Annotated in this window: 64 protein-coding genes, 1 other RNA gene, 1 riboswitch and 1 other annotated feature (1 of these 67 running past the window's edge); of the genes, 14 read left to right on the top strand and 51 right to left on the bottom strand. The window is 35.1% G+C overall.

What is annotated here, in order from left to right; all coding sequences use genetic code 11:
- The 34 genes from EKM77_RS09240 to EKM77_RS09075 form a co-directional block, all read right to left on the bottom strand.
- A protein-coding gene (locus tag EKM77_RS09240) for an FMN-dependent NADH-azoreductase (RefSeq protein ID WP_125593773.1) crosses the window boundary here: on the bottom strand, window positions 1-430 show its 5' portion. It extends 206 nt beyond the left edge of the window; 430 of the gene's 636 nt are visible here — the first part of the coding sequence; the start codon lies at window positions 428-430; its stop codon lies off the left edge, out of view.
- 81 nt (window positions 431-511) lie between these two features.
- On the bottom strand, window positions 512-1,525 hold the full coding sequence (tsaD, locus tag EKM77_RS09235; protein WP_125593772.1) for a tRNA (adenosine(37)-N6)-threonylcarbamoyltransferase complex transferase subunit TsaD: 1,014 nt from the start codon (window positions 1,523-1,525) through the stop codon (window positions 512-514).
- A 10-nt stretch (window positions 1,526-1,535) separates the two neighbouring features.
- Window positions 1,536-2,087: a ribosomal protein S18-alanine N-acetyltransferase gene (rimI, locus tag EKM77_RS09230; RefSeq protein WP_225425218.1), complete on the bottom strand. Its 552-nt coding sequence runs from the start codon at window positions 2,085-2,087 to the stop codon at window positions 1,536-1,538.
- A complete protein-coding gene (tsaB, locus tag EKM77_RS09225; protein WP_125593771.1) occupies window positions 2,056-2,778 on the bottom strand; it encodes a tRNA (adenosine(37)-N6)-threonylcarbamoyltransferase complex dimerization subunit type 1 TsaB in 723 nt (240 codons plus the stop codon). The genes rimI and tsaB overlap by 32 nt, the downstream gene beginning before the upstream one ends.
- A gap of 75 nt (window positions 2,779-2,853) precedes the next feature.
- On the bottom strand, window positions 2,854-3,378 hold the full coding sequence (locus EKM77_RS09220) for a folate family ECF transporter S component (protein WP_125593770.1): 525 nt from the start codon (window positions 3,376-3,378) through the stop codon (window positions 2,854-2,856).
- Window positions 3,379-3,438: 60 nt separating this feature from the next.
- Window positions 3,439-3,546, bottom strand: a riboswitch (THF riboswitch).
- A 48-nt stretch (window positions 3,547-3,594) separates the two neighbouring features.
- Window positions 3,595-4,335 carry an acyl-[acyl-carrier-protein] thioesterase gene (locus tag EKM77_RS09215; protein WP_125593769.1) on the bottom strand — a complete coding sequence of 247 codons (741 nt, stop codon included), beginning with the start codon at window positions 4,333-4,335 and terminating at the stop codon, window positions 3,595-3,597.
- A gap of 1 nt (window position 4,336) precedes the next feature.
- Window positions 4,337-5,209, bottom strand: coding sequence for a 16S rRNA (cytidine(1402)-2'-O)-methyltransferase (gene rsmI / locus EKM77_RS09210; RefSeq protein WP_125593768.1), 873 nt, complete (start codon window positions 5,207-5,209; stop codon window positions 4,337-4,339).
- A gap of 13 nt (window positions 5,210-5,222) precedes the next feature.
- On the bottom strand, window positions 5,223-5,579 hold the full coding sequence (locus EKM77_RS09205) for an initiation control protein YabA (protein ID WP_125593767.1): 357 nt from the start codon (window positions 5,577-5,579) through the stop codon (window positions 5,223-5,225).
- Window positions 5,580-5,590: 11 nt separating this feature from the next.
- Window positions 5,591-6,544, bottom strand: coding sequence for a DNA polymerase III subunit delta' (locus EKM77_RS09200; RefSeq protein WP_125593766.1), 954 nt, complete (start codon window positions 6,542-6,544; stop codon window positions 5,591-5,593).
- Window positions 6,544-6,867: a cyclic-di-AMP receptor gene (locus tag EKM77_RS09195; RefSeq protein WP_125593765.1), complete on the bottom strand. Its 324-nt coding sequence runs from the start codon at window positions 6,865-6,867 to the stop codon at window positions 6,544-6,546. The genes EKM77_RS09200 and EKM77_RS09195 overlap by 1 nt, the downstream gene beginning before the upstream one ends.
- A gap of 1 nt (window position 6,868) precedes the next feature.
- Window positions 6,869-7,519, bottom strand: coding sequence for a dTMP kinase (tmk, locus tag EKM77_RS09190; RefSeq protein ID WP_125593764.1), 651 nt, complete (start codon window positions 7,517-7,519; stop codon window positions 6,869-6,871).
- Between the two features lie 234 nt (window positions 7,520-7,753).
- Window positions 7,754-8,041 (bottom strand): DUF2508 family protein, encoded by a 288-nt coding sequence (locus tag EKM77_RS09185; RefSeq protein WP_125593763.1) that lies wholly within the window; start codon window positions 8,039-8,041, stop codon window positions 7,754-7,756.
- Between the two features lies 1 nt (window position 8,042).
- Window positions 8,043-8,642: a recombination mediator RecR gene (recR, locus tag EKM77_RS09180; RefSeq protein WP_125593762.1), complete on the bottom strand. Its 600-nt coding sequence runs from the start codon at window positions 8,640-8,642 to the stop codon at window positions 8,043-8,045.
- 1 nt (window position 8,643) lies between these two features.
- Window positions 8,644-8,949 (bottom strand): YbaB/EbfC family nucleoid-associated protein, encoded by a 306-nt coding sequence (locus tag EKM77_RS09175; protein ID WP_377728972.1) that lies wholly within the window; start codon window positions 8,947-8,949, stop codon window positions 8,644-8,646.
- A 33-nt stretch (window positions 8,950-8,982) separates the two neighbouring features.
- On the bottom strand, window positions 8,983-10,677 hold the full coding sequence (gene dnaX, locus EKM77_RS09170; protein WP_125593760.1) for a DNA polymerase III subunit gamma/tau: 1,695 nt from the start codon (window positions 10,675-10,677) through the stop codon (window positions 8,983-8,985).
- A gap of 81 nt (window positions 10,678-10,758) precedes the next feature.
- An RNA gene (ffs, locus tag EKM77_RS09165) (signal recognition particle sRNA small type) lies at window positions 10,759-10,841 on the bottom strand.
- A gap of 43 nt (window positions 10,842-10,884) precedes the next feature.
- The gene (locus EKM77_RS09160) at window positions 10,885-11,361 is read right to left on the bottom strand and encodes a nucleoside deaminase (protein ID WP_164507759.1); all 477 of its coding nucleotides are present in this window, start codon (window positions 11,359-11,361) and stop codon (window positions 10,885-10,887) included.
- A gap of 8 nt (window positions 11,362-11,369) precedes the next feature.
- Window positions 11,370-11,687, bottom strand: a complete 318-nt coding sequence (locus EKM77_RS09155) for a hypothetical protein (protein WP_125593759.1) — start codon at window positions 11,685-11,687, stop codon at window positions 11,370-11,372.
- Window positions 11,688-11,739: 52 nt separating this feature from the next.
- Entirely contained in the window at window positions 11,740-12,342 is a 603-nt protein-coding gene (locus EKM77_RS09150; RefSeq protein ID WP_125593758.1) for a class I SAM-dependent methyltransferase, read from the bottom strand.
- Between the two features lie 72 nt (window positions 12,343-12,414).
- Window positions 12,415-12,783 (bottom strand): 50S ribosomal protein L7/L12, encoded by a 369-nt coding sequence (gene rplL / locus EKM77_RS09145; RefSeq protein ID WP_057765941.1) that lies wholly within the window; start codon window positions 12,781-12,783, stop codon window positions 12,415-12,417.
- A 33-nt stretch (window positions 12,784-12,816) separates the two neighbouring features.
- Window positions 12,817-13,323, bottom strand: a complete 507-nt coding sequence (gene rplJ / locus EKM77_RS09140; protein WP_125593757.1) for a 50S ribosomal protein L10 — start codon at window positions 13,321-13,323, stop codon at window positions 12,817-12,819.
- Window positions 13,324-13,368: 45 nt separating this feature from the next.
- Window positions 13,369-13,486, bottom strand: a sequence feature (ribosomal protein L10 leader region).
- 33 nt (window positions 13,487-13,519) lie between these two features.
- Window positions 13,520-14,200 (bottom strand): 50S ribosomal protein L1, encoded by a 681-nt coding sequence (gene rplA / locus EKM77_RS09135; RefSeq protein WP_125593756.1) that lies wholly within the window; start codon window positions 14,198-14,200, stop codon window positions 13,520-13,522.
- An 88-nt stretch (window positions 14,201-14,288) separates the two neighbouring features.
- Entirely contained in the window at window positions 14,289-14,714 is a 426-nt protein-coding gene (rplK, locus tag EKM77_RS09130; RefSeq protein ID WP_125593755.1) for a 50S ribosomal protein L11, read from the bottom strand.
- 123 nt (window positions 14,715-14,837) lie between these two features.
- A complete protein-coding gene (gene nusG, locus EKM77_RS09125) occupies window positions 14,838-15,377 on the bottom strand; it encodes a transcription termination/antitermination protein NusG (protein WP_125593754.1) in 540 nt (179 codons plus the stop codon).
- A 95-nt stretch (window positions 15,378-15,472) separates the two neighbouring features.
- Window positions 15,473-15,658, bottom strand: a complete 186-nt coding sequence (gene secE, locus EKM77_RS09120) for a preprotein translocase subunit SecE (protein WP_125593753.1) — start codon at window positions 15,656-15,658, stop codon at window positions 15,473-15,475.
- Between the two features lie 13 nt (window positions 15,659-15,671).
- On the bottom strand, window positions 15,672-15,821 hold the full coding sequence (gene rpmG / locus EKM77_RS09115) for a 50S ribosomal protein L33 (RefSeq protein ID WP_125593752.1): 150 nt from the start codon (window positions 15,819-15,821) through the stop codon (window positions 15,672-15,674).
- Between the two features lie 73 nt (window positions 15,822-15,894).
- Window positions 15,895-16,452: a sigma-70 family RNA polymerase sigma factor gene (locus tag EKM77_RS09110; RefSeq protein WP_125593751.1), complete on the bottom strand. Its 558-nt coding sequence runs from the start codon at window positions 16,450-16,452 to the stop codon at window positions 15,895-15,897.
- Between the two features lie 124 nt (window positions 16,453-16,576).
- On the bottom strand, window positions 16,577-17,344 hold the full coding sequence (gene rlmB / locus EKM77_RS09105) for a 23S rRNA (guanosine(2251)-2'-O)-methyltransferase RlmB (RefSeq protein ID WP_125593750.1): 768 nt from the start codon (window positions 17,342-17,344) through the stop codon (window positions 16,577-16,579).
- Window positions 17,325-17,738: a Mini-ribonuclease 3 gene (locus tag EKM77_RS09100; RefSeq protein ID WP_125593749.1), complete on the bottom strand. Its 414-nt coding sequence runs from the start codon at window positions 17,736-17,738 to the stop codon at window positions 17,325-17,327. The genes rlmB and EKM77_RS09100 overlap by 20 nt, the downstream gene beginning before the upstream one ends.
- A complete protein-coding gene (gene cysS, locus EKM77_RS09095; protein ID WP_125593748.1) occupies window positions 17,731-19,134 on the bottom strand; it encodes a cysteine--tRNA ligase in 1,404 nt (467 codons plus the stop codon). The genes EKM77_RS09100 and cysS overlap by 8 nt, the downstream gene beginning before the upstream one ends.
- Before the next feature lie 85 nt (window positions 19,135-19,219).
- Window positions 19,220-20,716, bottom strand: coding sequence for a glutamate--tRNA ligase (gene gltX / locus EKM77_RS09090; RefSeq protein ID WP_125593747.1), 1,497 nt, complete (start codon window positions 20,714-20,716; stop codon window positions 19,220-19,222).
- On the bottom strand, window positions 20,697-21,905 hold the full coding sequence (locus tag EKM77_RS09085) for a PIN/TRAM domain-containing protein (protein WP_125593746.1): 1,209 nt from the start codon (window positions 21,903-21,905) through the stop codon (window positions 20,697-20,699). Before EKM77_RS09085 ends, gltX begins: the two co-directional genes overlap by 20 nt.
- Window positions 21,906-21,915: 10 nt before the next feature.
- Window positions 21,916-23,286 carry a DNA repair protein RadA gene (gene radA / locus EKM77_RS09080; RefSeq protein ID WP_125593745.1) on the bottom strand — a complete coding sequence of 457 codons (1,371 nt, stop codon included), beginning with the start codon at window positions 23,284-23,286 and terminating at the stop codon, window positions 21,916-21,918.
- Window positions 23,287-23,304: 18 nt separating this feature from the next.
- Window positions 23,305-23,847, bottom strand: a complete 543-nt coding sequence (locus EKM77_RS09075) for a dCTP deaminase/dUTPase family protein (protein ID WP_125593744.1) — start codon at window positions 23,845-23,847, stop codon at window positions 23,305-23,307.
- Between the two features lie 131 nt (window positions 23,848-23,978).
- Between EKM77_RS09075 and EKM77_RS09070 the strand changes: the two genes are divergently transcribed.
- From EKM77_RS09070 to EKM77_RS09060, 3 genes are read left to right on the top strand one after another with little or no spacing between them, the layout of a single operon-like run.
- Window positions 23,979-24,281 (top strand): GNAT family N-acetyltransferase, encoded by a 303-nt coding sequence (locus EKM77_RS09070; RefSeq protein WP_125593743.1) that lies wholly within the window; start codon window positions 23,979-23,981, stop codon window positions 24,279-24,281.
- Complete coding sequence (gene rpiA, locus EKM77_RS09065; protein ID WP_125593742.1) at window positions 24,278-24,964, top strand: ribose-5-phosphate isomerase RpiA; 687 nt, start codon at window positions 24,278-24,280, stop codon at window positions 24,962-24,964. Before EKM77_RS09070 ends, rpiA begins: the two co-directional genes overlap by 4 nt.
- A 19-nt stretch (window positions 24,965-24,983) precedes the next feature.
- Window positions 24,984-26,327, top strand: a complete 1,344-nt coding sequence (locus tag EKM77_RS09060; RefSeq protein WP_125593741.1) for a C1 family peptidase — start codon at window positions 24,984-24,986, stop codon at window positions 26,325-26,327.
- A gap of 68 nt (window positions 26,328-26,395) precedes the next feature.
- On the opposite strand, the gene EKM77_RS09055 is transcribed toward EKM77_RS09060, so the two are convergent.
- Complete coding sequence (locus EKM77_RS09055) at window positions 26,396-27,769, bottom strand: DHA2 family efflux MFS transporter permease subunit (protein WP_125593740.1); 1,374 nt, start codon at window positions 27,767-27,769, stop codon at window positions 26,396-26,398.
- Between the two features lie 114 nt (window positions 27,770-27,883).
- On the opposite strand from EKM77_RS09055, the gene EKM77_RS09050 reads away from it, so the two are divergent.
- The 3 genes from EKM77_RS09050 to EKM77_RS09040 all read left to right on the top strand — a co-directional run bounded on the left by EKM77_RS09050 (window position 27,884) and on the right by EKM77_RS09040 (window position 33,042).
- Window positions 27,884-28,309, top strand: coding sequence for a MarR family winged helix-turn-helix transcriptional regulator (locus EKM77_RS09050; protein WP_125593739.1), 426 nt, complete (start codon window positions 27,884-27,886; stop codon window positions 28,307-28,309).
- 104 nt (window positions 28,310-28,413) lie between these two features.
- Complete coding sequence (locus EKM77_RS09045) at window positions 28,414-30,837, top strand: Xaa-Pro dipeptidyl-peptidase (RefSeq protein ID WP_125593738.1); 2,424 nt, start codon at window positions 28,414-28,416, stop codon at window positions 30,835-30,837.
- 123 nt (window positions 30,838-30,960) lie between these two features.
- A complete protein-coding gene (locus tag EKM77_RS09040) occupies window positions 30,961-33,042 on the top strand; it encodes a KUP/HAK/KT family potassium transporter (protein WP_125593737.1) in 2,082 nt (693 codons plus the stop codon).
- Between the two features lie 69 nt (window positions 33,043-33,111).
- Here EKM77_RS09040 and EKM77_RS09035 read toward each other — a convergent pair whose 3' ends face one another.
- Both EKM77_RS09035 and EKM77_RS09030 read right to left on the bottom strand, forming a co-directional pair.
- Window positions 33,112-33,783 (bottom strand): 2,3-bisphosphoglycerate-dependent phosphoglycerate mutase, encoded by a 672-nt coding sequence (locus EKM77_RS09035; protein WP_125593736.1) that lies wholly within the window; start codon window positions 33,781-33,783, stop codon window positions 33,112-33,114.
- 124 nt (window positions 33,784-33,907) lie between these two features.
- Window positions 33,908-34,123, bottom strand: coding sequence for a hypothetical protein (locus EKM77_RS09030; protein ID WP_225425217.1), 216 nt, complete (start codon window positions 34,121-34,123; stop codon window positions 33,908-33,910).
- 204 nt (window positions 34,124-34,327) lie between these two features.
- Between EKM77_RS09030 and EKM77_RS09025 the strand changes: the two genes are divergently transcribed.
- A complete protein-coding gene (locus EKM77_RS09025) occupies window positions 34,328-35,080 on the top strand; it encodes a DUF5067 domain-containing protein (RefSeq protein ID WP_125593735.1) in 753 nt (250 codons plus the stop codon).
- A 277-nt stretch (window positions 35,081-35,357) separates the two neighbouring features.
- Here EKM77_RS09025 and EKM77_RS09020 read toward each other — a convergent pair whose 3' ends face one another.
- The 5 genes from EKM77_RS09020 to nagE form a co-directional block, all read right to left on the bottom strand.
- On the bottom strand, window positions 35,358-35,753 hold the full coding sequence (locus EKM77_RS09020; RefSeq protein WP_125593734.1) for a DUF956 family protein: 396 nt from the start codon (window positions 35,751-35,753) through the stop codon (window positions 35,358-35,360).
- 108 nt (window positions 35,754-35,861) lie between these two features.
- The gene (locus tag EKM77_RS09015; protein WP_125593733.1) at window positions 35,862-36,773 is read right to left on the bottom strand and encodes a PTS system mannose/fructose/sorbose family transporter subunit IID; all 912 of its coding nucleotides are present in this window, start codon (window positions 36,771-36,773) and stop codon (window positions 35,862-35,864) included.
- Window positions 36,774-36,789: 16 nt separating this feature from the next.
- Window positions 36,790-37,599 (bottom strand): PTS mannose/fructose/sorbose transporter subunit IIC, encoded by an 810-nt coding sequence (locus tag EKM77_RS09010; protein WP_125593732.1) that lies wholly within the window; start codon window positions 37,597-37,599, stop codon window positions 36,790-36,792.
- A 36-nt stretch (window positions 37,600-37,635) separates the two neighbouring features.
- A complete protein-coding gene (locus tag EKM77_RS09005; protein ID WP_125593731.1) occupies window positions 37,636-38,610 on the bottom strand; it encodes a mannose/fructose/sorbose PTS transporter subunit IIA in 975 nt (324 codons plus the stop codon).
- 741 nt (window positions 38,611-39,351) lie between these two features.
- A complete protein-coding gene (nagE, locus tag EKM77_RS09000) occupies window positions 39,352-41,331 on the bottom strand; it encodes an N-acetylglucosamine-specific PTS transporter subunit IIBC (RefSeq protein ID WP_125593730.1) in 1,980 nt (659 codons plus the stop codon).
- A gap of 412 nt (window positions 41,332-41,743) precedes the next feature.
- Between nagE and EKM77_RS08995 the strand changes: the two genes are divergently transcribed.
- Complete coding sequence (locus tag EKM77_RS08995) at window positions 41,744-44,398, top strand: HAD-IC family P-type ATPase (RefSeq protein ID WP_125593729.1); 2,655 nt, start codon at window positions 41,744-41,746, stop codon at window positions 44,396-44,398.
- Window positions 44,399-44,476: 78 nt separating this feature from the next.
- On the opposite strand, the gene EKM77_RS08990 is transcribed toward EKM77_RS08995, so the two are convergent.
- On the bottom strand, window positions 44,477-45,208 hold the full coding sequence (locus EKM77_RS08990; RefSeq protein ID WP_125593728.1) for a response regulator transcription factor: 732 nt from the start codon (window positions 45,206-45,208) through the stop codon (window positions 44,477-44,479).
- Window positions 45,209-45,459: 251 nt separating this feature from the next.
- Between EKM77_RS08990 and EKM77_RS08985 the strand changes: the two genes are divergently transcribed.
- The 4 genes from EKM77_RS08985 (at window position 45,460) to pstB (ending at window position 49,034) form a co-directional block, all read left to right on the top strand.
- Complete coding sequence (locus EKM77_RS08985) at window positions 45,460-46,350, top strand: phosphate ABC transporter substrate-binding protein PstS family protein (RefSeq protein ID WP_125593727.1); 891 nt, start codon at window positions 45,460-45,462, stop codon at window positions 46,348-46,350.
- A 72-nt stretch (window positions 46,351-46,422) separates the two neighbouring features.
- Window positions 46,423-47,352 (top strand): phosphate ABC transporter permease subunit PstC, encoded by a 930-nt coding sequence (pstC, locus tag EKM77_RS08980; protein WP_125593726.1) that lies wholly within the window; start codon window positions 46,423-46,425, stop codon window positions 47,350-47,352.
- Complete coding sequence (gene pstA / locus EKM77_RS08975) at window positions 47,342-48,229, top strand: phosphate ABC transporter permease PstA (protein WP_125593725.1); 888 nt, start codon at window positions 47,342-47,344, stop codon at window positions 48,227-48,229. Before pstC ends, pstA begins: the two co-directional genes overlap by 11 nt.
- Before the next feature lie 10 nt (window positions 48,230-48,239).
- Entirely contained in the window at window positions 48,240-49,034 is a 795-nt protein-coding gene (gene pstB / locus EKM77_RS08970) for a phosphate ABC transporter ATP-binding protein PstB (protein WP_125593724.1), read from the top strand.
- Between the two features lie 119 nt (window positions 49,035-49,153).
- Here the strand turns inward: pstB and spxB are convergent, their stop codons facing one another.
- Window positions 49,154-50,914 carry a pyruvate oxidase gene (gene spxB, locus EKM77_RS08965; RefSeq protein WP_125593792.1) on the bottom strand — a complete coding sequence of 587 codons (1,761 nt, stop codon included), beginning with the start codon at window positions 50,912-50,914 and terminating at the stop codon, window positions 49,154-49,156.
- A gap of 230 nt (window positions 50,915-51,144) precedes the next feature.
- Between spxB and EKM77_RS08960 the strand changes: the two genes are divergently transcribed.
- Window positions 51,145-52,554 carry an amino acid permease gene (locus tag EKM77_RS08960; protein WP_125593723.1) on the top strand — a complete coding sequence of 470 codons (1,410 nt, stop codon included), beginning with the start codon at window positions 51,145-51,147 and terminating at the stop codon, window positions 52,552-52,554.
- Window positions 52,555-52,604: 50 nt separating this feature from the next.
- On the opposite strand, the gene EKM77_RS08955 is transcribed toward EKM77_RS08960, so the two are convergent.
- The 6 genes from EKM77_RS08955 to EKM77_RS08930 all read right to left on the bottom strand — a co-directional run bounded on the left by EKM77_RS08955 (window position 52,605) and on the right by EKM77_RS08930 (window position 55,384).
- Window positions 52,605-52,934, bottom strand: coding sequence for a hypothetical protein (locus EKM77_RS08955; protein ID WP_125593722.1), 330 nt, complete (start codon window positions 52,932-52,934; stop codon window positions 52,605-52,607).
- A 33-nt stretch (window positions 52,935-52,967) separates the two neighbouring features.
- On the bottom strand, window positions 52,968-53,309 hold the full coding sequence (locus tag EKM77_RS08950) for a hypothetical protein (protein ID WP_125593721.1): 342 nt from the start codon (window positions 53,307-53,309) through the stop codon (window positions 52,968-52,970).
- A 182-nt stretch (window positions 53,310-53,491) separates the two neighbouring features.
- On the bottom strand, window positions 53,492-53,737 hold the full coding sequence (locus EKM77_RS08945) for a hypothetical protein (RefSeq protein WP_125593720.1): 246 nt from the start codon (window positions 53,735-53,737) through the stop codon (window positions 53,492-53,494).
- A 62-nt stretch (window positions 53,738-53,799) separates the two neighbouring features.
- Window positions 53,800-54,405 (bottom strand): hypothetical protein, encoded by a 606-nt coding sequence (locus EKM77_RS08940; protein WP_125593719.1) that lies wholly within the window; start codon window positions 54,403-54,405, stop codon window positions 53,800-53,802.
- Window positions 54,406-54,416: 11 nt separating this feature from the next.
- The gene (locus tag EKM77_RS08935) at window positions 54,417-54,731 is read right to left on the bottom strand and encodes a PadR family transcriptional regulator (protein ID WP_125593718.1); all 315 of its coding nucleotides are present in this window, start codon (window positions 54,729-54,731) and stop codon (window positions 54,417-54,419) included.
- Between the two features lie 59 nt (window positions 54,732-54,790).
- A complete protein-coding gene (locus EKM77_RS08930; protein ID WP_125593717.1) occupies window positions 54,791-55,384 on the bottom strand; it encodes a phosphatase PAP2 family protein in 594 nt (197 codons plus the stop codon).
- A gap of 150 nt (window positions 55,385-55,534) precedes the next feature.
- Here EKM77_RS08930 and EKM77_RS08925 point away from each other — a divergent pair, with 150 nt between their 5' ends.
- A complete protein-coding gene (locus EKM77_RS08925) occupies window positions 55,535-56,521 on the top strand; it encodes a zinc-binding dehydrogenase (RefSeq protein ID WP_125593716.1) in 987 nt (328 codons plus the stop codon).
- Window positions 56,522-56,580: 59 nt separating this feature from the next.
- On the opposite strand, the gene EKM77_RS08920 is transcribed toward EKM77_RS08925, so the two are convergent.
- Window positions 56,581-57,540, bottom strand: coding sequence for a sugar kinase (locus EKM77_RS08920; protein WP_125593715.1), 960 nt, complete (start codon window positions 57,538-57,540; stop codon window positions 56,581-56,583).
- Between the last annotated feature and the right edge of the window lie 131 nt (window positions 57,541-57,671).

The raw sequence follows: 57,671 nt of genomic DNA, 5'->3' as shown, positions 1-57,671 counted from the left end.
ATTGTAAATGCAGTGCTTTTTTATTATGCAGATTTCCTTGTAATTTATTTTGGTCATTATATTCAAACGTAGATGGAATTTGCATAATAAGATCAATATAGCTTTTCATTTCAGCAGGCAAGAAGAAATTATACATGGGATTTACAAAGACGTATTTATCTGATTGAACAAATTCATCGATGTATGACTGGCGCGTCGCATTTATTGTCCGCTCTCGTCTAGTCAAAGAAGCACCCGTCTGTTTCTTGTTGTATATCGACAATGCCACCTCATCAAAAGTTAATTTGAAGTTGTCCGACACATTTCGTTCGATGATGGTATCTTGAGGGTTAATTGATTTGTACGATTCAATAAAGTTTTTATATAATTCAATACTTGTCGAAAATTTAGTAGTTTGGGGATGGGCAATTATTGTTAGTAGTTGTGGCATTGTTGTCCTCTTTTTTTAATTAATTTTAACAGGTTGGGTGTTGGTGGGGGAATAAAAAAAGACCGAGTCTCCTCGATCTATCTAGAAATCCAAACTAGGATCAGCATTAACTTGAAGATCTGCAAAATCTTTTTTGTCATACTGGATTTGAGCAATTGCACCAATCATAGCAGCGTTATCACCACATAATCTTAATGGTGGGAAAATCAATTCCATATCCAAATTACGTTTCTTTATATCTTCTTTTAAACGTTGGCGAAGTCCTTGATTAGCGGCAACTCCACCAGCAACTACTAATTGTTTAACGGGATGTTGTTTCAAAGCTCTAAAAATCTTATTACTCAAAATATCCAAAACAGCGCCTTGAAAACTTGCTGCCAAATCATCTTTACTAAGTTCTTCATGAACTTGGTCGGCGTGATGGACACGATTTATAAAAGAACTCTTCAAACCGCTGAAACTAAAGTCCAAATTATCCTCTTGTACCATGGCACGTGGGAAATCAAAAACATCATTACCTTTGGCAGCCATTTCGTCAACTTGCTTTCCGGCTGGATAATTTATTCCCAAAACTCGGCCAATTTTATCATATGCTTCACCAACTGCATCGTCACGAGTATCACCTAAAGTTTCAAACTCACCCGGAGCACGAACTAAAACAATTTCAGTATGACCACCGGATACTAGTAAGGCCATAAAGGGATATTCAAGATCGGCAACTAAGTTTGCTGAATAAATATGACCTGCTAAATGATTTGATTTTATTAATGGTAGATTGTGTGCAAAGGCGACAGTTTTAGCAGCCATTATTCCAATTAATAAAGAACCGACTAAGCCTGGACCATATGTTACAGCAACTGCATCTAAATCATCATAAGTAACTTTTGCTTCATTTAGAGCTAATTCAATACAATGAGTTACTTCTTCAACATGATGTCGACTTGCTACTTCCGGCACAACTCCACCAAATCTTTGGTGACTCTTTATTTGTGTAGCAATTATATTCGATAAAATTTCCTTACCATTTTTAACAACTGCAACACTAGTTTCATCACAACTACTCTCAAACGATAGTATTAATGTATCTTTTTTCAAGATTTTCTCCCTATAAATCGACCACCATTTCTAATGCATCATGATGGTTTCTAAAATAATATTTTTCATGAATTTTACGCTTTTTAAAACCAAAAGCCTTATACAGCTCGATTGCAGACTCATTAGTTATATCAACTTCCAAAGACATTTTCTGAAAGTTTTGTTTGCGGCAATATTCAAAGACCTGATTCAAAAATAAATGCCCAATACCATCCTTTTGTAATTCAGGTAATACGGCAATATTAGTTATATGTGCTTCTTTAATATCACTCAAAGAAACTCCAATAAAAGCTACACAGCGATTTCTTCTGAGCAGTGACAAATAAAGCGCATTTTTATTTCTAAGTTCAGTATCAACCACATCTTGGGGCCATGGTGCTGGCTTTGAATAGATGGTTTCTTGAATATTCATATAATCATTAGAATCGCTTAATTCTGCTTTTCGCAAAACTAATTCCTGACCATTGATAGTAACTGACTGTTTTACAAATGGATATTTTTCTGATGATCCTGAAGGCCAAAAAGTTTCTTTAAACTTCTTCAACATAGGAAATATTGCCATCTTTTTTATGTCCTTTTTCATACCAATCATGTTCTGCTTGAGTTAAACGTAAATAGGTTGGCACAAAACTGTCCACATCTGAAATGACAGGTTTCCTTTCAGCAATTTTTGCCAATTTTCCAGCTTTTGGCAAACTATCTTTAGCATTCAAAATTACGGCTTCAGGATATTCCTTTTTAATTAAGTCAGTTAAATTATCAGTAGCATTAATAAATTCTAGTTTCTCTGAATCATATTTCTTGAGCAGATCTAGCAACTTAGCCATTGACGTATGATGATCCTCTATTAGATTAACTAATTCACCAGAATGCATTTGGTAAACACCGGCGAATGCATTATCATTTCTTGCATCCATCAAGGGCACTAAAATTTTACTCTCATCCCCATCAGCGGCCAAAACTTCCAAACTAGATACACCGACCAAATTCTTCTTTAAAGTGAAAGCTAAAGTCTTAGCCACAGTCACAGCAATCCGAACACCAGTATATGATCCCGGACCCTTGGCAACAGCAATCAGATCAATATCATTGATCACCAGATTGGATTCAGTTAAAACTTTTTGAATATCAGGTAATAAAGTAACACTATGAGTTTTCTTTTCTGTTGACTCCAAAGTCGCTAAAACATTCCCATCACTAACAACTGCCACAGCTAATGGCTTATTTGAAGTGTCAAAAGCTAATATTTTCATAAATATCCCCTCATTCTTAATAGCATTATTCTACCACAAGTTATTTGTGCAAAAAAAAAGACCTCTCGGTCTTTATTAATTAATCTTATTAAATTTAGAATTGCTGATCCATTTAAGGACCAAATACAAAATTCCAGTTTGATAAACCAAGCTGATTGCCTCTTTTATCAGTCTTGGTGTTAATAATACCCAATATGGTGCATTTGAGATCATGTGGATCCACCATGTATTCATTAAGGTATTAACAATTACTACAACTAAAACCGTAGTGATCAAAACTCTAGTTATAGTTACTTTTTTATTGTAAAGCATAAATCCATAAATAATTCCGCCGACGATCGCCGATACGGTGAATCCCCAGAAGAATCCTCCAGAACTCGGCAATATAACCATCTTCATTATATCCGCAATTGCCATTGCAATGGCTGCTTTATACGGTCCAAAGTAATATCCTATCAGACCCATAGCTACAAAGCTGAATCCAACTTGTAATGCGTTACTTCCTATTGAAAAACGGCTCAAAACCATTTCCAATGCAATTAATATCGCCATCCACGTCAATTCGTGAACGCTAATGCTACTTCTACTCTTACTTAACATATTGACATCTCCTCAGAGGAGCTGCCACCGAATATAACTAGAGGCTATTTAACTATATAAAGTGGCGAATGCGGAAACAAAACCGCGAGTCGAGTTTAACCTCAATCTCTTCGTCCAACGTTCACATTCCGTTCCGTCGGCACTTCACGCTTTGAATCCTACTCCAAAATTATTACTTAAACATACTAGCACAATTAATTATCTTTACAAAGTATTTTATTTCTTTTCCCAAGTCATTTGGGCTACAACATTTAAATCTTCACCATTTTTGATCCAATGCTTAGTTTCTAATCCATCATCACTGACTTTGGCAAATACTTCTGGATGACTGTTTATATCCAGTTCTTTTTCATATTTGATATCCATAGTCTTAACTCGATGTTTCTCTACAAAATCAATTCCTAAAGAATCAACCATCCAATCAAAATAGTAAGAATTATTGACATGGCGATTAACATCAATATTATAGTAGCCAATTTGCTGCTCTCGTTTAATATCGAATTCTTCAGGTACTTTAACTCGTGGAAAACGTTTGATCTTAGTAATTTCTTTAGCACCAAACATATCTGTCAATTTATCAGATGCACTTACCATTTTTCGTTCATTAACATCAATAATGACAAACGCACTTTCCAGTTTGACCATATTATTTCCATCTAGATCATCGATCCAAAAATCACGATAGAAAAAGTATTTATTATAACTAGTTGCTCTAGTTCTAACGTTTAATTTTTGACCCAACTGTGGCATGGATGATACGTCCATATGATATTGAACAACGACCCATCCTAATCCGCGCTTAACCATCTCAGAACTATCTGAATCACTTTGATGTAGCTGCTTTTCAGAAGTTAACAACATTGCATCAACTAAAGAAGATAGACGCATATCACCTGTCAAATTCGCAAAATAAAAAGGAAATTCCATTTCTTGTTCAAAAATTTGTTCTTCTGCCAATTTATTCTTCCTTTCCGATTCCGTGATACAAATTATAGACCACTTGTTTTTTTAATAAGTTTTGATTAGCAATATCTTTTATCGCTTGATTAGGCTTTCTACCAGCTTGGATCTCTAAATCGATTGCATTAATGATTTCTGAATCTGTCATTTCAGCATTACTTTCAATTGTTTTTCCAGAAATAATGATAACAAATTCACCCTTAGGATCATGTTCTTGATAATAATCTAATGTCTGTGCGACTGTTCCTCTTAAAAAGGCTTCATGGATCTTAGTTAATTCGCGTGCCAGAACTACTTGTCTATCTTCACCTAAAGAAGTTTTCAAATCATTTAAAGTCTTTACAACTCGTTTTGGTGATTCATAAATAATTGAAGTTTCAACTCGATTAGAAATATTATCAAGAGCTTCTTTTCTTTCTTTACCCTTCCTTGGCAAAAAGCCAAAGAAATAAAATGGTTGAGGTTCAATTCCAGATGCAATTAAGGCACTGATCGAAGCGGTAGCACCTGGTAACGGTACAACCGAAATGTTATTTTCAATTGCTGCCTTGACTAATTCTTTACCGGGATCACTAATTGACGGTGTCCCTGCATCGCTGACTTGGGCGATATTGGTTCCTTGTTCCAGTTTTTCAATCAGTTCTGGAATTCGCTGGGCCGTATTGTGTTCGTGGAAACTGATCAACTCAGTTTCAATTTCGAAATGTGTCAACAGCTTCATCGTATTTCTAGTGTCTTCTGCTGCTATTAAGTCAACATCTTGCAAAGTTTTAACACTTCTAAAAGTCATATCATCAAGATTACCAATTGGTGTTGGCACTAAAAAAAGGCAGCCCTTAGAATTGTCGACAAAACTCTTTTGTTCTCTCATTCAATTAGCTCCCTTACTTTACTTTTTTATTTTTCTTTTCGTGATTTCCATATATCACACCGTAACAAAAAACGCATTCTTCATCTTCTTTTCGATGTGATCCATAAAATTGCTGGCAAACATGAAATCCCTTCCGATACAATTTTTCCAAATTCATTCTGGAAGTGGACAGCCCATTTGCCCCATAATCTTTATCTTCATAACCAAGTTTTTCTAAATGCTTACGAAGATTTTGATTTTCCATCTCCAATTCTTCTTTTTCCTCTAAACTCTTTGATAACTGTTCTTTTAATGATTCCAAACGATCATTCAAATTATTTAATTGATTAGAGATAGTCTCAAACTCATCGTATAAATCCTTTTCTGCCATAGTTTCACCCACTAATCCACAAATTTTAACGATAAATCTTCTAAGACTGCTTGAAAGGCGACATTACTTTTCCACATTTCTTCTGCTTTAAATAACTCATCCGAAAGATCAACAATCTGTTGGATACTCTTATTAGAAAGAATATCCTCTTTAATCAAAAGTGCTGGTTTAAAACGATACCTAATTGATAATATATCACTAAAAATTTGATTCATCATGTCGAATACTAAATGTTGCTGATCTTTATTTTCTACCAATGGCATAATATCAGTCTGTATATCAATAAAACTACTTATTTTTTTTCGATTACATTCTTTTAACCAATTTATCAATGCCACTAATAAGAGTTGATAATTATCACCTGACATCCCTTGCAAAAACTTAATATCAGAAACTTTTAAAGCTAATTTAGCTTGTGATTCTTTATATCCGGACTCCACCAGATCATCAATTTCTTCATCATTACTTTGATCTGACAAATGAAATGTTTGGACACGTGATCTAATTGTTGGTAAAAGTTGTTTAGCTGAATCTGCCAGAAGTATTATCATCAAATTTCCTTCTGGCTCTTCGATTGTTTTTAATAAATTATTACTAGCAGCATTAGTCATTTTTTCTGCCGCATCTATAATTAAAATACGTCTTTTACCTTGAGTTGCTGCCATACTGGCTTCTCTTTTGAAGGATTTTATATCATCTACACCAATACTCTGTTTATCAGTTTTAACTTCCAAGACATCTGGATTATCACCTAAAGCCACTGTTTTACAGCGTTGGCAAGTTTGATCAGGTATACCATCATGTAAATTATCGCAAAATTGACTTTGAGCAAGCCAAATAGCAACCTCGTGTCTTACTTTTGAGGATGCTTTATCGATCAAATAAGCATGAGATAACATATTGGCTTGAATAATCTTTTTAAACTCATCTAAAGTTTTAGATTGTGTTTCTAATAATTCATTCATTAGAATCTGACAAGCTTATCTATAGGCAAGATAAAGCAAGTTGCTCCTCCAACTTGAACTTCCACTGGATCACTCATATTGGCAGCTTCAGGTAAAATAAATGAAGGTGTTACAAACTGTGTTCTTGTATGACAGTTTTCCTTGATAACATCAAGAGCTGCATCAACTTTTTCATCTTCTACTCCAAGAATAAAAGTTGAGTTACCAGCTTTTAAAAAGCCACCAGTTGAAGGTAGTCTAGTAGAACGAAATCCATCTTTAACTAAATGTGCTTGCAGTTGTTGACTATCTTTATCTTGAACAATAGCTAAAATAAGTTTCATATTATTTTCCTCCATTAAATGTCTTAGGAAGTTTCTTAATTATTACGGCTAGTGCGTCAGCAACAACTTTTTCTGGCTCTTGTTCAGCATTAACTGTAACGATCCTATCAGAATTTGCTTTGATCAATTCTTGATAAGTGTCATGAACCCTCTTATGGAAATCAATTTTTTCTTGTTCCAAACGATCCATTGCACCTTCATGGTCTTTGCGTATTCTTGCTAGACCAACTTCTGGACTCACATCAAAGTAAACTGTTAGATCCGGCATAGTCCCATTTATTGCAAAATCATTGATCTCGGCAACTTCTTTGACACCGATTTGACGTCCGCCACCTTGATAAGCAATCGAACTGTCGACAAAGCGATCACTAATAATAACTTTACCATCGTCTAAAGCTGGTAAGATAACGTCAATTAAATGCTGCCTTCTAGCTGCAGCGTACAGCAAAGCCTCGGTTCTATCATCCATATCTTGATCATGAACGCTCAAAATGATTTTACGGATCTTTTCTGAAATTGGGCTGCCACCAGGCTCTCTTGAGACGACTACTTCCTGATCTGTCTTTTGTTTTAATAAAGGTAATAACGAGTTCAAAGCAGTAGTTTTTCCAGCGCCATCTGAACCCTCAAATGAAATAAAAATTCCTGACATATAAGTTTCTCTTTCCTAAGTGATTATTACTATTTTACTTGAATCAGAGAATAAATCCAAGATGGTAGCCTTAAATGATAATTGCAGTTTCAAAAACAAGAGGATGTGGTCTTCACCACATCCCCTTGTTTTATTACACTTATTATTTATTGAAACGCGTGACATAAGGCAGAGACCTCCGCTTATCTACGAATATGCTCAGTCTCTAACCGCCTTATGGCACGCTCTATTTCATTACCAATGTTTCTCGGCTCTACTTGGCTGTCTCAAAAATGTATCCTCTTCACCAAAAATAATATTAGTAGTTTCTTTAGCGGCTGCTTTTCTTCTTCTAGCCTCTAAATAAAGATATTGATATTTTATTCGATCAAGTTTTATCTCATTTTGAGTATCTTGTGGTAGATCAAATGATGTGTTGATCACCTTTGAAGAATTGTTGATTCTTTCTTGTATCTCATGAGTTTTTCCCAATAAACGGTCATCTTCTGACTTTTGGATACTTAACTTTTTTCTACCAAACATATTAGATCTCCCTACGGCCTTGAACGGCACTCTTTAGAGTCATTTCATCAGCGTATTCGATATCTGAACCCACGGCTAGCCCATGAGCTAATCTTGTAACCTTAATTCCTGCTGGTTTTACTAATTTAGCTAGATACTGAGCGGTTGCTTCTCCTTCTGGAGTTGCGTTAGTTGCAATAATAAGTTCCTTAACTGCTTTATTTGTTCTTAAACGGTTCAGCAATAACTTAATATTAAGTTCTTCAGGTCCAACACCATCGACTGGTGATAACACACCACCTAGTACGTGATAAAGTCCATTATAGCTGTTCATATCGTCAAGAGCCATTATATCCTTTGGCTGTTCTACAACAAGGATAGTTGACTGATCACGACCTTCATCTTTACAGATCGAACAAATTTCATCAGTTGTAATATTACCGCAGATCTTACAATATCTTAAATCGGTTTTAGCGGAAACCAAATTGTCTGCAAATTCTTGAACACGGCTTTTATCCATACTTAAAGTAAAGAATGCCATTCTAGTTGCAGTTTTTCTACCAATACCTGGCAACATCATATAACTATCAATTAATTTAGTGATTGGTTCTGGATATTTCATACTACATCAACCCGTTCGTATATTTTCCTAACTTAGACTGCTGGTCTTTAGCAACTTGATCAACACCATTATTAAATGCATCGATCATCATATCTGACAATGTATCAGGATCATCTGGATCAATGACCTTTTCATCAATCTTAATATCTAAAACTTTATGATCACCATTTAGTTTTACCGTAACTAGATCATCAACTGACTTACCAATGTATTCAGTTTTCTTGAGTTCTTCTTGTGCACCTTGCATTTCTTTTTGCATCTTTTGGGCTTGTCGCATGAGATTTCCCATGTTTCCCATTCCACCCATATTAGGCATTCCTTTACTCATAAGTAGTTCCTCCTAGTCATTTTTAATATCTACGATTTCATTACCAAAAAGATTTAAAGCTTCGTCAACTGCCGGATCACTTTTAGGCTCTGCTTTAGATTCTACCTTGTCGTTCTTTGTTAAATCAATATTATTAGAAATATATTCTTTTCTAATTTTTGGCCATTGGTCCTTTGGCACTAATACTATTTCACAGTCTTTTTTCAATAGTGTACTAGCACTATTGCTTAATTCGTTCAAAAACTCGCTATCTTCTTGAACTTGTTCATACCAAAGTTCAAAATCAAAAGCCACAACTATCCCATCGACACTTGCTGCAACAGGATCTGCCACTCTCATTTTAGCACGTTGTGTAACTGAAAGCTTACTCATTAGATCGGGCCAAATATCTTTAGCGACAGATAAATCATTTTTAGTTGCGTTATCTAAAACTTTATAAATCGCAGTTCTATTAAGATGATTACTCTTTGATTTTCTTGTAGTTTTTTTAGGTCTTTCTGGTTGGTTTGAAACATTACTTGTGGAAAGGTTTTTAATCTCACTTTGAAGTTTTTCCACTTGTTGACTTAATTTTTCAACTTCTTGATTATCAGTAGGATTTTCTTCTACTGCCGTTTCCTTTATAGCTGGTTCGCTAATTTTAACAGTTAATATTTCCATATAAACATCAGTCTGATTAGAATTCTTTAAATTCTTTTGTGCGGAACTGACTTGATCAACGATATAAAACAGACGCTGATTATCAAATTTATTAGCTAGATTCAAAAGGTCTTTTGTCATGATAGTATTATCCATCTGTTCAGACAAATCCGAATTAGAATTATAAAGTATCAAATTACGACAAACTCTGATGATCATTTCAGTAAATCTAACCGCCGAACGACCACTTTCAAGAATTTTATAGAGACTTTCTAAAGCCTGGGCGGATTCGTTATTAGCAACCGCCGACATATATGCGGTTATTTGATCATTACTTAAAGCTCCTGTTACTTCTTGAGCATTTTCTAAGGTTAATTGATCATCTCCATATGACAAAGCTTGATCCAAAATACTCAAAGCATCACGCATTCCACCTTCAGCAGATGCCGCAATAATGTTTAATCCTTCTTCATCATACTTAATATTTTTGTCATCCAAGATATATGTCATTCTGTCTAAAATATCTTGTTTAGAAATTCTTCTAAATGTAAAACTCTGAGTTCTAGAAATTATAGTTGCAGGGATCTTCTGTGGTTCAGTTGTCGCTAATATAAACATTACATTAGCTGGTGGTTCTTCCAAAGTTTTCAACAGTGCGTTAAAAGCACCTTGTGACAACATATGAACTTCATCAATAATGTAAACTTTAAATTTAGCTTCAGTTGGTGCATATTTTACCTTGTCACGAATATCACGAATTTCTTCAACACCATTATTTGATGCCGCATCAATTTCAATAACATCATTTAAACGATTCTCGTTTGCGGCTTGGCAAATTTCACACTCATTGCAAGGTTCACCATCATGTGGATTCAAACAATTAACAGCTTTAGCTAATATTTTGGCACAAGAAGTTTTTCCCGTACCACGAGGTCCACTGAATAAATAAGCATGACTGGTCATGTTACTTGCAACAGCATTTTTTAAAGTCTGCGTTATTACACCTTGACCAATTACATCCGAAAAAGTTTGGGGTCGCCAAACTCGATAAAGTGCTTGATATGCCATTTTGTCTCCTTAGTGAATAGAATAAGTAAATTTTACCACAAAAAAACTCCTAACCAATTATGATTAGGAGGCTAATTTACATAACAAAAGGCACATGGTACAACTCACTTAGTGCTGCTTTCTTCCGAACCTGACACGATTCACAAGAGCACCATTGCCCTAAGGCCTTGCGGCAATAACTATAATACTATAAATTTACTTTTTATGCTACTTTTTACCACGGATTTTTCGAAAGAAATTTCTTAATAAGTCTCCTGTTTCTTCCGATTTAACATTAGCTAAAACTTCTGGCTGATGATTATATCTCGTTTCTGCCAATAAATTATTGATCGAACCAACTGATCCAGCTTTAGGATCGCTAGCACCAAAAATAACCTCTTCAATGCGGCTGTTTATAATTGCACCAGCACACATTGGGCACGGTTCAAGTGTCACAAATAAACTCATATGTTCCAAACGCCAACTACCTATTTTTTCACAGGCTGCTTCAATAGCAATAATTTCAGCATGCTTAATAGCATTTTGAGTCTCTTCACGTTCATTTGAACCAACACTAACAACTTCTTTGGTCAAGTTATCCACAATAACACAACCAATAGGAACCTCCGCTCTTGTTTCAGCTTCTTTTGCCTCTTCAATAGCAAGATCCATAAAATGATCAATCTCTTCTTCTGAAAGCTTCATATCTACTTTTATTCAACTAAACCTTTAACCTTTTGCTCAAAAAATTCAGGTAAATTAAGTGTCTTCCATTCTATATCAGTGTTCTCTTCACGAACTTTACTAATAATATTCATTAATACATGAACTTCATCATCTGATAATGTGCCTACAAAGGCAAGTAATTTTTCATTACCTCTAAAATAATCTTTGACGTAGGTTTCTAATTGAGCTCTTTCATGTTTTATTTTAACCGTGCAAAATGACTTCCAAATTAAAATAGCAATTAAAAAGAATCCACCTGTTAATAACGCCAAGATTATACCAATAGCAACTTGTTTTTTGTCCATTGTAAACACCTCCAGCATGAATATAACATATCTTATCGATTAAAAAAATAAATTAGTTTAAACAACTTTTTAAAATGTAATATCCCTTATCTCTAGTTACAACTTCTACATTGCCAAAAGTATCTTTCATCAATTTCTTTGCTGAAGGAGCGCCCTGCTTTTTTTGCAAAACGATCCAGAGTTCACCGTTTTCTACCAAATGATCAATTGAATTCTTTAAAATATCGACAACTACTTTCTTCCCGGCTCTAACTGGTGGGTTGGAGACAACTAAAGCATACTTATCAGTTATTTTTTCATATACATCTGATTCCAGTATATCGACGTTTTTAATTTTATTGACCTTAGCATTATCCTTCGCCAAATCGAGTGCTCTTAAATTAACATCGGCCATCACAACTTGACGATCACTTTGTTCTTTTGCCAAAGCTAATCCAATTGGACCATATCCACAGCCAACATCAAGGATATTACCTGCAGGTATTTCAGTAAAATCAATAGCTTCAATCAAAACTCTTGATCCAAAATCAATTGTTTGTCTAGAAAAAACACCACTATCAGATGTGAATGCTAAATTATTTCCTCGTAAAGTAAAATTAAAGTTCTTTAATTCATGTCCTAAATCTGTTGAGTTTTCAAAGTATTGATTAGCCATATTATTCTCTTTCTGTATTTTTAGATACAAAAAAAGTCTGGGCTAAACCCAAACTTTTTATTTTTGAAATTATTATTTCAATGTAACAGTAGCACCAACGGCTTCAAGTTTTGACTTCATGTCATCAGCGTCAGCCTTAGCAACGCCTTCCTTGATAACCTTAGGAGCGCCGTCAACTAGGTCTTTTGAGTCCTTCAAGCCAAGTCCTGTGATACCACGAACTTCCTTGATAACCTTAACCTTTTCTTGACCTGCTTCTGTAAGTTCAACATCAAATGAATCCTTTTCAGCAGCAGCGTCGCCACCAGCAGCAGCACCTGCAGCAACAGGAGCAGCAGCTGTAACGTCAAATTCTTCTTCAATAGCCTTAACAAGGTCGTTAAGTTCTAGAATTGAAGCATCTTTTAAATCATCGATAATCTTTTGTGTATCTAAAGCCATTTTTATGTCCTCCGAATTATGTTTGTTTTTTAATTAAGCAGCTGGTTCGTCGTCTTTCTTTTCAGCAACAGCCTTAACAGCCAATGCAAAGTCGCGAACTGGAGCTTGTAATACAGATACCAACATAGATAGTAAACCGTCTCTGTTTGGTAGTGTTGCAAGGGCTTGAATTTCTTCAAGTGATGCAGCTTTGCCTTCGATGATTCCACCCTTGATTTCAACGGATTCAACATCTTTAGCAAATTTAGCAGCAACTTTAGCAGGGCCAACTGGATCTTCTTCAGAATAAGCGATGGCTGTTGGGCCAACGAAGAATTCTTCAAGACCTTCTAGTCCAGCTTCTTCAGCAGCACGTCTCAAGACAGTATTCTTGATAACTTGCATAGTAGCACCTTGCTCACGTAATTCAGCACGCATCTCAGTAGCTTGTTCAACAGTAAGACCTAAGTAGTCAACAACGATAACTGACTTAGCGCCTTTAAGGTTCTTAGCAACTTCTGTAACGAGTGCTTCTTTTTGTGCTAGTTTTTCTTGCTTCATTATTACGTTTCACCTCCACAATTTATTTAGTTAATTCTACAAATTTCGGCTAAAATAAAATCTCTGCGCCCAAAGGACACAGAGATTAATTAACAATCTTCTGGCCTCGGCAGGATATTAAGATTTACATCACCTGAGTCTTCGGTAGAAATCAACTATTGTACATTATCATTATTTTGGTTATTAGTCAACAGTATTAAGCGTTGATTTTTAGACCAGGGCCAAATGTTGATGTCATATTAACACTAACAATATAGTTACCCTTCAATGATGCAGGACGTGCTTTAGCGATAACTTCATAGAATGAGTCAAAGTTTTCTGTAAGTTTGTCTGTATCAAATGACAATTTACCGATAGGTGCATGGATCAAACCATTAGGATCTACACGGTAAGTAACTTGTCCGGCTTTAATATCGTTAACTGCTTTTGTAACATCCATTGTTACAGTACCAGTCTTAGGGTTTGGCATTAAGCCTTTAGGTCCAAGTACACGACCTAAACGACCAACTTTAGCCATCATTGGTGGTGTTGCAACAGCAACATCAAAGTCCAACCAACCGTCTTGAATCTTTTCAACAAGGTCATCAGAACCAACGATATCTGCACCAGCAGCTTCGGCGTCCTTTGCTTGTTGTCCTTCAGCGAAGACGATAACCTTTTGTGATTTACCTGTTCCGTTAGGTAGAACAACGGCACCACGAATTTGTTGGTCAGCTTGTTTTGGATCAACATCCAAGTTAACAGCAACCTCAACAGTTGCGTCAAATTTTGCGTAATTTACTTTTTTAAGTAAGTCAATAGCCTCTTTAGCAGTATAAGTCTTTGTCTTATCTACTTGTTTGAGAGCTTCAATATATTTTTTTCCATGCTTAGCCATGCTAAGTTCCTCCTTGCTTTGTGGTCTATTGGGGATTTTCCCCTCCCACTTGTTAAGAACACTTTCGTATTCCTGTAAACTGCTATGTCTAGTCTTCTACTTCAAAGCCCATACTTCTTGCAGTACCAGCAACCATACGCATTGCAGATTCAACACTGGCAGCGTTTAGGTCTTTCATCTTGGTTTCAGCAATTTCGCGAACTTGGTCTTGTGAGACTTTGGCTACTTTCTTAGTGTTAGGTTCGCCAGAGCCCTTTTCAACGCCAGCAGCTTTCTTCAATAGAACAGCTGCAGGTGGTGTCTTTGTAACGAAATCGAATGAACGATCTTCATATACAGAGATAACAACAGGAATGATCATTCCCTTTTGATCTTGTGTACGTGCATTAAAGTCCTTTGTAAATGCAACGATATTGATACCAGCTTGTCCTAAAGCAGGACCAACTGGTGGAGCTGGAGTAGCCTGACCAGCAGGGATTTGTAATTTAACTACGTTAGCAACTTTTTTAGCCACGGTGCATACCTCCTTGTTCCGTGATGTGGTCATATTGAGAATAAATATTTTCTCTCCCACATGTATGGTAAAAACATACCGTATTATAATATCATCAATTATTATCTATATCAATGATGATTTTTATTTTTCAACAGCATCAAAATCAACTTCGGCACTTGTCATACGTCCAAACATGTCAACATCAACCTTTAATTTGCTATGTTCAGCATCGATTTCTGTAACTTTACCTGTCATATTTGCAAAGGCACCATCAATGATCGTAACATTCTCGCCAACTTCAAAATCATTTGCTTGATCTTTACTAATGCCAAGATCATTAAGAATGTGATCAATTTCTTCTGGTAATAGTGGTGCTGGTTTACTACCTGAACCGTGACTTCCAACAAAGCCTGTAACACCAGGTGTATTACGAACGATAAACCATGATTCATCACTCATAACCATTTCAACTAAAACATAACCTGGGAAAGTTTTTTTCATTTCTGTTTTTTGTTTACCATTTTTTACTTCTGTTTCTTCTTCTTCTGGAACTACTGCACGAAAAATGTAATCTTCCATACCCATTGATTGAGCACGTGATTCCAAGTTTTCCTTAACTTTATTTTCGTAACCTGAGTATGTATGTAGAACATACCATTGTTTTTCTCCAGCTTCAGCCATAATTTCCTCCAAAAAATCAAAATAAAAAAACTCCGAAAGATTTTCGAAGTTTCCGCTTAGTTCAATAGTAGCAAATTTTTTAATTAGTTACAATCTTATTTGCCCATCAAGAAATGTTGTAGTAGTGATAACATGCCCCAATCAATCAATGCTAGAAAGGCAGCATATATTAGTGATGTGACGATAACTGTCCATGTATCACGTTTATTTTCTTTAAATGTAGGCCAAACAACAAGTTTCATTTCTTTTTTGACACTACCGAAAAATTTAAATAATCTCATTTAGTCCTCCAGTTTAGCGTGTTTCTTTATGTAATGTATGTTTTCCACAGTGCTTGCAAAACTTCTTTACTTCAAGGCGTTCTGTTCTATTTGGATTTTCAGTGATCGAATAATTTCTTGATCCACAAACAGTACAAGCAAGTGCTACTTTTCTTAGTCCCATTTAATTCTCCAGAATCTATGCAGTTTATTATCTTAATTATTGTAGCTTTTAAAATATCAAAAGTCCAACAATTTTAACGTAGTCGATCTTTGATCTTTGTTTTACAGCGACTAGTTGCTCGAACCATCTGCTCTTTAGTACACTTGGCCTTTTCACACGCTTCACTAAATTTGATTTTACCTAACAAATACCTTAACGCCAGTGCTTCTCGATGGCTTAAATCATTAAAATAATCATCCAAACCATTTACTAAATCTACCATTTTGGCATTTTGATTGGTGATAAATGATTGATTATTTTCAACCAAATATACTTCAAAAGAATTGGCATTTTGATTAGCCTGTCTCTTAAAAGTATTTTCTCTTCTAACAATATCAATAATATGATTTTTGAATCTCATTTTAAAGAAACTTCCAAATTGTGATCCGTTGTTGCCATTAAAAATCAAACAAGTTTTGTGACAAACAATAAATGCTTCCTGATACCAATCGTTTCTATCATAACCGTGAATATAATACTGCTGAAATAAATTTTCTATCATAGGTCTGTAACGTTTAATCAACTTTTGTAGAGAATTTGAATCATTTTCATTCTTAACACGTAAAATCAGATTGGTCTCAGTTTTATTCATAAAAGTTCCCCTCTTTTATGAACGATTTTTCTATTTAAATTTATCATGTCTAATTCATAAAATTAAGAGAACTGTTGTTCATTAAAACTTCGTTTGTATCACTAAAAAACAAATTATTTTCACCTTATGAATGTCTCGAAGCAAACGCCTGATACAACAAAACTCCCGTTGCAACACTGGCATTCAAACTTTGAACGTGACCTACCATTGGAATACTTAGCGTCTGGTCAACTTGCTTTTGAACGAGTGGTGATACACCTTTACCTTCATTTCCAATGACTAAAGCAATTGCACCTTTGGCATTCCAATTACGATAATTGTCACCTTCCATAGCCGTTCCAAAAACCCAAATATTTTCTTTTTTAAGATCTTTGATGGTATTAACCAAGTTGGTAACTCTCACGACTGGCACATGTTCAATAGCACCAGTTGAAGTTTTAGCTACAACTGAAGTTAATCCGGTCGATCTGTGTTTAGGAACAATAATTCCGTGGACACCGACCGCATCAGCTGTTCTTAAAATTGAACCCAAATTATGTGGGTCTTCGATCCTATCTAATATCAAAATAAAAGGATCTTCATTTTTAGCTTTGGCTGCTTTGAAAATATCGTCCAATTCTGCATATTGATAAGGTGCAATATAAGCTGCCATCCCTTGGTGGTTACCACCATTACTGATCTCATCAAGCTTTGCCTTAGGAACTTCTTGCACGATCAACTTACTACGTTTACCTAATTCAATAACTTCACCAATATGTGAACTCTTAAGACCTTTTTGAACTAACACTTTGTTGACACGCTGACCAGCTGTTGGTGACTTTAATAGTTCAACAACTGAATGATGTCCAAAAACTAATTCACTTTCTTCGTTATTATTCGAATTGTTCTGCATCAGTTTCCCCCGCTTCGACTTTTTTTATACACCAAGAAATCAACTCATTTAAACGCTCTTCGTTACCTTTAATATCCAAGTAACCGATCAAAGCCTCAAATCCAGTCGACATATGATAGGTCAAGACACTGGTATTTTTTGCTTTTGTATATTTTTTGGCGTTACGACCGTTCTTGTAGATCCTAATTTCATCATCAGATAAAATATTTTCCTCGAGCATCAAATTAATAAGTGCTGCTTGAGCTTTTGCTGAAACATAATGTTTAGCCCGTTGTTGTAAAAGATTCACTTTAGTAATATTCAAATCCAAAAGATGTCTGCGAATATAAACTTCATACGCAGCATCCCCTAAATAAGCTAAAGTAACTCCATTAAGTTGTTCAATTTTAACCATTAATGTGCCACCGTGTTCCTTGAGGCGTATCTTCCAAAATAACACCCATTTCTTTTAATTTGTCACGTAACTGATCACTTGTCGCAAAGTCCTTATCTGCACGAGCCTGATCACGCTTATCAACCATTGCCTGAATTTCAGAAGATAGATCTTGTTTCTCATCAAATTTAATTCCTAAAATTCCACCTAATAGAACCAATTCGTCCAAAATAGCTTTAGCACTATCGGCGTTTATTTCTTTTTCAGAACTATAGTTATTTGCCAGACTGACCAATTCAAAAATTTCTGTTAAACCATTCTGAACGTTGAAGTCATCATTCATAGCTGTTTTGAACTTATCAGAAATAATTGCTACTTGATCCTTAATATTGTCAGGATCTCCTTTGGCATCATCTAATCTGAACTGTAAATTATTGTAAGCTGTTTTGATCTTTTCTAAATTATCGGCAGCTTTTTGTAGGTTAGATTGGGAATATTCAAGTGGTCTACGATAATGTGTTGATGATAAGAAGAAACGTAATACTTGCGGGTCAACTTTAGTTACTAAATCATGTACTGTAACAAAATTACCTAGAGATTTACTCATTTTTTCATTATTTTCAACTGTAACAAAGCCATTATGCATCCAGTAATTGACAAACTTTTTACCGGTTTTAGCTTCACTTTGAGCTAATTCATTCTCATGATGAGGGAACTCTAAGTCTTGACCACCACCATGTATATCAAAAGTATCACCTAGATATTTAGTAGACATTACTGAACATTCGATATGCCATCCTGGGCGTCCTTCTCCCCATGGTGAATCCCATTTGATCTCTCCTGGTTTAGCCTTTTTCCAAAGTGCAAAATCAACTGGATCTTGTTTTTTATCAAATTCAGCCTCGCCAATATGTTCACTGGCACCTTGTACTAATTGATCAATATTTTGATCTGATAATTCACCATAATGCTTGAACTTGCGAGCACGATAGAAAACATCACCTTGTGATTCATAGGCGTAACCTTTATCAATTAAATCAGATATAAAATCAATAATTTCTTTAATATTATCAGTCGCACGAGGATTAATTGTAGCTTTTTGAACATTCAATTTAGCCACATCTTCATAGAAGGCTTTGATAAATTTATCGGCCACTTCTGGGACAGTAATATTTTCACGTTTAGCTTCTTTGATCATCTTATCGTCAACATCAGTAAAGTTAGATACAAAGGTTACTTTGTAACCCAAATATTCTAAGTATCGACGAACCGTGTCAAAAGCAACGATCGAACGAGCATTACCGATATGAATGTAGTTATAAACAGTAGGTCCACAGACGTACATATGGACCTCATTTGGAACGATCGATTTAAACTCTTCTTTTTGACGTGTCAATGTGTTGAATATTTTTAGCATGATTTCTCCTTTCTATATTAAGCAACTACCAAAAAAGAGGTTGAGGCAAATTGAGCCTTTCAACCTCTTTTTTAATTATTCAGATTTAGTCCATTTGTGATAATGTCTTGTCAATATTTGCCAATGCTTTATCACGACCAACTAATTCAATAGCTTCAGCGATTGCTGGACCATGCATTGTACGTGTGGCAGCAATTCTGGCAGGCATATAAAGTTTTCTACCTTTAACACCTGTATCTGCACGAACTGATTGAATAGCAGCCATAATTCTTGCTGCTGTAAAGCGATCTAATTTCTCCAGCTTAGTGCGTAAATCTTCAATTGCTGGACGAGCATCGTCATCTGCTAGCTCTTTTTGTTCGTCTTCAGTCAAAACATCTGGTTGATTGAAGAAAACATCTGATAGATCAACGATTTGTTGAGTAAAACTCATTTGTGGCATGTATAGTTCTGTTAAATGTCTTACCCATTGAATAGTATTAGTATCTGGATTTTCAGGAATACGTTTTGCTTCAATTAAGTTTTCTAGTGTCAAGTCGGTGATCTCACTGACATCAGCACCTTTAACATATTGATTATTAACCCATTCCAACTTCTTTTGGTCAAATTTAGCTGGTGATTTACTCAAACGATTCTCATCAAATATCTTGATAAATTGCTTACGTGTGAATAATTCATCTTCACCAACTGGTGACCAGCCTAGTAGAGTAATAAAGTTAAACATGGCTTCTGGTAGATAACCCAATGCACGATATTGCTCGATAAATTGAAGAATTGATTCATCACGTTTACTTAATTTTTTACCAGTTTCAGTATTAATGATAAGTGTCATATGACCAAATTTAGGAGCTTCCCAGCCAAGTGCTTCATAAATCATTAATTGTTTTGGAGTATTAGCAACGTGATCATCACCACGAAGTACATGACTGATTTCCATCAAATGATCATCGACAACAACGGCAAAGTTATATGTTGGCATACCGTCACGTTTTTGAATGATCCAATCTCCACCGATAGTATCAGAATCGATTGAAACCTTTCCTTTAACGATGTCATCCCACTCATAGTCTTTACCCTTTGGAACATGGATTCTAACAACTGGTGTTAATCCAGCGTCTTCAGCTGCTTTGATTTTTTCAGCTTTTTCTTCTTCGCTCATTCCGGCAAATTCATATTCATAGTGAGGCATCTCTCCACGAGCTTCTTGATCCTCACGCATTTTAGTTAGTTCTTCTTCAGTCAGATATGATTTATAAGCTAGACCTTTATCTAGTAATTCTTGAATATACTTTTGATAAATTTCTTTTCTTTCAGATTGACGATAAGGACCATAATCTCCGCCAATATCAGGACCTTCATCCCAATCAACGCCTAACCACTTAAGGTTTTCCAGTTGGCTTTGTTCTCCGCCTTCAACATTACGCTTTGTATCTGTATCTTCGATACGGATTACAAAAGTCCCCTTATGTCTTCTTGCAAACAAATAATTAAAGATTGCAGTTCTAGCGTTACCAATATGCAAATGTCCAGTAGGACTAGGTGCATATCTAACTCGTACTTTATTATCTGACTTTTTTGCCATTTCTATTTACTCCCCTCTTATTTTGAGAATTGTTCTTAGGATTTTTCTTTTCCTTAGAACTATTCTTGGTGTTTCCTTGGATACCATTCATTGAATGCTTAGGTTTTGCAAAAATCATTTTACCAGCATCTGTTTGCAATGCACTAGTTACAACGACATCGACTTTTTTATCAATGAAATATTTTCCATCTTCAACAACGACCATCGTTCCATCTTCTAGGTATGCAACACCTTGTTCTCGTTCAGTACCCTCTTTTATTACATTAACAGTCATCGTCTCTCCTGGCAAAACCATAGGTTTCAAGACTTTGGCTAGTTCATTAATATTAAGGACCTGAACATTTTGAAATTCACTCACCTTACTTAAATTATAATCGTTTGTGATTACAGCGCCACCAATTTCTTTAGCTAATTTAAGTAATTTCATATCAACTTCAGGAATATTATCATAGTCCCTTGTCGTTGTTTCATAATTTATTGTCTGATCCATTTTAATTTCATTTAAAATATCTAGTCCACGGCGTCCGCGTTCGCGCTTTTGATTATCACTAGAATCAGAAATCAATTGTAATTCATGAACCACAAAATCGGGGATCATTAACTTACCTTCAAGAAATCCGGTTTGGGCGATTTGATGAATTCTTCCATCAATTACTACTGATGTATCAAGGATCTTGTATGGATAAAAATCCTTTTTAGATTCACGACGTGTGATCTCCCCATTAAAATCCAAACCTTCATTTTTTTCGTTATTTTTGCGCTTGCTTAAAGAAAAACTCTTCCAATCATTTCTTCTACTTGTACCTAATCTAAATCCTAAAAATCCTAAAATGATCATTAAAATAGGAGGAATGATATTTGCAAACATATTGTGCATCATATAAAAAGGAATCGAAATAATATTTGCTAAGATCAATCCACCAATTAAAAAGAGCGCTCCGAAAATGATCCAACCGGGTGATCGAGTATTAAAGTATCCTTCAATTCGAGTATTTATATTAGATATTGGTTTAATAAATAAAAATGAAAGTAAATATAAAATAATCCCACCAATAAGTCCGTTAACATAACCATTATTCAACCATCTAATATCAGCCATACTAATGACTGCCCATAAAGCTGGTAAAAATGTAATACCGACAGCTATTCCAAGCAATGCGAAAATAGCATTTATTAATATTTTTCGCATAGAAAACCTCCTAATTAAAAACTTTATTCATTGCTTCTGTTACAGTAGAAACTCCAATAATTTGTATCGTATTATCCTTTGACCAATCGCCAAGATTGTTCTTTGGAATAAAAATTCGCTTGAAGCCTAATTTTTCTGCTTCATTAACTCTTTGATCGATAAGATTTACTCGTCTGACCTCTCCAGTAAGTCCGACCTCACCGACAAAACAATCAGTTGCTGAAATACCCAAGTTTTTGTAACTTGAAGCAACAGCCATCGCCAACGCTAAATCAATTGCTGGCTCATCTAATTTTACACCACCAGTGGACTTTAAATAAGCATCTTGGTTCTGTAGCATCAAATTACCACGTTTCTCTAAAACTGCCATGATAACAGAAACACGATTATGATCTAAGCCAGTAGCAGTTCGTTTAGCATTTCCAAAGATCGTTGGTGTTATCAATGACTGGATCTCAACCAAAATAGGACGAGTTCCTTCCATTGATACGACGACAGCTGAACCATTAGTATCAGTCAATCGTTCTTCTAAGAAAATTTCAGATGGATTATCAACTTCAATTAGTCCTTGAGTCCTCATTTCAAAAATACCAATTTCATTAGTCGATCCAAAACGATTTTTGACAGATCGTAAAATCCTATAACTATGATGTGTGTCACCCTCAAAATACAAAACTGTATCCACCATATGCTCCAAAACTTTGGGTCCAGCAATTGCTCCACCTTTTGTAACATGTCCGACAACAAAAACAGTAATATTTTGTTGTTTGGCAATATTCATCAATTCCGCTGTAACTTCTCGAATTTGTGAAACACTACCTACGGCTGAAGTAATTTCTGGCTCATCCATTGTCTGAACAGAATCGATCACTAAATAGTCTGGTTTAATATCATTAATTGTTTCTCTGATATAACTCATATCTGTTTGTGGGTAGACAAACAAATCATCACCATGAATTCCTAAGCGATCAGCCCTCATTTTAATCTGTGAAGCACTCTCTTCACCAGAAACATATAAAACTTTTCCACCAGCATCTTGGAGTTGACCAGAAACTTGCATCAACAAAGTTGACTTTCCAATACCCGGATCTCCACCAATCAAAATTAAAGATCCCGGAACGATTCCGCCACCTAAAACTCGATTAAGTTCTGACATTTTAGTTTTGACACGTTCTTCTTTTGAAAAAGAAACATTATTTAAACTAACTGGTTTGGATTCTAAGTCGCTTGTTCGACGACTAGGAGTTGCCTGAGTCGTTTCTTTATGTTCAACTTCTTCAACCATTTGATTCCAAACACCACAGTTAGGGCAACGTCCTAAATATCTTGGAGAAACGTAACCACAATTTTGACAAATATATTTTGTTTTTGGTTTAGCCACTAATAATTCCTTCCTTAACTAAATTCCAGATGAACCAAATCCACCTTGGCGTTCTTTTAATCCACCTTCATCATCATCTGTTGTTAAATACTTGATGAAAATACCTTGCGCAAGACGTTCGCCCTTTTTTATTTTATAATCAATAGGGAAGAAGTTTATAAGTTGAACAAATAGCTCGCCTTCATTTCCTTCATTATTATAGTAATCAGCATCAACTACTCCAATTCCGTTTGGAATAGAGAGACCACGTTTTAACGGATTACTTGAACGGCTAGCAATCAATAACACCTCATCATCTTGCATATATGCTTTAACTCCAGTAGGCACTAGAACTGGTTTAATAGATTTTTGAACTTTGTCTAATTCTAGATCTTCTATTTTACCCTTGTTAAACAAAAATTTTAAAACATTTAGCACTCCAAATTTCCAAATCGAAGGAACTACAAAATCGGCTGCGCTCTCAATATCATACCCAGCAGCGTTTTTAGTCTGTCTTTTTGGCAAATTAATTCCCTGTTTTTGATATTTTCCAACAATTTCAAAACCGCGTTTTTTATTCAAAATCCCAACCTCACCAAACTATTAGATACCTAAAATAATAGCATTCTAATGCAGATAAAACTATCCTCAACCCTGACTTTCGTCCACTAATACGGTAATATTGAATTAAAAGTTTTTTAAGGGGGTTGTTTATGGAAATAAAGTCAGAAATCAATCGTTTTTATATAGAAGAAAATGAAACTTTGGTTGGTGAAGTTGGGATCACTAAAATAAATGACTCTACGATCTCTATCGATCACACCTTTGTCAGTGAAGATCATCGTGGTCAGGGATTAGCAAAAAAGCTATTAAATGCTGCCTTAGAATATGCCGAACAAAACAATTTAAAAATTGTTCCCGTTTGTTCATATGCTAAAGCAGAATTTAAAAACGATCCAAAAATACAACATCTCTTAACTGAGAATTATCAAGAACTTCTAGGAGGAAAAAAATGAATCAAGATGAACTAAAAAAGGCCGTTGGAATCAAATCAGTAGACTTTATTAAAAGTAATTCTGTCGTCGGATTGGGTACTGGATCAACAGTTTATTATATGATAGAAGAATTAGGAAAAAGATACCAAAATGGCGATATTACCAATATTGTCGGAGTTGCTACTTCTTCTCGTTCACAAAAACAAGCTGAATCATTGGGCATCCCTATGAAGGACTTAAATGACGTTGAACACATCGACCTAACAATTGATGGTGCCGATCAAATTGATAAAAATTTCCAAGGTATAAAAGGTGGAGGTGCTGCTCATCTGCTTGAAAAAATGGTAGCTACAAACTCACATCAAAATATCTGGATCGTTGACCAATCAAAAATGGCTGATGAACTAGGTAGCTTCCCATTACCTATTGAAATCATCCCATTTGGCTATGAAAAAACTTTTAACGATCTAAAATCTGAAAACTTAAAACCAGAGTTTCGTTTAGATGAAAATGGAAATCGTGTTTTAACACATAATAAAAATTACGTTATCGATCTAAAGGTCGGATCCATTAAACATCCACACATTCTAGCTGACTGGTTAGATCATCAGGTAGGAGTCGTTGCTCATGGATTATTTTTAGACTTAGTAAATAAGATCGTTGTTGGTTATGATGACGGACCTAAAGTAATTGAATGCAGATAAGTTAATAAGGAGAAAATTTATGACAAAAGCAATAACACCAGAAGAATTAGTAAAATTTCAAGAAAATTTTGAAAAGACCCCTGGCTCTTCAGCAATTAAAAACGCTGTCGCTAACAATGGTCTATATAAATCAAGCGAAACCATTGCTTCTAAGGTATCTATGGATCCGGTTTTTTCAGTTGATATTGATACAGGATCTGTTGCTGATCAAAAGCAATCCGGACTTTGCTGGGTCTTCGCAGCTTTAAATACTATGAGACACCCTCTTCAAAAGGATTTTAAGATTAAAGGGTTTGAATTATCTGAAGGCTACATGTTGTTTTGGGATAAATTAGAAAAATCAAACTTCTTCTTCCAAAACGTGATCAACACAGCAGATTTACCTGTTGGTGACAGAAAAGTTGACTTTCTAATGACAACACCTCAACAAGATGGTGGTCAATGGGATATGGTGATGGCACTTGTTCAAAAATACGGTGTCGTTCCAAAGAGTGTTATGCCAGATACATTTAGTAGAACAAAATCAAACGAACTCAATACAGTTTTAAATACTAAACTTCGTAAAGATGCTATTATTTTGCGTAACTTAGTTAACAACAATGAATCTGAAAACGATATTGAACGTCAAAAAAATGAAATGCTAAGTGAAATCTATAAGATCTTAGTTTATTCAGTTGGTGAACCACCAGCAAGTTTTGACTGGGCTTATCGTGATGATGATAAAAAGTATCACAAGGAATCAAATATTACTCCACAAGAATTCTTTAAAAAATATGTTGGCTGGGACTTAGACAACTACGTCTCAACAATCAATGCACCAACTGACGACAAACCTTATAACCATGTTTATACTGTTGAAATGTTGGGTAATGTTGTTGGCGGACGCCAAGTACGTCATCTAAATCTAGAAATCAATGACTTTAAAAACCTTGCTGTTAAACAATTGCAAAGCGGTGAAGTAGTTTGGTTTGGTAGTGATGTCGGTCAAAGTTCAGATACCAAAGTCGGAATCATGGACACAAACATCTATGATTTAGAAGGTCTATTAAATACAGATCTTGAATTAACTAAAGCACAACGTCTTGATTACATTGAAAGTATGATGACACATGCAATGGTTATTACTGGTGTTGATCTCGATGAAAATGGCAAACCACTCAAGTGGAAAGTCGAAAATTCATGGGGTGAAAAAGTTGGTACTAAGGGTTACTTCGTTATGAGCGACTCATGGTTTAACGAATATGTTTACCAATTAGTTATCAATAAGAACCTCCTAGATGATTCATTAAAAGAAACCTTTGAAAATGAATCTAAAGATCCTAAAGTTCTTGCACCATGGGATCCAATGGGCGCCTTGGCATAAAATAAAATCCCTAGATATTAAGATTTGCTATAAAATCTTTAATATCTAGGGATTTTTTTACACTTACTTTATTTTTTCTTAGTTGCACTGTTTAATAATACTCCGCCAGATACAAGCAGAACTAACAAGAATAAAAATCCATGTTGTGAACCAACAGCGGTTTTAGCAGAATAATTAAGATCATTGACTGCAGATTGAGAAATAGCCACAATTGCCGAGACAATCGAGGTACCCACCGCTCCAGCAAATTGTTGTACTGTATTGAACAAGCCATTACCGTCGGCACTTTCCGAATTTTGTAATTGGTTTATCCCATTGGTCATTGTATTACCAAAACTCGTTCCTACTCCGACCATATACAAAATGTAAAGACACAAAATTGTCCAGATGACTAGCTTTTGACCAGTGATCGCAAAAATTATCATTGCTATTACTTGCAAGCAAGAGCCAAAAATAATGGGCTTTCTGGCTCCAAAATTATCCAATAGACTTCCACTTATTGGTGCAAACATTGCCCCAATAGCGGCACCTGGCAAAACTACTAATCCAGCTATCAAAGCAGATTTATGATTTACCATTTGTATGTAATTTGGCAAAATAAATGACATCCCTAAAGCTCCCATTTGGAATAGGAAAAATGCTCCCAGATGTTGTCTGAATAATTTATTCTTAAAAACTCTTAAATTTAGCAATGGTTGTTCGATCTTGTTGGAACGTTTAACAAACAAAGTTAAAAATATTATTCCTAGGATAAAAGCAATTAAAAATACACCTATATTTTTAGATAAATTACTAAAACCAACAATTAAACCTATAAAAGTTATCGCTATATAGAAGACACTTAAAAAATCTAAACGTATCTTTACTGGTGTTTTATTTTGCTGAATGGCATAAGCACCAATTAACAGCGCAATAATAACGACTGGGATCAAGGATCCAAAAATACTGCGCCATCCAAAGGCATCCACAATAATTCCACCAAATGTTGGCCCAATGGCAGGTGCCACAGCGGTTATCAAAGTTCCGATACCCATCAAGAAACCAATCTTACCTCTAGGTGCCTGTTCCAAAATAATATTGAACATCAATGGCAAAGCAATTCCGGCACCGATACCTTGAATAATTCGACCAGTAACTAATACCAAGAAAACAGGTGCCAAAGCATCCGCAATCAACCCAACTGCAAATAGTGAAGCCGCAAAGGTAAAAAGCATTTTAGAAGTAAATCTATTTTTCAAAAAAGCCGACAAAGGCATCATAATTGCGGCTACCAATAAATAACCAGTCGTCATCCACTGAACTGATGAAGTCGTTACATTAAATTCCTTCATTAAAGTTGGAAATGTAACATTGGTTGCTGTTTCCACAACCACCCCGCTAAATGACAATAATCCTGTCGCAATGATCGACAAGATCAATTTAGGACTTAAACTTTTATTCAAAAATATTCCTCCTCATCAATTGTTAGAATTCGAACTAACATGTTTTGTTATAACATAAACGCTTAGAATATTTCTAGAGAAATATGTTAGAATTCTAACATTGAGGTGATTTTTATGAATCGTAAATTTGGTACTTTAATTAAACAAGCTAACAACTCCGTAAACAGAAATGCTGACAAATTTGCCCAAACACTGGGGTTAACAAGTGTTCAAATAAGTATTATTGATTATCTATCAAGGCTTGAAAAAAATCAGAATATCTTCCAAAAAGACATTGAAAAAGAATTCAATATTAGACGAGCTACTGCTACTAGTGCTCTTAAATTGATGGAGGAAAAATCTCTGATCGTCCGTCTTTCCGTTAGAAACGATGCTCGATTAAAAAAGGTCATATTAACGCCTAAGGCAAAAAAACTTTCCGAACAGATCAACAATTATTTTGATCAATCAGAAAAAATTATTATTGATGCAATCGGTGTGGAAAATAAAACCATCGTTCTAAGTGGATTAACAAAGATCATCACCCAATTATCAGATTAAACGTAAATCATATTTTGACAACTTCTTAAATCAAATAGTAATTGTGAATTAATTATTTTATACTGTGGATATGAGTCATAAATAGATTAAGGAGATGTTTTGTTATGCGTAATAATCAATTTGCTATTCGCCCTACTGATTTTGAAACTCAAGTTAAAGAATTAAAAGAAATCAAGTTTTTAAACAAGACTAATGAGGATGAAATTAGTACAAGTAAACTTTTAAAAAGCTTTCTTAAACTTAGCTATCCCGAGATAAAATCAGATCAAGCTTTTGCTCACAGATTACATTCATTACAAGCCACAGAAAGTTCAGATGCTTTCGACTATTTGGATAACAACGAAAAAGTATCTGTACTTGCCTTCTATAATATTTCTCTTCAACTTTTACAATTCAACCCTGATGTAGATTTCAATTTTGCTGATCCGTTGAGTGCTATGGAAAAGATCCAGCTAAAAATTGCGGATCATAAATCCGACTATTTTGATCACGATGAGATCATTTCAGCTTGGTACTGGCTACTTGCCACTCACACTAAGAATGGTCAAGCTTTCATTGATAGATTAGCAACTCAAGGTTATTTTGTACCTTTTTATAAAGACACAACAAAACAGTTACTTTTTAACGGTAAAACCTTACCCGTCTTTGACCCACATAAATTGATCCGTGAAGTTGTTTATGTCGAGTCTTCTCAAGATACTGATCATGATGGTAAGCTTGATCTACTAAAGGCTGAAATTATTCGCCCCGCTCAAACTGAAAACGGACTCAAAGTGCCAGTCTTATATACAGCTACTCCTTATCTTCAAGGTACAAACGATGAAACTGGTCTGGAAATGACTCATAACGTCAATGTTCCACTTCGTCATAAAGAACCTAACGATACTAAATATGAAGATATTGAATATCAAACTCCAGATGAAGATTTACCTCAAAAACGTCAAATCAACGGTCACGCAACAGAAGCCGAAGAAGGCTTTATTAAAGATCTTTGTTACAGCTTAAACGATTACTTTTTAGCTCGTGGTTTTGCTGTTGTCTATGCTTCCGGAATTGGTACTAGCGACTCTGACGGAATGAGAACAACTGGTGGTCCTGAAGAAACAACTTCAACTACGGCTATTATCGAATGGTTAGCTGGTAACCGTGTTGCCTTCACAAACCGGGTCGATAATATTGAAATTAAAGCATGGTGGTCCAACAAATCAATTGGTATGACTGGCCGCTCTTACTTAGGAACTCTAGCTACTGCTGCTGCAACTACTGGTGTTGATGGACTAAAGACCATCGTTACTGAAGCTGCTATCTCAAGTTGGTATGACTATTATCGTGATGGTGGATTAGTTATTGCTGCTGGAGGATTCCCTGGTGAAGACGCAGATGTTCTAGCCGAAGAAACTTTTAGTCGTCGCCTAAACCCTGGTGATTTTTATCGTGTTAAAGAAGACTGGGATCAAAAACTAATGGAAATCAACCATGATGAAGATCGTGATACTGGTGACTACAATAAGTTCTGGGATGCTAGAAATTATCATAAGAATTTCAAAAATGTTAAAGCTGACGTCTTAATGGTTCACGGTTTAAATGACTGGAATGTTAAACCTAGAAACGTGGAAAGACTTTGGAATGGTATTAAAAATAATAATATCGTCCAAAAAGCAATACTTCATCAAGGCCAACATATTTATATCAACAACTTCCGCTCTATTGACTACACCGATATGATCAATTTGTGGCTAACACATGAATTATTAGATGTTGATAATCAAGCCGAAAAAATCATCCCTGACGTCGTTATTCAAGATAACGTCAAACCAGAAACATGGAACACCTTTGATAATTGGAGCGATCCTGAAAATGAAAGAAAGATCTTTAATTTAGCACCTGATAAATTAACTGATAAACCATCTGATACGACTGTTTCATTTAAGGATTCTTTACCAGATGATCAATATTGGGATTACTCAAAAGACAATGACCAGTGGCAAGTTGATCTTCTAAAAGATGATGGTCCACTAAATGATAATCGTTTAGTATTTAAGACTGATAAATTAGAAGACGACCTGACTTTAGACGGTATTCCAAAACTTGATTTAACTGTATCTTCTAATCAGGATCTCGGTATGCTGAGTTTCCAATTAGTTGATTATGGTAAAGCAAAACGATTAAACGTATCGCCTTCTGTTTTAACTCCAAATGGTATTGATGAAACTTTTGACTGGAGAAAAGACGACCTTAGAGAATTTGAATTAGGTAAAGTCACCGACTCTAAAATGATCACTAAAGGACACATAAATCTACAAAACCGCCAAAATCCTTACAAGACTGACGAATTAACACCTGATAAATTCATTGATTTAAGTGTTGAATTACAGCCTAACTTTTATCATTTATTAGAGGGACATCAATTAGGACTGATTATTTATGCAACTGATTTTGGAATGACAGTTCGTGGCAATCAAGCATTGAAATATAGCTTTAAATTAAATAATGCCAAATTATCAATTCCACTTCACAAACTAAATTAATACCAGACTTCAGTAATCCTCATCACTAAAGCGCTTAACAACTAGACCAAAATTAAAAGGTTTCATGTGCTCTTTTCTAATGTTATAATCACGCTTGAACTGTTTATTTGGAGATTATTTATAATGGAAAAACGTGAATTGAATTCTTTGAAAAATAATCCTCATTCAAAAATGAGTTTAGCGGGATTTCTGATTGCTTTGGGAATTGTATACGGAGATATCGGAACCTCGCCTCTATATGTTATGCACTCATTAATGGTGGGGAATGGTGGATTAAGTAAAATGTCCACCAATTTTATTTTAGGTAGTGTTTCCTTAATTTTTTGGACACTAACATTAGTTACCACGATCAAGTACGTTTTGATTGCTTTACGTGCTGATAACCGTGGTGAAGGTGGTATCTTTGCCCTCTATACATTGGTAAGAAAACGTGCCAAATGGCTGATCATTCCAGCTATGGTCGGAGGTGCAACTTTCTTGGCCGACGGTATGATGACACCAGCTGTTACTGTTACAGCGGCTATCGAAGGTTTAAAGGGGATTTCCTTTAACAACAACATACTGATCCATAACCAAACACAAGTTATTATTATAACTTTGATCATCTTATCAACTTTATTCTTTATCCAACGATTCGGAACACAGTTGATCGGTAGAGCTTTTGGACCAATTATGCTAGTTTGGTTTGCCTTTTTAGGATTAATGGGGATGTACAACATCTCATTTGACTGGACGATTATTCGTGCTTTGAATCCTTATTATGCTTTTGAACTATTGAGAAGCCCGATCAATATTCGTGGTGTCTTTATATTAGGAAGTATTTTCCTAGCTACAACTGGTGCTGAAGCACTGTATTCAGACATGGGACATGTGGGTCGTTCTAATATTTATACTAGTTGGCCTTTTGTTAAAATTTGTCTTCTATTAAGTTATTTAGGACAAGCGGTTTGGTTATTACGTGTTAAAGATAATGCTGCTATGCAAGCAATGGACTCAATGAATCCATTCTATCAATCAATGCCAGCAAACTTACGTGTCTTTGGAATATTCTTATCAGCAATGGCTGCTATCATAGCATCACAAGCTTTGATTTCAGGATCATATACTTTGGTCTCAGAAGCTATTAAGTTAAGAATCTTCCCACGTTTAAAAACATACTACCCTACTAACTTTAAGGGACAGCTTTATATTCCAACTGTCAACTCAATTATTTGGGTAGTTTGTCTATTTATCGTTATCTTCTTCCAAAATTCAGAAAACATGTCTAATGCTTATGGTTTGGAAATTACGATAACAATGTTAATGACCACGATATTGCTACATCAATGGTTACTGATGAAACGATTCAATAGATTGTTTACGTCATTGATCATCGGCTTCTTCTTTGTTATCGAAAGTATCTTCTTTGTAACAAATAGTAGTAAGTTCATACACGGAGCTTATATCACAATGTTCATCGCTGCTGTTTTGATCAGTGTTATGTTCATTTGGAGATACGGTGACCGTTTAATGGATGACAATACCTTTAGAAGTCACTTTGCATCATTATTAGCATTCAAACATCAATTAAACGATCTTAGAAAAGATCCAAGTTATCCTCTCTACACAACCAATTTAGTATATTTAACAAAAGTTCATGACGGTTATCGAATCAAGAAAAACATTCTTTATTCGATCCTTGATAAACGTCCAAAACGTGCTGAGGTCTACTGGTTTGTAACTGTAAATGTTACTGATGAACCGTATACAGCAGCTTACAGCGTTGAAACTTTTGATACTGATTACATGGTCAGTGTTCAACTATATCTTGGTTTTAGAGTGGATCAAAAGGTTAATGTCTATCTAAGGCAAGTTGTTCAAGATTTGATGGCTAGTGGTGAAATTAAAACACAGCCGCAAAAATATACAACTATCCCAGATCGTCAAGTGGGTGATTTCTCATTTGTTCTTATCAAAGAAGTTCTTTCCCCTGACACTAAGATCAGCAACGTTAAAAAAGGTATTATTAGATTAAGATTGTTACTACAAAAATTTATTTCTCCTGCTAACTGGTTTGGACTATCATACAGTGACGTATTGGAAGAAAGAGTTCCATTAGTTCTAGGTAAAGTATCATTGAATCGTTTGCGTTTAGTCAGAAAAGATAGCTCGGCATTACGAGATATCCCTATTGACCAACCTATTGACGATGACGATGATGAATAAAGTACATAAAAACGCCCAGCGATCCGATTATGGATCACTGGGCGTTTTGTCATGCATTCATACAAAAGATTACTCATTACGATTTGATTTAATAATTTCTAATTTATCATCTAGTTCATAAATTAATGGTTTCCCATTAGCAACTTCAACACCATCAATATCTTTGTCACTGATTCTTTCCAAATATTTTATCAGTGCACGTATGGTACTTCCGTGCGCCACAATTAATTGATTTTTACCGTCTAATAAGCGCGGAGCAACTGAATCAATGTAATAAGGTATGATTCGATTGTATGCCTGAAAAAGGCTCTCAGACAGCGGCATTACCTTTGGATCTAAATACTTATAAGGACCAACATTTGCATCAGGTTTTGATAACTTAGGCGGCATAGTGTAATAACTTCTGCGCCACAATCTGACCTGTTCAACTCCATATTCCGTTCGAGTTTTATCTTTATTTTGTCCTCGCAATGCACCATAATGTCTCTCATTCAAACGCCAAGTCTTAGTTATCGGCACATAATTAATATTTAAATCATCTTGAATTAAATAAGCCGTCAATATTGCCCTCTTCAACACTGAAGTATGAACATGTTCTATTTCCATACCCTTTAACTGTTTAGCGGCTTGGTGTGCTTGTTGTTCTCCCATTTTAGTAAGGTTTACATCGCTCCATCCCGTGTAACGATTCAAAGCGTTTGCAATACTCTCGCCGTGCCTTACCATGATTAATTTAACCATATTTATGATGTTACCAACTTTCTCAAAAGATACTCCTCTATATTATCACAATCGTTATTTTCATTTATTATTGAAAACAAAAAAGTCGCCATTAGGCGACTTATGTATATATTATTTTTCTGTATTATTTAGAGTCTGCTGGCTTAGCAATAACTCTAATGGGCTGAGCTACATCAATAGTATCAGAGAATCTATTTGTAATATAATCCCTCATACCGTCACGTGCTTCTTTCTTAGAAACGTTGTGACAGACGCGCTTCTTAGCAATACGCTGGCCTTCTTTATTTAAAAACTTGCAAGTGACCTCATAGTCGCCATGATTACCAAAAAACAACATCATTGTTGACCCCCTTTTATATTGATAGAAACCCCACATGTTTCGACCAGATATTTATACCATTTTTTTTGAGGGTGTTCAATACTTTTTACTCTTTTTCTCTCAAAAAGATTTTTCTACTTTTGGTTAAAAAATTATGGGAAAATGACTATGATATTAGTCGGCAATTAAGTTACTATAAGAGTATATACTTTGGGGGTTTAAACCATGAACAGACGTCACCAAAAAAACAATTCCAACATGACTCGGAGTGCATTTCGTAAACGTAAGAGACCTTTCTACAAGAAGAAAAGTTTCATCACAATAATTTCTTTACTAGTTATTTGTTTAATTGGCGGAGGGATTTATTTCTTTAACAATAAATCTAATGACGCTCCTAAAGTTGAACATAAAGCTTCCAGTAAAAAAACTGACATCAAATTAAAAAAAGTAACGCCTAAGAAAAAAACCGAAAAGAAATCCAAGGAACAGACTCCGCAATCGGTCAAAGATGAAACTAAGACTGATGAAAAAAAAGATGATGCTAAAGCAAATGCCGGATCAGATGATAAATCGATCAAGAATGCTGGCAGCTACAACGATCTCGTCTATAACAGCGACTGGTTCACTTTCAAACTTTCCAATGACGTTAAATTAGTTAAGGATGCAAATGGTGATCCGGCCTTAATGATAAATTACAATTACACTAACAAAACACAATCTCCACAAAACCCTTCGCAGATTCAGTCAAAATATATGATTTTAAAACAAGATGACCAACAATTAGCGGCTACTCAAGCGACAGGAGATTATTCAGGTATTGTTGATTCAAGTAATAAAGATCAAGTACAACCGGGAAAAAGCTTTGATGGAGCACTCCTAGTAAAAGTAAATAACACCGATTCTGATGTGATCATGTCATTCTTGAATATTCAAACCAATGAGCCAATTCAAACCACTCAGCCATTCAAACTTAGTTAATCCCTTTATTTGTTATAAAACGGTCCTCTAAGAGTTATTTATCCATGACGTGCTAAGTTAGTCGTAAAGATAAGATCTCATCTTAAATCAATCAATATTGCTTGATTTTAATTTATAAAAAAAATTCTTGCTATGGAACGCGTTTCATAAAGTAATCTAAGAATGTAAGCAATTGAGCCTACACCCTTCTTAATCCAAATGGTCAAAATTTTGACCTCAAAAAAACCTAGCCCGGCAATCCAAAATTGGATTACTGGGCTAGGTTTTTTTAGTTATATTACTTACTTTTTTTCTTCTTATTTTTTCTTGTAAATAAATTCTTGACCCCACGTTTGACAACATCGTTAAAGCTTAATGAACGTACGATATCTTTAGGATCGATATAGACTCTAATTGCTCTTAGAACCTTTTTAGGATCTTTAGATGAGAAAGCATACATTCCATTCTTCTTTGTCTTTAAGGCATAACGAGGTATCCATTTTCCCTTAAATACAACGGAAACTACGACCTTATCAACTTCTTTCCAAGGAATTTGAATATAGTTTTTAGTATTACGATCACTATAAAATTCAAATCCTCGATCACCGATCATAATTTTGCCATACTCGGATATCCCAACATGAGAAGTGCCGTTTATAACGAGATCAGATTTTGTATTGATTGACTGGACCATTTGATCTACTCCATTCTTTCACTAATTAGTTGTAATTATACACCTCTAAAATTTTTGGTAAAAAAAAGATGAGCCCAAATGAGCCCATCCATTTTAGAAATCCAATTATTACATAACGTGGAGTACGTGTAGGAGAACACCAACAACGAACAAACCAAGAATAATAACGATTGGTGAAACTTTCTTCTTTAGTAACCACATGCAGAACAATGTTAGAAGTAGAGCGGCTAAGCCGGGGATCAAACTATCTAAGTTATCTTGCAATGTTGTAACTTTATGAGCAGTCAATGATAGACCTGCTTTTTGTTGAATCAATGCTTCTTTAACACCTTGTGCACCTGCTGGTAAATGAGCCCAGTCGATGAAGGCACCTTTATCAAGTTTAACTGTTGAAACAGTTGGTGTGAACTTAACAACAACCCAACGGTTGATCAAGGAACCTAGGATAAACATACCTAGAATTGAAGCACCTTTAGTAATGTCTTGTAGCAAACCACCAGACATATCTTCTGTGATCTTTGAACCGGCTTTGTAACCAAGTTCTTGTGTATACCACATGAATCCCATACGAATAGCATTCCATACAACGAAGTAAATGATTGGTCCTAAGATATTACCTGTCATAGCAAGTGATGCTGCTAGAGCACCAACGATAGGTTTAACAGTGAACCAGAACACTGGATCACCAATACCAGCTAGAGGACCCATCATACCAACTTTAACACCTTGAATAGCAACATCGTCAACGGGAGCACCGTTAGCACGTTCTTCTTCAAGAGCCATAGTAACACCTAAAATAGGTGAAGCTAAGTAAGGGTGAGTATTAAAGAATTCCAAGTGACGCTTCAAAGCTGAGGCACGGTCTTCTTTAGTCTTATATAATTTTTTAAGTGCTGGGATCATTGAATATGCCCAACCACCGTTTTGCATACGTTCGTAGTTCCATGAACCTTGAATGAAGGTTGAACGCCACCAAACGGCTATACGATCTTTTTTAGATAACTTTAATTCTTCAGCCAATTTTTCTTCCTCCATCCTAGTAATTGTCTATTATATCGCCAACTGGATCACCGGTATTTGATCCACCGCCATCATTTGATCCGCCACCTGTTTTTTCAAGTTTAAGATAAATAAGAGCCATAGAAATACCAATAGTACCAAGTGCGATCAATGTAAGATCTGTAACAGTTGCTAGAACGAAACCAATAGCAAAGAATGGCCAAACTTCTTTAGAAGCCATCATGTTAATAACCATTGCGTAACCAACAGCAACAACCATACCACCACCAACGGCAAGACCGTCAGTTAACCATGCAGGCATAGCATTTAACATACCTCTAACAGGACCAGCACCGATTGCTAAGATCATTGCTGCAGGGATAGCAATACGGATACCTTGTAAACAAATAGCAATAATTTGCCATAATTCAATTTTTCTAAAACTACCTTCTTCGGCAGCCTTATCCATAATATGAACAATACCAGTAGTAATTGTACGAACAATAATTGTTAGTAACAAACCGGCAACAGCCAATGGAACAGCGATAGCGATAGCAGATGCAACACCTTTTCTACCTTCGCCACCAAGAACAAGAATAATTGCGGAAGCAACAGATGCCAAAGCAGCATCAGGAGCAACAGCAGCACCAATGTTTGCCCAACCAAGAGCAATCATTTGTAGTGAACCACCTAAAATCAAACATGGTATTAGGTTACCTGTAACTAATCCGATTAAAGTACAGGCGATAACTGGTTGATGGAAATGGAATTCATCCAAAATACCTTCCATACCAGCTAAAAATGATACTAAAACGACTAATATCACTTGAAAAATATTCAAATCCATGATTATTAATCCTCCATTTTTCCTCTGATAATTATTTTACTTTTGCTTATTTAGCTCTTCTTGAGCTTTATTTAAGATAGCATCCATGTTGTCCTTTGAGTCAGCAGGAACTTTACGAACATCAAATTCGATTCCTTCTTTTTCAAGTTTCTTGAATGTATCAATGTCTTCTTGATCAAAAGCCAAAACCTTATTAGGTTGAACTTTACCAGTTGAATGGGCCATTGAACCAACATTGATCTCTTTCAAAGGAACTCCCCCCTCGACAGCACGCAATGCATCTTCTGGATCTTCGAATAACAATAGTGCACGTTGACCACCAAAATGTTTATCATCTTTAGCAATCTTGATCATTTGCTCGATTGGAACAACGTGAGCTTTAACACCAGATGGTGCAGCTTGTTGAATCAACTTTGTACGAAGTTCATCCTTAGCTACGGCATCAGACACAACAATAATACGTGTTGGGTTTGTTGTCTTTGTCCATGCAGTTGCAACTTGACCATGCAATAAACGTGAGTCAACACGTGCAAGAACATATTCTAATGAACCTGGTCTACCAGCACTACCTGTTGACTTAGCAGCTGCAGGTTTTGCAGCTTCTTTTGGTTGGAGTGCTTCAGGACGAACCTTAACACCCTCTTTTGCTGTTTCAATAATATGAGCAGCAATTTCGTGCGCACTGTCCATAGACATGCGTGATGCGTATGCTTCAATTAGCATAGGCAAGTTCAAGCCGGCAACAATGGCCCACTTATCTTTATGTGCTTCAAACAAGTTATTAACTTGATTGAAAGGTGTACCACCCCAAAGATCAACTAAGAATAATACTTGGTCTTGGTCATCAAATGAAGCAATTGCTGCTTCAAGATTAGCCTTCAAGTCGTCAGGTCCTTGACTTGGCATGAGTGTGACGGCCTTAACGTTTTCTTGTTCTCCAAAGATCATTGATCCGGATTGCAAGATACCATCGGCAAACTTACCATGACTAGCAATGATAATCCCTACCATCTTTAATCCTCCTTATGAATTAGTGATTAAAGCGCTTACTTAAACTAAACAATAATAGTCCCTTGATAAAAATTAAAATAGAATAATTTCGTAATAAGGCACTTCAATCGAGCTCACCCTTCTTGTGAACCCTTTCATAATATCATTTTTTCTGAAAAAAAACACCTTTTTATATAAAAAAATATAAATCGTAACTATTCTTTAAACTTTTTTAAAATTTTCTTTTTTTAATAAAGCGATAATGATTATCATCTGAAAAGGCTCTAAATTAGGCAGGCATCGGCTCAAAAGTGGAATATACCAATGTTTTACCAAGAGTTAGACGTATTTCAATTGATTTAAATCAATGCATGAAAGCGGATTCATTTATCGTTTTTTTCATACTTTAACTAATTACTTCCTATTAACTATAGTTCTTTTCAGTTTTAGTATTTAGCATCACTAATTTAATTTTTATTTTCAAACTGCAAAAGTAAGCAAATGCCTATTTAACAGCATTTATATAAATACGGTTCTTTTAAATCTCACCCCCCACTTGCTGAAACATTGCTATTAGCCAATTTTTTTAGTCTAGACGCAAGGCTTTATAGCATATTTTAAATTAACTTGAAACATATACTATCCTAAACTAGTCAGAAGGATTTGCCACTTTTTTTGTCTTATAAATCGGCAAAGAATGTTCAGCTTTTACGCACTAATGCAAAAAATCCCAGCAATCCAAAATTGGATTACTGGGATCATTTATTTAGTACTTACTTTAACAACATCGTCGTCTTGATTTACTTGTCTATCTAAATCTTTAAATTTCATCATTGAGACGGCTGGCATATTAGTTATGATTACCATCATATCTATTTTTTTACCAGCATCTTTAATCGCTTCAAGATCTACAAAAGCAATTGGATCGCCATGTCTAACTTCTTGACCATCAACTACTTTAAGATCAAATGGTTTTCCATCTAATTGAACTGTATCAATTCCCATATGTAAAAGTATTTCTAATCCGTTATCTGTTTTGATTCCCATAGCATGTTTGGTTGGGAAAATAGTTGTTATTGTACCATCAACCGGTGAAACGATTTGGCCATCGATCGGTACAACCGCATATCCATCCCCTAACATTTTTTGAGAAAATGTATCATCTGGAACTTGTTCGATGTCTTCCAATTTTCCATTAGCTACACTATAGAATGTTTCAGTTCCAGACTTAGTATTAATAGTTTCTTTTGGTGCTGGATCTGGTTCAGATTTTTCTTCAACATCTTCTACATTTTTTAAAGGTGTTTTAGCATCATAAAGTTTCTTTAAAGCATCTGCCACAAACTGTACTTCAGTTCCAATAATAATTTGAATATTATTTTTATCTAAAATATTAACTCCAGCTGCACCAGATGTTTTAATAAGTGCTTGATTAGCTTTATCTGTATCGAACAATTGTAGACGTAATCGTGTAGTACAATTATCGATCACTTTGATATTTTCATATCCGCCAATACCTGCATATACTTTTTTAGCGGCTAATGAATACTTATCATCATCTTCTGAAACTTCAACTGCGTCGGCACCATCAACGTCTAAAGGTTCGCGTCCAGGTGTCATCAAATTAAATTTTCTAATAGCGAAATCAAATCCAAAATAATATATGACTGCCATAAATATTCCTTGTACGATTAGCATTAAAGGCATATTAGCAATTGGCATATGAATACTTAACAAGTAATCCACCAAACCGGCACTAAATGTAAAACCTGCCGTCCAGTGCATAAATGCGGCAAAGCCTAATGAAAGTCCCACAAAGACTGCATGCAATAGATATAAAGGCCATGCGACAAACATAAATGAGAATTCTAGTGGTTCTGTAACACCTGTAAAGAATGAAGCGAATGCTCCGGCCATCATTAAACCAGCAGTTTCCTTTTTACGTTCTGGAAGTGCATTACGATAAATTGCATATGCACCAGCTGGCAAACCAAACATCATAACTGGAAAGAATCCAGCCTGATAAATTCCTGTTACACCTTTGACACCTTTATTTGCCCAAAAGTTTCCAATATCATTGATACCTGCAACATTAAACCAAAATACTTGGTTAAGTGCTTGATGTAATCCAGTTGGAATTAGCAATCTATTAAAGAAACCGTATAACCCAGCTCCAAGTGCTCCTAAATTAATAAAGAACTTACCAAAGTTAACTAATGCATCATATATAGTAGGCCAAGCAAATAATAAAACCGCACTAACTAATAGCATAACTAATGAAGCTACGATCGGCACTAATCTCTTTCCACTAAAGAAGGATAGAGCCATCGGCAATTTAGTATCTTTGAAGCGATTATAAAGGGCCCCAGCTGACAATCCAGCTATAATACCGATAAGAACATTTCCTGAAACAAAATTAAAAGCAGGATCAACTGACTTTACGCTTATACCCATTAATAGTGAGACATTTGCTGGAGTCAAAATGCCAACTGGAATAATATATGCCACTAAACCAGCCAATGCAGCAGCACCGTCTTTATCTTTAGACATACCAAAGGCAAGCCCAACTGCAAACAACAATGCAATTTGATTAAGGATTGCTACTCCTCCGGCTTGCATAAATTGAGCGATACCCCAGCTTTGTGGCATTAGATGTCCAACACCTTGTAAAAGAGCCGCAGCAGGAAGTACCGCAACGGGAAGTTGTAAAGAACGTCCCATTTTTTGAAGATATGTTTTCATTTTCTTATTTTCCCCTTACAAAAAACATTTTATATCAATGAACTCAATAATAATGGTCTACATAAGCTATTGCAAGGATGATTTTTTTATAATGCCTAATGTAAGTGGTGTATAGACTTTCATAATTAAGTTAGATAACTCGTATTTTATAATTGGTATATTCCAAAATCAAATTCTTTTATAAGTTTTTCTTTTCATTTTAATGCTTAATTATAACTTAAAACTAATAATATTATTAAAATTGACATAATGGTTAAAACCTGTTACTTTATTATTACCATATTTTAAGGAGTGAATTGAAACTGAAGGCTAAACCCGACACTATCATTATAAAAAGTTAATCCAGTTTGTTTACGGCGCACTGCTTTTTTAAGTAGCCGTCTTTTTTTATACAAAAAATCAGGAGATAAAAATGAACAAAAAATATTATCAACAAACTTTGGAAGAGTTACAAAAACAAACAAAACTTAATGACTTCAAAGATGGATTAACATCTGATGATGCTAAAAAACGTCTTGAACAATTTGGACCTAATAAATTAGAATCCAAAAAAACACCTAAATGGAAAATTTTCCTACGTCAATTTAAAAGTATGGTGATTTATGTCTTGCTAGCAGCAACCTTGATCACCCTTTTAATGGAACATTATTCCGATTCGATCATTATCGGTATGGTAGTTATCATTAATGCCTTGATTGGATACTATCAAGAGAATAATGCTTCAAATGCTTTGGAAAAAATAAAAGAGATGTTGTCAACCGATGCCACCGTCTATCGTGACGGTGCTAGAAAGGACATCCCCGCCGAAGAGATAGTAGAAGGAGATGTTGTCTTTTTAGAAGCTGGTGATAATGTCCCTGCCGATCTTAGAATAATCGATTCTGATAATTTACGAATCCAAGAATCTGCTCTGACCGGGGAAGCCAATTCAGTTGAAAAAACGATTGATGCACTAGATGGAGATACCGTCGCTTTAGCAGAACAAACCAATATGGCATTTGCTTCAACTGCCGTAACAAATGGTAGTGGTTCTGGTTTAGTTATTGCTACCGCCGAAAAAACTGAAATCGGTAAAATTTCTCAAGAGGTAAGCTCCGTTAAAAAACGTAAAACTCCACTAATTCAAGTTATCGATCGATTAGGTACTAACGTTTCCTACTTTATAGTAGTAGCTTCGATCATAATTTTCTTAATAGGTCTGTTCTTTGAAACCTATTCCCTATCAGTTTTAACTTTAGCCGTTGTCTCTATGATGGTCGGTGCGATCCCTGAAGGATTACCCGCCACTACTTCGGTTATTTTGGCCAAAGGTGTTAGTGATATGGCTAAAAATCATAATACCATCGTCAAAACTTTGCCCGCTGTAGAAACTTTAGGTTCAGTTGACGTTGTTGCTACCGATAAAACTGGTACTTTAACCAAAAATGAAATGACCGTAACAGATATTTTAATTGATGATAAAACTTATTCTGTGACCGGAACTGGATATGAACCAACAGGTCAAATTAATCTCGATGGAAAAAAAGCTAATATAGACCCTAAACTAAAACTCTTCTTAGAAGCTGGATTTCAGGCCAACGATACTGATCTACTTTTTGAAGATGGAAAATGGATCATCAATGGTGAACCAACTGACGGTGCTTTCTTAACTCTTTATCAAAAATCAATTGGTACGACTGATGACTATCAAGAACTAGACATCCTACCATTTGATTCAGATTACCGTTATATGGCTAAATTAGTTAAAAATAAAAATGGCAAACGGTTATTATTTGCCAAAGGTTCACCTGACAAATTATTAAATATGTCTAATGACCCTAACTTCGATTACGATTATTGGTTGGACAAAGTTACTAAGTATTCAGAACAAGGAAAACGAGTCATTGCCGTTAGTTACGAAGAAGTACCTAATGACATTGACGAAATAACTCATGAACAAATTACCAATGGAATGAACTTTTTAGGATTGGCAGCTATTATCGATCCTCCTCGTGAGGAAGTTATCGACTCATTAAAAGTGATGAACGATGCTGGAGTTCAGGTAAAAATGATCACTGGTGATAGTGCCATCACTGCTAAAGCTATTGGTGAACAATTAGGACTAGCTAAAGAAATAAATGCTATAACAGGTCCTAATTGGGATCAATTAAGCGATGATGAAAAAATACGTGCTGCCGATGAGAATCAAGTTTTTGCTAGAACAACTCCTAGCAACAAATTAGAAATAATCGATGCACTTCAAAAAAATAATAAAGTAACTGCCATGACTGGTGATGGTGTCAATGACGCACCAGCACTTAAAAAGTCTGATATCGGTGTTGCCATGGGTATCAAGGGTACCGACGTAGCAAAAGATTCTGCCGATATGGTTTTAACTGATGATAACTTTGCAACTATGTCGACTGCTATCAAAGAAGGACGAAGAATTTTTGATAATATAAAGAAGAGTATCCTTTATTTATTACCAATTTCCTTCTCTGAAGGATTGATTGTTGCCTATGCTGTTTTAACAAAAAGTGAGATTCCATTACATCCTACACAATTGCTGTGGATCAATATGGTTTCCGCGATAACTATTCAATTTGCGTTAATTTTTGAACCAGCCGAAGAAGGTATTATGAAACGAGCGCCTAGAAAAACTGGTGCCAAATTCATGAATCGACACGACATTTTCCAAATGGCCTATGTAGCGATACTTATTTCCGGGGTCAGTTTGATTGTAGATGCTTGGCTGAACTCAAAGGGTGTTGGTGAAGTCATCTCAAGTACAACTATGGTTAATGTTTTAGTTATTGGTAAAATCTTTTATCTCTTTAACATCAGAACTAAAAAATTGGCATTCTCAAGCGACTTTTTCTCTAACCCCAAAGCATTCTTATTTATTGGGTTGATGATCGTCTTGCAACTGATTTTAACTTATGTTCCATTCATGCAAGGTATTTTCTATACTGGTAACATTGGATTAAAGGAATGGGGATTTGCCATTATCGGTGGATTCATTGTTCTAATAGTTGCTGAAATAGATAAAATGATCCGCATGAGATTAAACTTAAACACAAAGAACTAACTGTAAAAAAAATAGGAGCAGTAATCCAAACAATGGGATTACTGCTCCTATTTTTATGCTCAAAAATTGAACAATTTTTTAATTTTCTGAAACTAATGGATAATCATTATCTAAAATATATCCAAATCCTCGAACTGTTTTGATCCAATTGGGTGATTGTGGATTTTCTTCTAATTTATCTCGCAAATGACTTATATGAATATCGATCGTACGTGTAGAACCGGCAGCATCGTAACCCCAAACGCCTTCAAGTAACTGATCGCGACTGAGAACTTGACCTCGATGCTGCATTAAATACCAAAATAAACTAAATTCTTTAGGCGTTAAACCTATATCATTTCCCTCATGTATAACACGGTAATGCTTGAAATCAACTGATAGATCATCACATTTTATCAACTTATCTGTTTTTACTTCAGTTTTATTGGAATCGTCAGCGCGTAACTTATCATACAACCAAAATAATTGACGAATCTTTGATATAAAAACTGAATAATCAAATTTTTCTAAGAAATAAGCATCGATTTTTAAATCGTAAAGAATCTCTTTTTCTTTTTTATCATGCTCCTTAGCAATAACAACAATTGGTCCTGTTATTTTATTACGTAAAGATTTAACAGTCTCAATTGTTGCAGATATATCGATTGTAGACAGATCTATGATCAAACCAGCAACGTCATTTTCATTAACTACTTCTATCACTTTATCATGATCCATAATGTTATGAACAAACCAGTTTTGACCATTACAATGATGATTGATTTCTAAGAATAAAGGCAATCTATTACTTAATAATATCAACGGTCGCATCCAATACTTCCTTCCAAGTTTCATAATTAGCTATGGTCGGCCAAGTAGTTTGATTATAACAGCATAGATTTAGATTGGTCATTATTTATATACGAAATATCCATTGTATTTTTATATATACTAATACAACAAGATAAATACAAAATTTACCTTTTCTTTACAATAAATAGACAAAAATAATATAACTATGGGTTACTTTATAAGAGCTTGATAACAGAGCAATAATATATTTTTTGTTAAGGGGTTTCTTTATGAAAAAGAAAACAATTATTTCATCATTACTTGCGCTAGGCGCTTTAATGGCGATCGCAACTGGATGCAGTAACAGCTCAACTGCTTCTAAATCATCTTCGTCTGATATATCAGGCAAGATCACAGCCGTTGGATCAACTGCTCTTCAACCTTTAGTTGAAAAGGCTGCTGGAGATTTCCAAAAAGATAACAGTAAGATCAATATTACTGTCCAAGGTGGCGGTTCTGGTACAGGTCTTAGCCAAGTTCAAGATGGATCAGTTAAGATCGGTAACTCTGATATCTTTGCTGAACAAAAAGACGGTATCGACGCTAAGAAACTTGTTGATCACAAAGTTGCCGTAGTTGGTATGGCACCGGTCGTTAATAAAGATGCAGGTGTTAAAAACGTTACAATGGATCAATTAAAACAAATCTTTACTGGTAAGATCACTAATTGGAAAGATCTTGGCGGAAAAGACGAAAAAATCACTGTTGTTAACCGTGCTGAAGGTAGTGGTACTCGTGCTACATTCGAAGCAGCCGTATTAAATGGTGAAAAAGCTGTTAAATCACAAGAACAAGACTCAAACGGTACTGTTCAAAAAATTGTTTCAACTACTCCAGGTGCTATTAGTTACCTAGCCTTCTCATATATTAATGATAAAGTTGAAGCATTATCAATCGATGATGTTAAACCAACTGATGACAATGTTTCTGACAACAAGTGGAAAATCTGGTCATATGAACATATGTATACAAAAGGTAATCCTAAAGATGCCACAGAGAAGTTCATCAAGTATATGAAATCTGATGACGTTCAAAAGAAACTTGTCAAAGATATGGGTTATATCAGTACAAATGATATGAAAGTACAAAAAGATGCAAAAGGAACTGTTACAGACAAATAATTAATTTAAAAAGAGCTTTGACTCCATTGTTAATTAGTCGAAGTTCTTTTTTTCTGTCCTCAGGAGGTTCATATGGACGATATTCAAACTAGATTACAAAAAAGCTCCAGAGCGACACGCCAAGATTACTTTGGTAAGGTCATTTGCTACTCATGCATTGGCTTAATAATTTTATTAGTCGCATGTATTCTTTATTTTATTGCTTCTAAAGGTCTAGCCACTTTTACTCAAAATGGCGTAAAGTTCTGGAATTTCTTAACACAATCAGATTGGAAGCCGGGTGACGTAGACAAGTATGGTAATCCTCAAGTTGGAGCCTTGCCAATGATCGTCACATCATTCAGTGTTACTATTCTGGCAGCATTATTGGCAACTCCTTTTGCTATTGGTGCAGCAATTTTTATGACTGAAATTGCCAATAAAAAAGGAGCTAAATTTCTACAACCAGTTATTGAATTACTAGTCGGTATCCCCTCTGTAGTATATGGATTTATCGGTTTATCCCTAATCGTTCCATTTATAAGAGGTATTTTCGGCGGTACTGGATTTGGTATTCTTTCAGGAACACTAGTCTTATTCGTAATGGTTTTGCCAACTATCACATCCCTATCAGTTGATAGTTTAAAATCCGTACCAATGCATTATCGTCAAGCATCATTAGCCTTAGGTGCAACGCGTTGGCAAACAATTTACAAAGTTATCTTAAAGGCCGCCGCTCCTGGATTATTGACAGCAGTTATCTTCGGTATGGCTCGTGCTTTTGGTGAAGCTCTTGCCGTACAGATGGTTATTGGTAACGCAGTCTTAATGCCTAAAAATTTAATTTCCCCTGCTTCAACTTTAACTAGTAAATTAACAACAGAAATTGGAAATACTGTCATGGGAACTTTACCAAACAATGCCCTTTGGTCTTTGGCTTTGGTTCTATTATTCATGTCATTACTATTTAACTTAATAGTGAGATTCATTGGAAGACGAGGTAATATCAAAAATGAACGCTAAAAAATCTGACAAAATAGCAACTGGAATAATTTATGGATTAGTCGGTATAGTCGTTGCCATTTTGATTTCCTTATTAGGTTACATTTTATATAACGGTGTACCTGATGTTAATTGGCATTTCTTGACCTCAGAAGCACAGTCCTTTAGTGCTGGTGGTGGAGTTCGCGATCAGCTATTTAACTCACTATATTTATTAGTGCTTGCGTTGATCATTTCCTTACCGATTGCTTTAGGTGCTGGTATTTATTTATCAGAATATGCTAAAGACAATTGGGTAAATGATGTTATTCGTACATCTATCGAAGTATTAAGTTCACTGCCGTCAGTTGTTGTTGGACTTTTTGGATATTTGTTATTAGTTATCCAATTAAATTTAGGATTCTCAATTATGGCTGGTGCTATTGCTTTAACATTTTTCAACTTACCACTATTAACGAGAAATATTGAAGAGTCATTAAGCAGTGTTCCTGACCTTCAAAGAGAAGCTGGAACTTCTCTAGGTTTATCCGGATGGAAAACTATCACAAAAATTATTTTACCAATGGCTCTACCAGGAATTTTGACTGGTTTGATCCTTTGCTCAGGTAGAATTTTTGGTGAAGCGGCTGCCTTAATTTATACAGCTGGTCAAAGTGCTCCAAGTGTTGATTATGCTAATTGGAACCCCTTTACTGAAACTAGCTTTTTAAATCCAATGAGACCTGCTGAAACTTTAGCAGTACACATTTGGAAAGTTAATACTGAAAGTGTTACACCCGATGCAAGTGTTATTTCCAGTGCTTCATCTGCCGTATTGATCATCGTAATTTTGATTTTCAATTTAGGCGCCAGATATCTTGGTAATAAATTATTTAAGAAAATGACTGCTGCAAAGTGAGGATAACTACTTGAAAACTTATGATTTCAGCCAGCAATATATTAATAAAATTGAACAAGAAGTAGCCCTTTCAACTAATAATGTTCAAGTTCATTATGGTAAAAGCCATGCAATTTTTGATGCAAGTTTGAGTTTCCCACGCTTTCAAATAACTTCATTAATTGGTGCATCCGGTTCAGGTAAATCAACCTATCTTAGATGCTTAAACAGAATGAACGATAAAATTGCTCAAGTTGACGGAGAAATTATTTATCGAAATACTGACATTAATTCTAAAAAAATCAATGTTTATGAAGTTAGACGACACATTGGTATGGTGTTCCAACGCCCCAACCCCTTTGCTAAATCTATTAAAGAAAATATTCAATTTGCTCTAAAAAACAATGGTATCAACGATAAAAATGAATTACAAAAACGATTGGAAACTAGTTTAAAAGATGCTGCCTTGTGGGACGAAGTAAAAGATGATCTCGACAAAAGTGCTTTGGCTTTATCCGGTGGTCAGCAACAAAGGCTTTGCATTGCACGCTCGATTGCTATGCATCCAGATATTTTATTATTGGACGAACCTGCCAGTGCCTTAGATCCTATTTCTACTTCAAAGATTGAGGAAACACTTAAACTTTTGAGTAAAAACTATACGATCATTATCGTAACTCATAATATGCAACAAGCCTCAAGAATTAGTGATTACACTGCCTTCTTCCATATGGGACATGTAATTGAATATAATAAAACTAAAAATATCTTTACTGCTCCCGAAATAAAAGCTACCGAAGATTATATTTCCGGAGATTTCGGATAAAAAGAGCGCAACATAAGGCGGAGGTCTCTGCCTTATGTTGCGCGTTTCAATAAATAATAATCGTAATACAACAAAAGGATGCGACTTTCATCGCATCCTTTTTTGGTACACTTCTTTAATTATTGATTGTCACCTTTAGATCTCAACAATTCACCTAATGATGGTTGTTTTGAGACATCAATATTATATTGTTTGGAATATGCTTCAACTGCATCTTTACCATAGAGTTTTTCATCTAGTGGCATAAATGCTGTTGCCACAGGGTCATCTTGTTTGATAACTGCATTGATAACAATTGGCTTATCATTTCCAGATGCTTGTAGTTTTTTAACTTTATCAAATACTTCATCAACATCTTTAATTGATGTGACAGTAAAGCCGATACCACCAAGTCCTTCTGCAACTTTGGCCCAATCAGCACCTGTTAAATCAACTCCATATAGATGTTGCTTAGTTGCAACTTGTTCATAGTAGATAAATCCTAATCGCTCATTTGAAAATACAACATTAATTACTGGCAACTTATAACGAGCTTCAGTAATAAGATCTGGAGCTACCATTGAAAAACCGCCATCACCTGAGAATGACCAGCTCTGTGCATCAGGAACACTCAAAGCACCTGATAATCCAGCGGGTAATCCAAAGCCCATGGTTGCAAACAATCCCGATAGAGCAAAACGTTGATTCTTGTTCATTGGTAAACCACGAACACTCCATTCAGAAACATTTCCAGTATCAACACCAAAGGTATCGTTTGGTCCAGCTAATTCCTTAACTTTTGCCATAACAGTTTCTGGATTCAAACCTTTACTATCATCCTTAGCAAGTTCATCCAACCAATTGTCCCAGTTCTTCTTATTTTCTTGATTAGCTTTTAACCAATCTCCGGCAGGAAGTGTTTCGCCTGTATCGATCAAAGCTTGCAAGTAACTTTTGGCATCAGCAATAACTGCATAATCAACATCGACAGTTTTACCGATATCGTATGGGTTATTATTTACTTCAATAATCTTCAAATTCTTTGGCCAAAAACCGGCAAATGGAAATTCTGATCCAAGGAATAAAATAAGATCAGCATGTTGTAATGCTTCAAAACCTGATTTACTACCTAAACGTCCAAATGTACCTATAAAGTTAGGATGATCGGTACTGATTACACCGGTTGCCGGAACAGTATTCATAATTGGCAAGTTAAATTGTTCTGAAAACTTAGTTAAAACATCTTTAGCTCCTAAAAGACCACGTCCAGCATAAACTAGCGGATGTTTTGCTTCCTTCAATAACTTCAAAGTATTTTCAATATCTTCAGCGTTAATAACTTGTGAGAAATTATTTTTAACAATTTTTGGTGTCTTAGGTGAAACATAATCGATCTCTTTATCAGTTAAATCTTCTGGTAATGTAACAACGGCTACACCCTTTTGACGATATGCTTCTCTAATGGCTTGATTAATAACATATGGAATTTGTTCAGCGGTTGTAACGGTACGATTATATACTGAAACATCCTCAAACATTGGAGTCTCGTCCATTTCTTGGAAGTAGTTAGTGTTCATCGTTGTTTGTGGAACTTGTCCAACTAATGCCAAAACTGGAACGTGATCCATCTTAGCGTCGTACAATCCATTGAATAAATGAGTTGCACCAGGACCAGCTGATCCAAAGGCTACACCAATTTTCCCTGTAAATTTAGCATCGGCTGAAGCCGCAATTGCACCAACTTCTTCATGACGAACTTGGATATATTTAATATTATCTTTCTCTAAATATAACCCCTCAACTGTATGATTTATGGATCCCCCAGGAATACCATAGACTTGCTTTACTCCCCACTCTTCTAAAACTTTAACTAAAGCTTGTCCTGCGATCATTTTTGTCATAATTCCACTTTCCTTCTTTGAAATTAATGGGATTTCTCTCATTTGAAAACGAATACAATGATCATTTTTATTCTAAAGGGGTTATTTTGTCAAATATCTTTTCTCGGCGTAAACAAAGTATTTATTCATTTTTTAAAAAAACTCTTTTCAATTATAGAAATACATTATTCTGGAATAACATTTAAACAGGCCTTAGAATTTCCGATATAAAACAAAGGTGGTGTTGTTTCATGAATGTATTTGTAAAAAAAGACATTAATGAATTGCTTGATAGAACCTCTCCTTTGAAGCGAACTCTCCATACATGGGATTTAACTTTTTTGGGGATCGGGGCTATTATCGGAACTGGTATTTTCGTACTGACTGGTAAAGGTGCTTTAACCACCGGTCCCTCATTAGCTTTATCATTTTTAATTGCCGCTATCTGTTGCGGTTTCGCTGGATTGTGTTACGCAGAATTTGCTTCAATGGCACCAGTAGCCGGGTCTGCTTATACGTATTCTTATATTTCTTTTGGTGAAATAATTGCATTTATTATCGGATGGGATCTAATCCTCGAATATGCTTTAGGTGCAGCTACTGTTGCTGCCGGCTGGTCAGGATATTTCGTCAATTTAATGGACAATCTTGGTATACATATTCCGAAAATACTGACAGCTGCCGCCGGAACTACTCCCGGTGTCAAAACTTACTTTAATCTTCCGGCATTTTTAATAGTTATCTTAATTACTTGCATCATTGCCATGGGTATCAATCAAACAAAACGTGTTAACGATACAATGGTTGTTATCAAATTAGCCGTTATTCTTTTATTTATTGTTTGTACTGTCTGGTTTATAAAACCTCAAAATTGGAAGCCATTTACTCCTTATGGAATTTATTCATTCCATAATGGTACTGCTTCTGGGGTTATTCCAGCCGCATCAATCGTTTTCTTCTCGTTTATTGGTTTTGATGCCGTTTCCTCAAGTGCTGAAGAAACAGTCAATCCTAGTAAAACATTGCCAAAAGGCATTCTTTTCTCACTAGGTATTTCAACAGTTCTCTATATTGCTATGACTTTAGTCATGACTGGTGTCGTTAAATATACCGTTTTTGCTAAATTCCTAGATGCACCGATCCTAGCTGTTTTAAAGGCAACTGGTCAAACTTGGTTAAGTATCATTGTAAGTATTGGCGCCATTCTAGGTATGACAACCGTTATCTTAGTTCAACTTTATGGTCAATCAAGAATCACTTACTCAATGTCGCGTGATGGTCTATTTCCTAAATTCTTTGGTGATGTAAGTTTGCAACATCAAACTCCTTACAAGGGAACATGGTTCTTCGGTATCATTACTGCTTTGGCAGCAGGAGTTGTTAATCTAAATATCCTATCAGAGCTTGTTAATATAGGAACTTTAACAGCCTTTATCCTCGTTTCAGCAGGTGTCCTTTGGATGAGACGTAAACATCCCGAGATTCATCGTGGTTTCAAAGCTCCCGGAGTTCCATTCACACCAATAATTGCGATTTTATTCTGTATCATGCTCATTTTTGGCTTGAACTGGGAGACATGGCTAAGATTCATCGTTTGGTTCGCCATCGGACTTTGCGTTTACTTTGGATATTCTTATAAACATTCAAAAATCAGAGCATAAAAAATACAAGAGGATGTGACTTTCGTCACATCCTCTTCGCGTTAAAACTATTACTTATTGAAGCGTGTCATCTTTTTCCGATTTAAAATTATTCCCCAAATTGATGGTATAAGATATAGCCAGTTACTGATCGCACCAATCGCTAAAAGTACCACCGGCCAATATATATTTTGATGTAATTTCTTTATCGACATTCCTACAACGATTTGAATAATTACAATAAATATCAATATAACCAAAGCCAAAATGGTTGAAGACAAGTCATATGGAATTGAAGTCCGATATTTTGGATGAATAATCGAAACTAGTATTAGCCCTAAAATCAAAATATTAGTTATCCAAAAAACAATCCAACCACTTACTTGCGCTTTACTCTTCATATCAAATTACCTCAAATTCAGTTTATCACGTAACTAAGTTCTTGAATTAGTATTCTCAACTTTTTGATTCAAAACCATTCCCCAAACGGCCGCAATTATATAAAACCAGTTGAAAAATATACCAATGATCAATAATACGATTGACCAATAATTTTCTTCATGAAGTTTTTTTATTGCTATACCAGCGATTCCTTGAACAAAAAGTACCACAAATAAATATATTCCTAACGTAAAATTGGAAGAAAGAAGATCATTTGGTATGATAGATAAGTTTTTAGGATGAATTGTGTAAACGATCCAAATTGCGATAAGTACAGCGTAATTTACCCAAAAGACTATCCAGCCTGCCAATTGAGCCCCGCTCATTTTTTTCATATGGCTTCCCCTCTTTTAACAAAAGAGTAACATGTGTCGGCTGATTTCATGATTGGCAAATCGACAACAAAATAAATCTTCCTGCTTAAAATACAAAAGCCCAGTAATCCAAAAATTGGATTACCGGGCTTATTTTCATTAGTTAGAGTGTGACGCTTATATCACGCTCTGATTTTTCTATTCTAATTATTAAAAAATGAGGTTAGGACTAAGAAAACTATTCCACCAACAATGATTCCTATACCGACGATAAAGAAATTCCAAAGTCCTAAAAATCCACATACTATTAAGATGATCCCAATGATCGGATGACGTAATAACGCCGCTCCAGTCTTAATAAGTAGCCAAATAATAACTAAAATTGCTACTAAAACTGCTATTAACAAAGGTGCACTACTAGCAGTATTTGTCGCCATTAATGTGAGCATTCGACTCCTCCTTATTTAGACTAGATTATATCATTTTCATTATCAAAGTATACAATTGACACTTATTTTCTAATTAAGATTTTATTCAGAATATTATACATAAAAAATGACAAATAAAATCCTAACGCAAAGCAGAAGGTTGTTATTTCCAAAACTATAAAAAATTTACTTTGAAATATCGGACTCAAAACACCCAATAAATAAATCACAGCTGTTACTAACAAAAGAATCATGCCCAAACCTAACAAATATTTATGAACGTGAACAAAGAAAACATCTTTTTCAGTAAGTTCACCACGCTTAAATTGTTGAATAATCTCTTTGATTGCCTGATCCTCATCTTTACCCAACTTCTTTTGGTCAGACACATAATCGATCATCATCGTCTCGATCTCATTTTTTTCGTCAATGGAAACTGATAAGTCATTAATAAATTCATCTATAGAGTGATAGGTCTTATAAAGCGGATTTATACGCAAATGATCAATATAATTCAAAATTGACCAGAAAGCCGCTAACATAATTGCAAACATGTAACCAACTACAAATATAAACTCTGTTTTGGATGGATCGATCACGCTGTCTAAGTAGTAGCAGATAAAGAACAATAACGCCGAAACAATTAAAATTAATTTAAAACTAATTTGCTTCAATGAAAAATATTCCATTTTATCACACCTCATATAAACCTTTTTACAATATCGGACAGACGATTAAAGTCCTTTTTCAATAACATTAATTGTTCCAAACCTTGTTCAGTTATCTTATAATACTTCCTTTTACCACCGTGAGATTTTTCGCCCCAGTATGATTCAATATAAGTTTGTTTTTCTAGTCTCTTTAATGATAAATACAGTGTTGCTTCTTGAATCTCAAAAGTTTCACCCGATTTATCAGTAATAACCTTTGAAATTTGATAACCATAATTGTCATTATCTTTCAAAACTGACAGAATCAGTAAATCGATCGTTCCCTTTAACATTTCTTTATTCATCAGTTTGATCCTCTATTTATATTCTCACTAATAAGTTTACACAAGAAAAAATAGAATTACTATTCAAACCCTAATTTATTAAAGAATTCCTTCTCTAGTTGAGCATAAAAATCTACTAATTTAGACATGAACTGGGATTTTGCTAATAATTTATACCAAATACTACCTATTATTAGTGCTATCAACATTCCAAAAAAAATATCAGATGGATAATGTACCCCAACAAAGACTCTCGAAAGAGAAACTAGAATGGCAATTAGCAAATAGTTATATCGACTCCACGTTTTAGTACAGAAAAATAAAATTATCATGAAACTAAAGAAAATTATTGTGTGATCACTCGGATAACTATTTCCAATTGTCTTTGGGATCAGCTGATGAACATTATTCAAAACCGTAAATGGTTGTGTATGATAATACATTCTTCCCGCCAAAAGTTTCCCAAACATTTCTGAACTTAATGCCGTTAAAATCGAAATTATTAAATAAATGCGGTATTGTGTATTATCGCGTTTTTGAAACCATTTAAAAATCAGAAAAACAGCTAAAACATAGATTGAGTATTTAGCAAGAAAAATGCCAATTGGGTCAAAAAATTTTATATCTGTCAAATTATTAATAGATCTAAAAAGTGAAATATCGACTGAATTCATTTGGTTCTCCTTTTACTAAATAACATTAAGTACTTGATTACTAAATAATATAAAGTAATTATCATTAAAAAACAAGTAATTATTTATAAACACTTATCTATATTCTTTTAATCTTGTGACATAATATTATTAAAAAGACCGAGGTATATTATGAAAGCATTAACTATAAAAGAAAATACAGACTTTGGCATTGAAAATATTCAGTTAATTGAAATGCCCACTCCCAAAATTATAGATAATGAAATTTTAGTAAAACTTCATGCAGTGGCTTTGAATCCTGTCGACTACAAACTAGCTGAAAAGCACAATTCTAAATGGTCTTATCCACACATCTTAGGATTAGATGGTGCCGGAGAAGTTATAGCTGTCGGTGAAAATAATCCTAAACAATTTAAAGTTGGCGAAAGAGTTTTCTTTCATAACGATTTATCTAAAAATGGTACTTTTGCGGAAATTGCTAAAGCCAAATCTAACGTCGTCACCAGAATACCCGATTCGGTATCATACGAATCTGCAGCCGCAATCCTCTGCAGTGGGTTGACTGCTTATCAAGCGATGTATCGAAAGCTTAGTCTTAGTGGCAAGAAAACTGTTTTGATCCATGCTGGTGCTGGTGGCGTTGGTGGAATAGATATTCAATTGGCTAAAAATTCCGGATTGACCGTTATAACGACTGTCTCAAAAAGCAAAATTCCTTTTGCTAAAAAATTAGGTGCTGATTTTATTATTGATTATCATAATGAAGATGTTGATCAAGTGATAAATAAAATTACTAAAAATTTAGGAGTCGATTTGATCATTAACACTGTTGGCGGTCAAACCGTTCAAGATGATTTAAATCGTCTAGCATATAATGGTGGAATAGTAACGATTTTAAACACTCCAGATATTACTAATTATGATTTACATGCTAAGGGACAAAGTGTTTTAACTTTAAATCTTGGTGGAGTACATCAAAGTAAAAACGAAGCACAATTAAATGATCTTGCAAAGATGTCAGATGATTTAATCCAATTAGTAGCCAAAAAAATAGTTGATCCAATGGTAAATGAAATAATTAACTTTGAAGATATCCCAGTAGGTTTAGAAAAAATCAAACAGCATAAAACAATGGGAAAAATAGTCGCAAAAATCTAAAAAAAATAGGTGCAGTAATCCTCTTGGATTACTGCACCTATTAATTTATACTCAAAAGTTTATTCTGCTACTTCTTCTTTTTCATAAAAAGCTTTTAGTTCATCTGGAGTTGGATAACCATCGTTATCACCAGGTGTTTGAACTTGTAACGCACCCACTGCATTACCTCTTAGAACTGCTGATTTCAAAGGCTTATCCTCCAACAGAGCACTTATAACGCCTAAGGCAAATCCATCACCAGCACCAACTGTATCGACCACGTGATCTACCTTAAAACCACGAACGGTGAACTTTTCACCATCTTTATTCTTAACAAAGGCACCATCAGGTCCAACCTTCACAATAACTGTTTCTGTCTGTTCACCTTTAAGATAAAAGTCAGCAATTTCTTCTGGATCTGAACTTCCCATAAGAATTTTACCTTCATTTATACCAGGCAAAACAATATTAGCCATTCCTGCTAAATTATTGATAGTCTTACGCATTGTTTCTTCACTTTCCCATAACTGTGGACGCAAGTTAGGATCGAAGGTGGTTCTAACATTATTATCAATTAATTTTTTAAATAATTTTCTAAATGTATCTTCAGCAGTTGAAGAAATTGCTGGAAAAATACCTGACATATGAGCAAACTTAACATCACTTAAGTCAATTTTATCGACTACTTCTGATGTTAAGTAAGAAGCAGCTGAGTTCTTACGATAATTAAAAGTATCTGGATCACCAGTAGAAACCAATTGTTTTATTTGATGACCTGTCCAATGTTCATTGTCTTCAAGTATATAGTCAGTACCTACGTTATGTCCGTTGATCTCTTTTTTAACATACTTGCCAAATGGATCATCACCAACTTGAGAAATATATTGAACTGAATGTCCTAAACGACTAATACCGATAGAAACATTTAATTCAGCCCCTCCTAAAAGACGTTGAAATGTTTTAACATCTTCTAATTTCTTATCCATATCTTTTGAAGCCAAAATAACTAATGGTTCTCCAATTGTAATTACTTCACTCATGCTTACCCTCTCCTTATAAAAAAAGGGGCGTCCTAAGGACTCCCTTTTAATGTCTTATCTTAATTCGTCCATTGCAACTGCATCCATATCATCATATGTTTGGTTCTCACCACACATAGCCCAGATAAATG

This window comes from Companilactobacillus baiquanensis (assembly GCF_003946605.1).
GTDB classification, from domain to species: domain Bacteria; phylum Bacillota; class Bacilli; order Lactobacillales; family Lactobacillaceae; genus Companilactobacillus; species Companilactobacillus baiquanensis.
Note: the sequence above shows the minus strand (reverse complement) of the source record. Positions and strands in the feature narration are given on the sequence as shown.

Coding starts and splice junctions, on each gene's coding strand:
- EKM77_RS08930 (WP_125593717.1), bottom strand. CDS start 55,384: ATGAATTCAGTCGATATTTCACTTTTTAGATCTATTAATAATTTGACA.
- EKM77_RS09200 (WP_125593766.1), bottom strand. CDS start 6,544: ATGAATGAATTATTAGAAACACAATCTAAAACTTTAGATGAGTTTAAA.
- EKM77_RS09175 (WP_377728972.1), bottom strand. CDS start 8,949: ATGGGTGGAATGGGAAACATGGGAAATCTCATGCGACAAGCCCAAAAG.
- EKM77_RS08950 (WP_125593721.1), bottom strand. CDS start 53,309: ATGAAAAAAATGAGCGGGGCTCAATTGGCAGGCTGGATAGTCTTTTGG.
- rsmI (WP_125593768.1), bottom strand. CDS start 5,209: ATGAGAGAACAAAAGAGTTTTGTCGACAATTCTAAGGGCTGCCTTTTT.
- pstA (WP_125593725.1), top strand. CDS start 47,342: ATGAACGCTAAAAAATCTGACAAAATAGCAACTGGAATAATTTATGGA.
- EKM77_RS08960 (WP_125593723.1), top strand. CDS start 51,145: ATGAATGTATTTGTAAAAAAAGACATTAATGAATTGCTTGATAGAACC.
- secE (WP_125593753.1), bottom strand. CDS start 15,658: ATGAGATTATTTAAATTTTTCGGTAGTGTCAAAAAAGAAATGAAACTT.
- EKM77_RS08995 (WP_125593729.1), top strand. CDS start 41,744: ATGAACAAAAAATATTATCAACAAACTTTGGAAGAGTTACAAAAACAA.
- gltX (WP_125593747.1), bottom strand. CDS start 20,716: ATGGCAAAAAAGTCAGATAATAAAGTACGAGTTAGATATGCACCTAGT.
- EKM77_RS09005 (WP_125593731.1), bottom strand. CDS start 38,610: ATGGTAGGGATTATCATTGCTAGTCATGGTAAGTTTGCCGATGGTATC.
- rpiA (WP_125593742.1), top strand. CDS start 24,278: ATGAATCAAGATGAACTAAAAAAGGCCGTTGGAATCAAATCAGTAGAC.
- EKM77_RS08920 (WP_125593715.1), bottom strand. CDS start 57,540: ATGAGTGAAGTAATTACAATTGGAGAACCATTAGTTATTTTGGCTTCA.
- tsaB (WP_125593771.1), bottom strand. CDS start 2,778: ATGAAAATATTAGCTTTTGACACTTCAAATAAGCCATTAGCTGTGGCA.
- nagE (WP_125593730.1), bottom strand. CDS start 41,331: ATGAAAACATATCTTCAAAAAATGGGACGTTCTTTACAACTTCCCGTT.
- EKM77_RS09085 (WP_125593746.1), bottom strand. CDS start 21,905: ATGCGAAAAATATTAATAAATGCTATTTTCGCATTGCTTGGAATAGCT.
- EKM77_RS09035 (WP_125593736.1), bottom strand. CDS start 33,783: ATGGTTAAATTAATCATGGTAAGGCACGGCGAGAGTATTGCAAACGCT.
- recR (WP_125593762.1), bottom strand. CDS start 8,642: ATGAAATATCCAGAACCAATCACTAAATTAATTGATAGTTATATGATG.
- EKM77_RS09110 (WP_125593751.1), bottom strand. CDS start 16,452: ATGAATAAAACTGAGACCAATCTGATTTTACGTGTTAAGAATGAAAAT.
- rplL (WP_057765941.1), bottom strand. CDS start 12,783: ATGGCTTTAGATACACAAAAGATTATCGATGATTTAAAAGATGCTTCA.
- spxB (WP_125593792.1), bottom strand. CDS start 50,914: ATGACAAAAATGATCGCAGGACAAGCTTTAGTTAAAGTTTTAGAAGAG.
- EKM77_RS08990 (WP_125593728.1), bottom strand. CDS start 45,208: ATGCGACCGTTGATATTATTAAGTAATAGATTGCCTTTATTCTTAGAA.
- EKM77_RS09150 (WP_125593758.1), bottom strand. CDS start 12,342: ATGGCTAATCAATACTTTGAAAACTCAACAGATTTAGGACATGAATTA.
- rplJ (WP_125593757.1), bottom strand. CDS start 13,323: ATGAAGCAAGAAAAACTAGCACAAAAAGAAGCACTCGTTACAGAAGTT.
- EKM77_RS09045 (WP_125593738.1), top strand. CDS start 28,414: ATGCGTAATAATCAATTTGCTATTCGCCCTACTGATTTTGAAACTCAA.
- EKM77_RS09030 (WP_225425217.1), bottom strand. CDS start 34,123: ATGATGTTGTTTTTTGGTAATCATGGCGACTATGAGGTCACTTGCAAG.
- EKM77_RS09195 (WP_125593765.1), bottom strand. CDS start 6,867: ATGAAACTTATTTTAGCTATTGTTCAAGATAAAGATAGTCAACAACTG.
- nusG (WP_125593754.1), bottom strand. CDS start 15,377: ATGGCTGAAGCTGGAGAAAAACAATGGTATGTTCTACATACATACTCA.
- EKM77_RS09060 (WP_125593741.1), top strand. CDS start 24,984: ATGACAAAAGCAATAACACCAGAAGAATTAGTAAAATTTCAAGAAAAT.
- EKM77_RS09155 (WP_125593759.1), bottom strand. CDS start 11,687: ATGGACAAAAAACAAGTTGCTATTGGTATAATCTTGGCGTTATTAACA.
- rpmG (WP_125593752.1), bottom strand. CDS start 15,821: ATGGGACTAAGAAAAGTAGCACTTGCTTGTACTGTTTGTGGATCAAGA.
- EKM77_RS09100 (WP_125593749.1), bottom strand. CDS start 17,738: ATGGTTAAAATTGAACAACTTAATGGAGTTACTTTAGCTTATTTAGGG.
- rimI (WP_225425218.1), bottom strand. CDS start 2,087: ATGGCAATATTTCCTATGTTGAAGAAGTTTAAAGAAACTTTTTGGCCT.
- tmk (WP_125593764.1), bottom strand. CDS start 7,519: ATGTCAGGAATTTTTATTTCATTTGAGGGTTCAGATGGCGCTGGAAAA.
- EKM77_RS09010 (WP_125593732.1), bottom strand. CDS start 37,599: ATGGATTTGAATATTTTTCAAGTGATATTAGTCGTTTTAGTATCATTT.
- EKM77_RS09050 (WP_125593739.1), top strand. CDS start 27,884: ATGAATCGTAAATTTGGTACTTTAATTAAACAAGCTAACAACTCCGTA.
- EKM77_RS09040 (WP_125593737.1), top strand. CDS start 30,961: ATGGAAAAACGTGAATTGAATTCTTTGAAAAATAATCCTCATTCAAAA.
- pstC (WP_125593726.1), top strand. CDS start 46,423: ATGGACGATATTCAAACTAGATTACAAAAAAGCTCCAGAGCGACACGC.
- EKM77_RS08940 (WP_125593719.1), bottom strand. CDS start 54,405: ATGGAATATTTTTCATTGAAGCAAATTAGTTTTAAATTAATTTTAATT.
- EKM77_RS09020 (WP_125593734.1), bottom strand. CDS start 35,753: ATGGTCCAGTCAATCAATACAAAATCTGATCTCGTTATAAACGGCACT.
- EKM77_RS09185 (WP_125593763.1), bottom strand. CDS start 8,041: ATGTTTGGTAGAAAAAAGTTAAGTATCCAAAAGTCAGAAGATGACCGT.
- rlmB (WP_125593750.1), bottom strand. CDS start 17,344: ATGCAGAACAATTCGAATAATAACGAAGAAAGTGAATTAGTTTTTGGA.
- EKM77_RS09160 (WP_164507759.1), bottom strand. CDS start 11,361: ATGAAGCTTTCAGAAGAAGAGATTGATCATTTTATGGATCTTGCTATT.
- EKM77_RS09025 (WP_125593735.1), top strand. CDS start 34,328: ATGAACAGACGTCACCAAAAAAACAATTCCAACATGACTCGGAGTGCA.
- cysS (WP_125593748.1), bottom strand. CDS start 19,134: ATGCTAAAAATATTCAACACATTGACACGTCAAAAAGAAGAGTTTAAA.
- EKM77_RS09070 (WP_125593743.1), top strand. CDS start 23,979: ATGGAAATAAAGTCAGAAATCAATCGTTTTTATATAGAAGAAAATGAA.
- dnaX (WP_125593760.1), bottom strand. CDS start 10,677: ATGGCATATCAAGCACTTTATCGAGTTTGGCGACCCCAAACTTTTTCG.
- EKM77_RS08955 (WP_125593722.1), bottom strand. CDS start 52,934: ATGAAGAGTAAAGCGCAAGTAAGTGGTTGGATTGTTTTTTGGATAACT.
- EKM77_RS08935 (WP_125593718.1), bottom strand. CDS start 54,731: ATGAATAAAGAAATGTTAAAGGGAACGATCGATTTACTGATTCTGTCA.
- EKM77_RS08925 (WP_125593716.1), top strand. CDS start 55,535: ATGAAAGCATTAACTATAAAAGAAAATACAGACTTTGGCATTGAAAAT.
- EKM77_RS08945 (WP_125593720.1), bottom strand. CDS start 53,737: ATGCTCACATTAATGGCGACAAATACTGCTAGTAGTGCACCTTTGTTA.
- EKM77_RS09205 (WP_125593767.1), bottom strand. CDS start 5,579: ATGGCAGAAAAGGATTTATACGATGAGTTTGAGACTATCTCTAATCAA.
- rplA (WP_125593756.1), bottom strand. CDS start 14,200: ATGGCTAAGCATGGAAAAAAATATATTGAAGCTCTCAAACAAGTAGAT.
- EKM77_RS09220 (WP_125593770.1), bottom strand. CDS start 3,378: ATGTTAAGTAAGAGTAGAAGTAGCATTAGCGTTCACGAATTGACGTGG.
- EKM77_RS08985 (WP_125593727.1), top strand. CDS start 45,460: ATGAAAAAGAAAACAATTATTTCATCATTACTTGCGCTAGGCGCTTTA.